The organism is Pseudomonas sp. WS 5411 (assembly GCF_012985595.1).
GTDB classification, from domain to species: Bacteria; Pseudomonadota; Gammaproteobacteria; order Pseudomonadales; family Pseudomonadaceae; genus Aquipseudomonas; species Aquipseudomonas shahriarae.
Genome location: NZ_JAARMC010000008.1, coordinates 112,429 through 170,099, shown reverse-complemented (window position 1 = coordinate 170,099; position 57,671 = coordinate 112,429). Strand labels below are relative to the sequence as shown.

The 57,671-nt window shown below is 61.3% G+C and carries 44 protein-coding genes and 1 other RNA gene (2 of these 45 only partly in view); 23 read left to right on the top strand and 22 right to left on the bottom strand.

The genetic code is table 11. The annotated features are described in order from the left end of the window. The 5 genes in view from HBR93_RS14365 to HBR93_RS14345 are tightly spaced (at most 26 nt apart) and all read right to left on the bottom strand, a layout consistent with a single transcriptional unit that may run on beyond the window. A protein-coding gene (locus HBR93_RS14365) for an alanyl-tRNA editing protein (RefSeq protein ID WP_115128717.1) crosses the window boundary here: on the bottom strand, positions 1-679 show its 5' portion. It extends 50 nt beyond the left edge of the window; the window shows 679 of its 729 coding nt (coding positions 1-679); the start codon lies at positions 677-679; the stop codon falls past the left edge of the window. Positions 680-681: 2 nt separating this feature from the next. Then, entirely contained in the window at positions 682-1,674 is a 993-nt protein-coding gene (locus HBR93_RS14360) for a serine O-acetyltransferase (protein WP_169960536.1), read from the bottom strand. A 23-nt stretch (positions 1,675-1,697) separates the two neighbouring features. Continuing rightward, positions 1,698-2,612: a PLP-dependent cysteine synthase family protein gene (locus HBR93_RS14355; RefSeq protein ID WP_057439531.1), complete on the bottom strand. Its 915-nt coding sequence runs from the start codon at positions 2,610-2,612 to the stop codon at positions 1,698-1,700. Between the two features lie 25 nt (positions 2,613-2,637). Beyond that, positions 2,638-4,500, bottom strand: a complete 1,863-nt coding sequence (gene moeB / locus HBR93_RS14350) for a molybdopterin-synthase adenylyltransferase MoeB (protein ID WP_169960535.1) — start codon at positions 4,498-4,500, stop codon at positions 2,638-2,640. A gap of 26 nt (positions 4,501-4,526) precedes the next feature. Further along, a complete protein-coding gene (locus HBR93_RS14345; protein WP_162947804.1) occupies positions 4,527-5,420 on the bottom strand; it encodes an EamA family transporter in 894 nt (297 codons plus the stop codon). 196 nt (positions 5,421-5,616) lie between these two features. On the opposite strand from HBR93_RS14345, the gene HBR93_RS14340 reads away from it, so the two are divergent. After that, positions 5,617-7,005, top strand: a complete 1,389-nt coding sequence (locus HBR93_RS14340; protein ID WP_269835577.1) for a PLP-dependent aminotransferase family protein — start codon at positions 5,617-5,619, stop codon at positions 7,003-7,005. A gap of 36 nt (positions 7,006-7,041) precedes the next feature. Here the strand turns inward: HBR93_RS14340 and HBR93_RS14335 are convergent, their stop codons facing one another. Then, entirely contained in the window at positions 7,042-7,860 is an 819-nt protein-coding gene (locus tag HBR93_RS14335; protein WP_032863389.1) for a pyruvate, water dikinase regulatory protein, read from the bottom strand. Between the two features lie 178 nt (positions 7,861-8,038). On the opposite strand from HBR93_RS14335, the gene ppsA reads away from it, so the two are divergent. The 8 genes from ppsA (at position 8,039) to HBR93_RS14295 (ending at position 16,166) form a co-directional block, all read left to right on the top strand. Further along, positions 8,039-10,414, top strand: a complete 2,376-nt coding sequence (gene ppsA, locus HBR93_RS14330) for a phosphoenolpyruvate synthase (protein ID WP_029298284.1) — start codon at positions 8,039-8,041, stop codon at positions 10,412-10,414. 99 nt (positions 10,415-10,513) lie between these two features. After that, on the top strand, positions 10,514-11,503 hold the full coding sequence (locus tag HBR93_RS14325; protein WP_120733862.1) for an alpha/beta fold hydrolase: 990 nt from the start codon (positions 10,514-10,516) through the stop codon (positions 11,501-11,503). 229 nt (positions 11,504-11,732) lie between these two features. Further along, on the top strand, positions 11,733-12,224 hold the full coding sequence (rraA, locus tag HBR93_RS14320; RefSeq protein ID WP_029298280.1) for a ribonuclease E activity regulator RraA: 492 nt from the start codon (positions 11,733-11,735) through the stop codon (positions 12,222-12,224). Positions 12,225-12,247: 23 nt separating this feature from the next. Further along, entirely contained in the window at positions 12,248-13,243 is a 996-nt protein-coding gene (locus tag HBR93_RS14315) for a zinc transporter ZntB (RefSeq protein WP_169960534.1), read from the top strand. 85 nt (positions 13,244-13,328) lie between these two features. Next, entirely contained in the window at positions 13,329-13,574 is a 246-nt protein-coding gene (locus tag HBR93_RS14310; protein WP_038442312.1) for a hypothetical protein, read from the top strand. Positions 13,575-13,576: 2 nt separating this feature from the next. After that, positions 13,577-14,401 carry a mechanosensitive ion channel domain-containing protein gene (locus HBR93_RS14305; protein WP_057439525.1) on the top strand — a complete coding sequence of 275 codons (825 nt, stop codon included), beginning with the start codon at positions 13,577-13,579 and terminating at the stop codon, positions 14,399-14,401. An 86-nt stretch (positions 14,402-14,487) separates the two neighbouring features. Further along, complete coding sequence (gene sigX, locus HBR93_RS14300; RefSeq protein ID WP_057439524.1) at positions 14,488-15,078, top strand: RNA polymerase sigma factor SigX; 591 nt, start codon at positions 14,488-14,490, stop codon at positions 15,076-15,078. A gap of 107 nt (positions 15,079-15,185) precedes the next feature. Beyond that, entirely contained in the window at positions 15,186-16,166 is a 981-nt protein-coding gene (locus HBR93_RS14295) for an OmpA family protein (RefSeq protein WP_057444927.1), read from the top strand. A gap of 60 nt (positions 16,167-16,226) precedes the next feature. Here HBR93_RS14295 and cobA read toward each other — a convergent pair whose 3' ends face one another. The 8 genes from cobA to HBR93_RS14255 all read right to left on the bottom strand — a co-directional run bounded on the left by cobA (position 16,227) and on the right by HBR93_RS14255 (position 27,665). Continuing rightward, positions 16,227-16,964 carry a uroporphyrinogen-III C-methyltransferase gene (cobA, locus tag HBR93_RS14290; protein ID WP_057960343.1) on the bottom strand — a complete coding sequence of 246 codons (738 nt, stop codon included), beginning with the start codon at positions 16,962-16,964 and terminating at the stop codon, positions 16,227-16,229. Between the two features lie 11 nt (positions 16,965-16,975). Continuing rightward, a complete protein-coding gene (locus HBR93_RS14285) occupies positions 16,976-19,684 on the bottom strand; it encodes a nitrate reductase (protein ID WP_169960533.1) in 2,709 nt (902 codons plus the stop codon). Next, positions 19,684-20,001, bottom strand: a complete 318-nt coding sequence (gene nirD / locus HBR93_RS14280) for a nitrite reductase small subunit NirD (protein WP_057439522.1) — start codon at positions 19,999-20,001, stop codon at positions 19,684-19,686. The genes HBR93_RS14285 and nirD overlap by 1 nt, the downstream gene beginning before the upstream one ends. Then, positions 19,998-22,451 (bottom strand): nitrite reductase large subunit NirB, encoded by a 2,454-nt coding sequence (nirB, locus tag HBR93_RS14275; protein WP_169960532.1) that lies wholly within the window; start codon positions 22,449-22,451, stop codon positions 19,998-20,000. Before nirB ends, nirD begins: the two co-directional genes overlap by 4 nt. A 272-nt stretch (positions 22,452-22,723) precedes the next feature. Further along, positions 22,724-24,391 carry a bifunctional protein-serine/threonine kinase/phosphatase gene (locus HBR93_RS14270; protein WP_169960531.1) on the bottom strand — a complete coding sequence of 556 codons (1,668 nt, stop codon included), beginning with the start codon at positions 24,389-24,391 and terminating at the stop codon, positions 22,724-22,726. Then, positions 24,391-25,602 carry a nitrate/nitrite transporter gene (locus HBR93_RS14265; RefSeq protein ID WP_057960340.1) on the bottom strand — a complete coding sequence of 404 codons (1,212 nt, stop codon included), beginning with the start codon at positions 25,600-25,602 and terminating at the stop codon, positions 24,391-24,393. Before HBR93_RS14265 ends, HBR93_RS14270 begins: the two co-directional genes overlap by 1 nt. Before the next feature lie 247 nt (positions 25,603-25,849). Then, positions 25,850-26,425 carry an ANTAR domain-containing protein gene (locus tag HBR93_RS14260; protein ID WP_057439520.1) on the bottom strand — a complete coding sequence of 192 codons (576 nt, stop codon included), beginning with the start codon at positions 26,423-26,425 and terminating at the stop codon, positions 25,850-25,852. A gap of 13 nt (positions 26,426-26,438) precedes the next feature. Next, positions 26,439-27,665 (bottom strand): CmpA/NrtA family ABC transporter substrate-binding protein, encoded by a 1,227-nt coding sequence (locus tag HBR93_RS14255; protein ID WP_120733854.1) that lies wholly within the window; start codon positions 27,663-27,665, stop codon positions 26,439-26,441. Positions 27,666-27,911: 246 nt separating this feature from the next. On the opposite strand from HBR93_RS14255, the gene HBR93_RS27150 reads away from it, so the two are divergent. From HBR93_RS27150 to HBR93_RS14235, 4 genes are all read left to right on the top strand, one after another. Next, positions 27,912-28,781, top strand: a complete 870-nt coding sequence (locus HBR93_RS27150; protein WP_346266850.1) for a secretin N-terminal domain-containing protein — start codon at positions 27,912-27,914, stop codon at positions 28,779-28,781. Positions 28,782-28,975: 194 nt separating this feature from the next. Next, positions 28,976-29,398 (top strand): winged helix-turn-helix domain-containing protein, encoded by a 423-nt coding sequence (locus HBR93_RS14245; protein ID WP_169960529.1) that lies wholly within the window; start codon positions 28,976-28,978, stop codon positions 29,396-29,398. Beyond that, a complete protein-coding gene (locus HBR93_RS14240; protein WP_169960528.1) occupies positions 29,395-29,859 on the top strand; it encodes a transglycosylase SLT domain-containing protein in 465 nt (154 codons plus the stop codon). The genes HBR93_RS14245 and HBR93_RS14240 overlap by 4 nt, the downstream gene beginning before the upstream one ends. Before the next feature lie 90 nt (positions 29,860-29,949). Then, positions 29,950-30,999, top strand: a complete 1,050-nt coding sequence (locus tag HBR93_RS14235; protein WP_169960527.1) for a quinone-dependent dihydroorotate dehydrogenase — start codon at positions 29,950-29,952, stop codon at positions 30,997-30,999. A 142-nt stretch (positions 31,000-31,141) separates the two neighbouring features. On the opposite strand, the gene HBR93_RS14230 is transcribed toward HBR93_RS14235, so the two are convergent. Beyond that, on the bottom strand, positions 31,142-31,357 hold the full coding sequence (locus HBR93_RS14230; protein ID WP_002553055.1) for a ribosome modulation factor: 216 nt from the start codon (positions 31,355-31,357) through the stop codon (positions 31,142-31,144). 534 nt (positions 31,358-31,891) lie between these two features. Here HBR93_RS14230 and rlmKL point away from each other — a divergent pair. Together rlmKL and HBR93_RS14220 are read left to right on the top strand one after the other, a co-directional pair. Beyond that, on the top strand, positions 31,892-34,162 hold the full coding sequence (rlmKL, locus tag HBR93_RS14225; protein ID WP_169960526.1) for a bifunctional 23S rRNA (guanine(2069)-N(7))-methyltransferase RlmK/23S rRNA (guanine(2445)-N(2))-methyltransferase RlmL: 2,271 nt from the start codon (positions 31,892-31,894) through the stop codon (positions 34,160-34,162). A 135-nt stretch (positions 34,163-34,297) separates the two neighbouring features. Beyond that, positions 34,298-36,697, top strand: a complete 2,400-nt coding sequence (locus HBR93_RS14220) for a GGDEF domain-containing protein (RefSeq protein ID WP_169960525.1) — start codon at positions 34,298-34,300, stop codon at positions 36,695-36,697. Between the two features lie 147 nt (positions 36,698-36,844). Here HBR93_RS14220 and dacB read toward each other — a convergent pair whose 3' ends face one another. Next, positions 36,845-38,305: a D-alanyl-D-alanine carboxypeptidase/D-alanyl-D-alanine-endopeptidase gene (gene dacB / locus HBR93_RS14215; RefSeq protein WP_115128706.1), complete on the bottom strand. Its 1,461-nt coding sequence runs from the start codon at positions 38,303-38,305 to the stop codon at positions 36,845-36,847. A gap of 237 nt (positions 38,306-38,542) precedes the next feature. Between dacB and HBR93_RS14210 the strand changes: the two genes are divergently transcribed. Continuing rightward, positions 38,543-38,887, top strand: coding sequence for a YggL family protein (locus HBR93_RS14210; RefSeq protein ID WP_057444922.1), 345 nt, complete (start codon positions 38,543-38,545; stop codon positions 38,885-38,887). Between the two features lie 53 nt (positions 38,888-38,940). On the opposite strand, the gene HBR93_RS14205 is transcribed toward HBR93_RS14210, so the two are convergent. Continuing rightward, positions 38,941-40,131 carry a benzoate/H(+) symporter BenE family transporter gene (locus HBR93_RS14205; RefSeq protein ID WP_057439514.1) on the bottom strand — a complete coding sequence of 397 codons (1,191 nt, stop codon included), beginning with the start codon at positions 40,129-40,131 and terminating at the stop codon, positions 38,941-38,943. A 219-nt stretch (positions 40,132-40,350) separates the two neighbouring features. Here HBR93_RS14205 and HBR93_RS14200 point away from each other — a divergent pair, with 219 nt between their 5' ends. Beyond that, complete coding sequence (locus HBR93_RS14200; protein ID WP_057439513.1) at positions 40,351-41,115, top strand: GntR family transcriptional regulator; 765 nt, start codon at positions 40,351-40,353, stop codon at positions 41,113-41,115. A 243-nt stretch (positions 41,116-41,358) separates the two neighbouring features. On the opposite strand, the gene guaD is transcribed toward HBR93_RS14200, so the two are convergent. From guaD to xdhA, 4 genes are all read right to left on the bottom strand, one after another. Further along, positions 41,359-42,663: a guanine deaminase gene (guaD, locus tag HBR93_RS14195; protein WP_057439512.1), complete on the bottom strand. Its 1,305-nt coding sequence runs from the start codon at positions 42,661-42,663 to the stop codon at positions 41,359-41,361. Positions 42,664-42,670: 7 nt separating this feature from the next. Further along, complete coding sequence (gene xdhC, locus HBR93_RS14190; RefSeq protein WP_057439511.1) at positions 42,671-43,513, bottom strand: xanthine dehydrogenase accessory protein XdhC; 843 nt, start codon at positions 43,511-43,513, stop codon at positions 42,671-42,673. A 115-nt stretch (positions 43,514-43,628) separates the two neighbouring features. Continuing rightward, positions 43,629-46,028, bottom strand: coding sequence for a xanthine dehydrogenase molybdopterin binding subunit (xdhB, locus tag HBR93_RS14185; protein WP_169960524.1), 2,400 nt, complete (start codon positions 46,026-46,028; stop codon positions 43,629-43,631). Further along, complete coding sequence (gene xdhA, locus HBR93_RS14180) at positions 46,021-47,469, bottom strand: xanthine dehydrogenase small subunit (protein WP_115128705.1); 1,449 nt, start codon at positions 47,467-47,469, stop codon at positions 46,021-46,023. The genes xdhB and xdhA overlap by 8 nt, the downstream gene beginning before the upstream one ends. 267 nt (positions 47,470-47,736) lie before the next feature. On the opposite strand from xdhA, the gene HBR93_RS14175 reads away from it, so the two are divergent. From HBR93_RS14175 to ffs, 6 genes are all read left to right on the top strand, one after another. Further along, a complete protein-coding gene (locus tag HBR93_RS14175) occupies positions 47,737-48,396 on the top strand; it encodes a GntR family transcriptional regulator (RefSeq protein ID WP_057439508.1) in 660 nt (219 codons plus the stop codon). A gap of 2 nt (positions 48,397-48,398) precedes the next feature. Further along, positions 48,399-51,887, top strand: a complete 3,489-nt coding sequence (gene smc, locus HBR93_RS14170; RefSeq protein ID WP_169960523.1) for a chromosome segregation protein SMC — start codon at positions 48,399-48,401, stop codon at positions 51,885-51,887. Positions 51,888-52,140: 253 nt separating this feature from the next. Then, positions 52,141-53,004, top strand: coding sequence for a cell division protein ZipA (gene zipA, locus HBR93_RS14165; RefSeq protein ID WP_057444921.1), 864 nt, complete (start codon positions 52,141-52,143; stop codon positions 53,002-53,004). An 88-nt stretch (positions 53,005-53,092) separates the two neighbouring features. Beyond that, positions 53,093-55,450, top strand: coding sequence for an NAD-dependent DNA ligase LigA (gene ligA, locus HBR93_RS14160; RefSeq protein WP_169960522.1), 2,358 nt, complete (start codon positions 53,093-53,095; stop codon positions 55,448-55,450). Between the two features lie 155 nt (positions 55,451-55,605). After that, a complete protein-coding gene (locus tag HBR93_RS14155) occupies positions 55,606-56,772 on the top strand; it encodes a putative zinc-binding metallopeptidase (RefSeq protein ID WP_169960521.1) in 1,167 nt (388 codons plus the stop codon). Positions 56,773-56,916: 144 nt separating this feature from the next. Further along, positions 56,917-57,013: signal recognition particle sRNA small type (ffs, locus tag HBR93_RS14150), an RNA gene on the top strand. A gap of 145 nt (positions 57,014-57,158) precedes the next feature. On the opposite strand, the gene HBR93_RS14145 is transcribed toward ffs, so the two are convergent. Further along, on the bottom strand, positions 57,159-57,671 hold the 3' portion of the coding sequence (locus HBR93_RS14145) for a DUF2167 domain-containing protein (RefSeq protein ID WP_169960520.1). It continues 390 nt past the right edge of the window; 513 of the gene's 903 nt are visible here — the last part of the coding sequence; the start codon falls outside the window, past its right edge; it ends in the stop codon at positions 57,159-57,161.

Genomic DNA, 57,671 nt, shown 5'->3' with positions numbered 1-57,671 from the left:
TTTTCTCGCAGAACACCCGGCCGATTTCTTCGGTGTTGACCACATGGGTGCCGCCACACGGCTGGATATCAATGCCGGCAATTTCAATCACCCGCACCGCGCCCTGGATCACCGGGGGCGCAACCGCCTGGGTGCGGGTGATCTGCAACAGGGTGGAGTATTCGGACGCCGGCATCGACAGCGACTTGACCTCATGGGCCTGCTCGATCAAGGCATTGAGGTCGCGGGTGATGCTCTCCTTGTCCAAGGTCATTTCCGGTAGGTCGAAATCCAGGCGGCCCTTGTCGGCGCTGATGCTGCAACCGGTCACCGGCGCGTCGATGATCGAGCACAGCAGATGCAGGCAGGTGTGCATCTTCATGTGCTGGTAGCGCCGCTCCCAGTCCAGGCCGGCGTCTACCTGTGCGCCTGCGCGCAATGACTCGGGGCAGTGTTCCACTTGATGCCAGATGATCGAGCGCAGTACCGGGTCGCGCACAGTCCCGGTCACGTTGACTCGGCTGCCGTCCGCCAGAGTGAAGTAACCGGTGTCTCCGGGCTGGCCACCCCCGGTGGGGTAGAACAGGGTGTGTTCCAGGGCCACGCCCTGTTCGCTGACGGCAATCACGCGGGCGCTGAAGGCGTTCTGGTAAGGCGCGCTGTCAAACAGCGCCAGGGTTTCCATAGTGTGTACGGACATGTTCATCCTCCAACGATCAGTGGGCTGGTTTGCAGCAGGCGCCGCACCATTGCGCTCAACCCGGGTGGGGAGAGCAGGGTGACTTCGAACTTCGCCCCGCACACCTTCAGGTTCAGGGGCAGGCGCGGGGGATAGGTGGGGGCCTGCAGCGTGCGCAGGCGAAACTGCAGGTGATGACGCTCCTTGACCGTGGGCTCCAGCACCACGCCGGACAATGGATGGAAGTCGGCATCCAGCAGCGTGACCCGGTGGCTGATGTCGACTTCACCGACCACATGCAGGCGCTCGTCGAGGGCAAAGGCTCCGAGGTAGTTGCTGGCGTCCGATTCGTCGTTTTTCTGCAACTGGATCTGGTTGACCACCTTGACCTTGGTGCCTGCGGGCACGTCCTGGGTGATGACACAGGAGGGGCTGATAAACACGTTGTCGCCGATCAGCACATACCCGAGCACCCTGGCGCCTGCGCCGACTTCCACGTTGTTGCCTAGGCGCGGGTGGCGCTTGCCGTCCGGGTTGTTGGCGATGCCCCGGGCGCCCAGGGTCACGCCACACAGGATGTAGCAGTCATTGCCTATCTCGCAGGTTTCGCCGATTACCGTGCCAAAGCCATGATCCAGCACAAAGCGCCGGCCAATGCGGGCGGCCGGGTGGATTTCGGCGCCGGACAGGAGCTTGCCCTGGTTGCTCAAAGTCAGCGCAATGGCGCAGAACTGGCCGTGGGCCGGGTCGGGAAGGTTCCAGACACAATGCGCCAGCCGGTAATACAGCACGGCCTTGAACGAGGCGTAGGACTCCAGGATCAGTTCACCCCGGCCGCGGGACGCCGGATCGCGCCAGGCGTAGGCGATCAGGTCCTCGGCCACTTCCTGCGCCGCTGGCTGGATCAACTCCGCCAGGTGTGGCTGCAACTGTGCCATCTGCGCTGGCGACAGGGTGGTGATGAGGTGGGTCAGCAACTCATCGTGCAGATGTTGCATGTCGATAAAGCCTCCCATGGAAGGCACCCCCGTAATTGTCGTTATTCGAAACAGGGCAGATAACTGTCGGCGCTGTCGTACACCATGGTCAGGACGACGGTGTCGGTGGGCAGTTCCGGGGCGAGCTTGGCGATGGCCACCATATTGGCGGCCGACGACAGTCCCAGGCTGATGGCGTCGGTACGCATGATGCGCTTCATCATTTCCAGGCAGTCGAGGCGCGAGACCTTGAGCATGCCGTCCAGCACATTCAGGTTGAGAATGCTCGGGATCAAGCCGATGGACAGGCCCTGGATATGGTGCGGCGCATGGCGGTCGCTGAGCAGGTCGCACTCCTCGGGCTCTACACCCATCACGCGGATCTGTGGCCAGGCGGCCTTGAGGGTTTCACCGATCCCGGTGATATGGCCCCCGGTGCCGATACCGCTGACGAAGTAGTCGACCTGGCGCTCGCCAAAGGCGCGGATGATTTCCGGGGCGGTGGTGTCGCGATGGGTCTGGGGGTTGGCGCCGTTGCGTTGCTGGTTGAGCATGACGAAGCTGGGGTTTTCCAGCTGCAGCTCCATGCACTTTTCGCCATGGGAGTTATTGCCCAGGCGGCTGTCCGACAGCACCACCTTGGCGCCATACAGGCGCAGCAGCTTTTGCTTTTCGGGGCTGTAGTTGTCGGGAATCACCAGCACCACTTTGTAGCCCAGCACATTGCCGGCCATCACCAGGCCGATGCCGGTGTTGCCCCCGCTGGGTTCGATGATGGTTTGCCCTGAGTTACGAATCAGGATGCCCCGGCGCTCGGCGTCGAGGATCATGCCCAGGGCAATCCGTGCCTTGTGGCTACCGCCCGGGTTCAGGGATTCAAGCTTGGCGAAGACCTCGATGCCGAGGTCTTCGGAGAATTGTTCCAGGCGCACGATGGGCGTTTGGCCGATGGCGTCGAGTATGGAGTTGTGCAGCATCAGATAAGTACCCCCAGGCCTGTGATCAGTACAAAGGCATGTCGGGTTCGACGTCGCGCACCCAATGTTTCATGCCGCCTTCAAGCACCCGGGTGTTGGCAAAGCCAGCGGCCAGCAAGGTGCTGGCGGCCTGCTCGGCGCGGATGCCGGCGTAGCAGATCAGGTAATGGGTGTTGTCACGGCTGAGCGTGTCGAGGTGCTCGTCGAGCTGGGCCAGGGGGATGTGCACCACGCCGGGCAGCTGGCATACCTCCAGCTCGCTGGCATCGCGCACATCCAGCAGGATGTCGGCGCTGCTGCGCTGTTCCAGCAACTGCTTGAGCACCTGGGGCTTGATGTAGTGCTCTGCCGCCAGGCTTGGAGCGCTGCGGATGGCATCGGCACAGACGGTGGCTGCGGGCTGATGTTCTTCACGCAGGTCGGAGCAGCACGGGCAGTCGGCGCGGCGCTTGAAACGGATTTCACTGAATTTCATGGCCAGGGCATCAAAGCGCATCAATCGACCGGACAAGGACTCGCCCAGGCCAATCAACAGCTTGATCGCCTCGGTGGCCTGGATCATCCCGACCACGCCGGGCAGTACACCGATGACCCCGCCAGCACTGCAATTGGGCGCCAGTTCCGCCGGCGGGGCGTGGGGGTACAGGCAGCGGTAGCAGGGCCCGCCCTGGTAATTGAACACGCTGATCTGGCCGTCGAAACGGTAGATCGCGCCATACACCAGCGGCTTGCCCAATTGTACGCAGGCATCATTGACCCGGTAGCGGGTCTCGAAGTTGTCCGTGCCGTCGATCACCAGATCGTAGGCGCCGACCAGTTCCAGGGCATTGTCGGCGTTCAGCGCGGTGTCGTAGGTGTTGATCCGGATGTGCGCGTTGAGGTCCTGCAGCCGGCGCTTGGCGGATTCGACCTTGGGCAGGCCCAGGGTGCTGTTGCCATGCACCACCTGGCGTTGCAGGTTGCTGCTTTCCACCACATCGAAGTCCACCAGCCCCAGGGTGCCGATGCCGGCAGCGGCCAGGTACAGGCTGATAGGCGAGCCCAGGCCGCCGGTGCCGATGATCAGCACCCTGGCTTTCTTCAGGCTCAGCTGCCCTTCGCGGCCGACACCGGGCAGGGTGATATGGCGCACATAGCGCTGCACTTCCTCGTTGCTCAAGGACTCGATGTCCATGCCGCCGGAGGTGGCGAGCAGCACTTCGATTTTTGCTTTTTCGGGCAGCGGCTCGTCGGGGCCGATCAGTTCTTCCCCGGCCGTGAACAGGAAGTGTTCCTTGAACCGGCCGTTGTTCTCGTGGAACAGGTGCGCCCGCAGCTGCGGGTAGCGGGCACAGAGGCCTTCAATGACTTCGCGCAATGTCGATCCGGCACCCTCGAGGGTCGATTCTGGCAACTTGGCCACACGGGCCAGGATGTCGGGGAAAGAGACAGCGTTCATGTACAACTCCGTTTGCAGGTCGTTGAAGGGGTTGAGGGCGAAGTGCGTGCCATCCCAGGCAAACAGCTTCGACCCAAGGGCCTTGCCCTGGCGGACATCCACCACCAGGTAACTGACGGGGTAGATCGGTTCCCCCATGTAGAGGGCCTTGTCCTGATCCTCGTCGCTGAAGTAGGCACCGACATCCGGGTGGGAGTGGTAAATCACCACCACCGGGTTGTCCGTGCGAAAGGCCTTGTTCATCAGCAGCGTGTCGGTCACCGAGAAGGTGTAGCCGTTGGCCGCGCTGCGGGGGTAGGCCTCGGGGTTCTTGCGGTGCAACTCGTTCTGGATATTGCTGCCCAGGTACACGCTGCCGTCGGCAAAGACAAAGCCGCAGCACTCTTCGGGATAGGTGCGGCAGGCGTGGGCGTAGATCTGCTCCAGGGCGGTTTGGCGGAGGACTTCCATGTTTCTCTCGCGTGGTGGGTAAAGGGTCAATTGGGTTTTGCCAGCAGCTTTTCGATCGGCAGCTTGGTGATTGCAAAGCCGGCCAGCAGGATCGCCGAATACAGCATCAGGTCCCGGGACAGTTCCAGGCCTTCGTACCAGGCACCGATGATCACGGCGAACACCGGGAAAATAATGAAGACGAACGACAGGATGATCGGGCTCAGGCGCTTGAGCAGCATGAAGTACACGATAAAACCGCCCACCGACGCTACCAGGCCCAGGTAGAACAGGGCGCTCCAGGACCGCAGGGTGATGGCCTCGAAGGTCGGCGATTCAAACCAGAGGCCGGCGACGAACAGCATCAGCCCGGCAATCCCGATGGGCAGGGTGTTGTAGGTGATCACGCTGATGGCGCTGCCTTTTTGCTTGGTAATGACATAGCACAAGGCATGCATGATCGCGGCGGTCAGAATCGCCAGTACGCCGAAGAACTCGGCATGGTCAAGGTGCAGTCCCTGGCTCTTGAGGATCATGTACAGGCTGCCGAAACCGATGCCGATCCCGATGACCTGGGAAAAGTAGATGCGCTCGCGCAGGAACAATGCCGAGAAGATCAGGATAAACACTGGCATACAGCTGAACAGCAGGGCGGTCAGGCCGGACGAGACGTGCATCTCGCCGTAGTTGAGCAGGTAATACGGAACGCTGAAGTAGCACAGGGTCACGAACACAAAGAACCAGCGGCTCTCCCGTGGAAACAGGATTGGTTCGCGCCGCACCAGGGCAAAGCACAGGAACAGCGGAAAGGCGATGAGGAAGCGCAAGCCCGCCGAGGTCAGTGGCGGCACGCTTTCCACCGCGATCTTGATCCCCAGCCAGGTGGTGCCCCAGCTCAGGCAGACAATCAGAAACATCACACTGGTGATCAGGCCAGCCAGCCATTGTTTGTGGTTTTTGGTTTTTTCGGCATTTTCGATGACGGCGGACATTGGCATTGTTTATTGCTTCCCTGAGCCGGAATTGAACTCTATATTGAACTTGTAATTAGAGGTTTCACCCGGTGAATGAACCCGTAAAAGCACACTATTAGGGCGAATGATGGCTGTCAAAACAAATATTGACATGGTGTCAATCATGCGAGAGGGACTGTCCAATGGGCAGGGTGTGAAGTACAAGCGCCTGTCAGATGTCATGGAGCGGGGCATCCTCGAAGGCTTGATCGAACCGGGGCGCAAACTGCCCCCTCATCGGGTGCTTTCCGACAATTTGGGGGTGACCATCGGGACCATCAGCCGTGCCTACGGTGAACTGGAACGCCTGGGCCTGGTGGTGGCACGGGTGGGCGACGGAACATTCGTGCGCAAGCGTGGCATGGAGCGCCAGCGTGACGAAGGCTTTCGCAACGTCAGCGAGGAGCCGCGCCAGTACTTCGACATGAGCCGCAATATGCATATCCCCGGGCAGGAGACCACGTTCCTGGCCCAGAGCTTTGAAACCCTGGCCACCAATGCCAAGTTCCTGCAGGACATCAGCGCCTACACCCCGGACGCCGGCTTGCCCCGCTACCGCGCGGCAGGTGCGCAATGGTTGGTGCAGCGCGACTTTCACCCGATTCCCGAGCAGGTCATCTGTGTCAATGGAGGCCAGCATGGGTTGCTGTGCGCCTTGATGGCGTTGGTGCGCGCGGGCGACACGGTGGTGACCGAGCAGTTGACCTACCCCGGCCTGATCACCGCCGCGCGGATGCTGGGCATTCGCCTGATCGGCCTGGAAATGGATGAGGAAGGCGTGTTGCCAGCAGCCCTGGAGGAAGTCTGTCGCAATCACCGGGTGGCCGCCCTGTACTGCACGCCGACCATCCAGAACCCGACGACGGCGGTGTTGTCGGTCGCCCGCCGTGAGGCACTGGTCAGGGTGTGTCGCGAGCACAACCTGCTGATCCTCGAAGACGAGGCCCACGGTGTGCTGGTGCAAGATCGCCCACCACCCCTGAGTCACTTTGCCCCGGAGCGCACGATTCTGATCAGCAGCCTGAGCAAGGCCGTGTCGGCCGGCTTGCGGGTGGGGTATGTGCATGCGCCACCGGCGCTGGTCAGCCGTATTTCTGCGGCCCTGCGTTCAACCTGCTGGATGGCCACGCCGGTGACCCTGGAGCTGGCCACGCAGTGGATTGAAAACGGCACGGCAGAGCATCTACTGCGTCAACAGGTCAGTGAAATCAGCCGCCGCAAGGCGTTGGTCGAAGACCTGCTGAGCGGCCTGGAGTACCGGACTCACCTCAACAGCCCGCACTTCTGGATTGAAGTCCCGGAGCCTTGGCGGGCGTCGGAAATCGAGGCTGAACTCAAGCAGAACAATTACCTGATCGCCACGGCAGAAGCGTTTGCCGTAGGGCAGACGGCGGTGCCGCAGTTTATTCGGGCGAGTATCTGCAATACGTCTGAGGATGATCAGTTGCTGAGGGCCGGATTTGATGCGCTGGCTACGGCGCTGGGGCAGGGGGGGGACCGGTTCCACCTGTAAATGTTGTGGCGAGCGGGCAAGCCCGCTCGCCACAGGTTATTTGAAGCGCCGCTCAACACCCTTTTCCACAAGGATCTTTGCCGAAATCTCTTCCACCGAAAAGTGCGTGGAGTTGATGTGCGCAATGTTTTCCCGGCGGAATAGATTTTCCACTTCCCGCACCTCGAACTCGCACTGGGCATAGCTCGAATAACGGCTGTTGGGCTTGCGTTCGTTACGGATCGCCGTCAGCCGGTCCGGGTCGATGGTCAGGCCAAACAGCTTGTGCTGATGGGTGCGCAGCACCGCCGGCAGTTGCAGGCGTTCCATATCGTCTTCGGTCAGCGGGTAGTTGGCCGCACGGATGCCGAATTGCATGGCCATGTACAGGCAGGTCGGGGTCTTGCCGCAGCGCGACACGCCGACCAGGATCAGGTCGGCCTTGTCGTAGTAGTGGGTGCGGGCGCCGTCGTCGTTGTCCAGGGCGAAGTTGACCGCCTCGATCCGCTCCATGTAGTTGGAGTTATGGCCAATGGAATGGGACTTGCCCACGGAGTATGAGGAATGTTCACTCAGCTCCTGTTCCAGGGGCGCGAGGAAGGTCGAGAAGATGTCGATCATGAAACCATTGGAGGTCGCGAGGATCTCACGGATGTCCTGATTGACGATGGTGTCGAAAATGATCGGGCGCATACCGTCTTTTTCGGCGGCCAGATTGATTTGTTGTACCATGGCCCGCGCTTTATCCACGTTATCGATATAAGGCCGGGTGAATTTGGCGAAGGTGATGCTTTCGAACTGCGCGAGCAGGCTTTGACCCAGGGTTTCGGCGGTAATGCCGGTGCCGTCGGAGATAAAGAAAGCAGATCGTTTCATTTGAGCCTTGGGCCTTAAGCTGATGACGAATCTTGGATATGATAGGCGCGGTTTTGCCGCCCCACAGTGGGCTGCATTCTCACTTATTTTCCAGGTCCAGGCCACAAACGCCGGTAAATGCTCCTACTGAGCCACCGGCGCCCTGAGCTTTTCCAACACAGTTAGTGGAGAGATCACCTTGGTAGAGTACGTAGTTTCCCTCGATAAGCTCGGCGTCCATGATGTAGAGCATGTGGGGGGCAAGAACGCATCCCTCGGCGAGATGATCAGTAATCTTGCGGGCGCTGGTGTTTCGGTGCCCGGTGGTTTCGCCACCACCGCCCAGGCATACCGCGATTTCCTCGAACTGAGCGGCCTCAACGACCAGATCCACGCTGCCCTGGACGCGCTCGACGTCGATGACGTCAACGCCCTGGCCAAGACCGGCGCACAGATCCGTCAGTGGATCATGGAAGCCGAGTTCCCCGAGAAGCTCAACGCAGAAATTCGCACCGCCTTCGCCACCCTGTCGGCCGGCAACCCGGACATGGCTGTCGCCGTGCGCTCCTCGGCCACCGCCGAAGACTTGCCCGACGCCTCCTTCGCCGGCCAGCAGGAAACCTTCCTGAATATCCGTGGCGTGGAAAACGTCATCCGTGCAGCCAAGGAAGTATTTGCCTCGCTGTTCAACGATCGCGCTATTTCCTACCGTGTGCACCAGGGTTTCGACCACAAACTGGTGGCCCTGTCTGCCGGCGTGCAGCGCATGGTGCGTTCGGAAACCGGGACGGCCGGCGTGATGTTCACCCTGGACACCGAATCGGGCTTCCGTGACGTGGTATTTATTACCGGCGCCTACGGCCTGGGCGAAACCGTCGTACAAGGCGCGGTCAACCCGGACGAGTTCTACGTGCACAAGCACACCCTTGAAGCCGGCCGCCCGGCGATCCTGCGCCGCAACCTGGGCAGCAAGGCTATCAAGATGATCTACGGCGACGAGGCCAAGGCCGGTCGCTCGGTGAAAACCGTTGATGTCGACAAGGCCGAGCGCGCGCGTTTCTGCCTCAGCGATGCCGAAGTCAGCGAATTGGCCAAGCAGGCGATGATCATCGAGAAGCACTACAAGTGCCCGATGGACATCGAATGGGCCAAGGATGGCGACGACGGCAAGCTGTACATCGTCCAGGCCCGCCCGGAAACCGTGAAAAGCCGTACTTCGGCCAATGTCATGGAACGCTACCTGTTGAAAGAAACCGGCACTGTGCTGGTGGAAGGCCGTGCCATCGGCCAGCGCATCGGCGCGGGCAAGGTGCGGATCATCAAGGACGTGTCCGAGATGGACAAGGTCCAGCCAGGTGACGTGCTGGTCTCCGACATGACCGACCCGGACTGGGAGCCGGTGATGAAGCGCGCCAGCGCCATCGTCACCAACCGTGGCGGGCGTACCTGCCACGCGGCGATCATCGCCCGTGAACTGGGGATCCCAGCGGTTGTCGGTTGTGGCAACGCCACCCAATTGCTCAAGGACGGCCAGGGCGTTACCGTTTCCTGCGCCGAAGGCGATACCGGCTTCATCTTTGAAGGTGAGCTGGGCTTCGATATCAAGCAAAACTCCATCGACGCCATGCCCGACCTGCCGTTCAAGATCATGATGAACGTCGGCAACCCCGACCGCGCCTTTGATTTTGCGCAGTTGCCGAACGCCGGTGTGGGCCTGGCCCGCCTGGAATTCATCATCAACCGCATGATCGGCGTGCACCCCAAGGCCCTGTTGAACTACGACGGCCTGCCGGTGGAAATCAAGGACAGCGTCGACAAGCGCATTGCCGGCTACAACGATCCGGTAGGTTTCTACGTCGAGAAGCTGGTGGAAGGCATCAGCACCCTGGCGGCGGCGTTCTGGCCGAAGAAAGTCATCGTGCGCCTGTCGGACTTCAAGTCCAACGAATACGCGAACCTGATCGGCGGCAAGCTTTACGAGCCGGAAGAAGAGAACCCGATGCTGGGCTTCCGTGGCGCCTCGCGTTATATCAGCGAAGCATTCCGCGATTGCTTCGAGCTTGAGTGCCGCGCCCTCAAGCGTGTGCGCAACGAGATGGGCCTGACCAACGTCGAGATCATGGTGCCCTTTGTGCGCACCCTGGGCGAAGCGAGCCAGGTCGTTGACCTGCTGGCCGAGAACGGTCTGACCCGTGGTGAAAACGGCCTGCGCGTGATCATGATGTGCGAGCTGCCATCCAACGCCATCCTCGCCGAAGAGTTCCTGGAGTTCTTCGACGGTTTCTCCATCGGCTCCAACGACCTGACCCAGTTGACCCTGGGCCTGGATCGCGACTCCGGGATCATCGCGCACCTGTTTGACGAGCGTAACCCTGCGGTCAAGAAGCTGCTGGCCAACGCCATCCAGGCCTGTAACAAGGCCGGCAAGTACATCGGGATCTGCGGCCAAGGCCCTTCCGATCACCCGGACCTGGCCAAATGGCTGATGGAACAGGGCATCGAAAGCGTCTCGCTGAACCCCGATTCCGTGCTGGAAACCTGGTTCTTCCTGGCTGAAGGTCAAGCCTCGGCGTAATTGCCATTTGCCGGCTAGCCAGTGTGGCAGGCCGGCATTTCTCATTCTGTACAGGGCGGAACTCCTACCGGACGCCGCCCTTTTTTGTGCAAGAACATTATGCAAAGCAGCAGCAACCTGTTTCCCGTCGCCTTGATCAGCGCTGAGCGTCGTGGCGACCTGAGTGAAGATGTCTATCGCCTCAAGCCTGGCAACAGCCCGGACGGCACCGTAGAACTGGCGGTGACACGCCTGGGCCTGGCCGATGTCGCGCAAAGCCGTGGCATACCGGTGGTGTTGGTGCATGGCAGCTTTTCCAATCGGCGGTTCTGGTATTCGCCCAAAGGTATTGGCCTGGGGGCGTACCTGGCGCGCCAGGGCTTTGATGTGTGGATCCCGGAGATGCGCGGCCACGGGCTTTCCCGACGCAACCACGACTACGCCAAGAATCGCGTCGCCGACTATGCTCGTTACGACTTGCCAGCCATCGCCGCTTTTGTGCGTGAGCAAAGCGCGCAGATTCCGCACTGGATCGGCCACTCGCTGGGTGGTACGACCTTGGCGGCAGCCTTGGGTGGCCAGTATCTGGGCGCGCCGGCTGTCGCGTCGGTGGCGCTGTTTGGCTGCCAGGTCAGTCGTACTTACTGGCCGTTGAAAATTCCGCCGGTGGAGTGGGGCGGGCGCTTGATTCTGAAGCGTTTTGCCCAACTCTCCGGTTCGCGGCTCAAGCGCGGGCCGGAAGATGAGCCCATCGGCCTGGCCTTGGAAAGCATGCGCTGGCACGGTTTGTTCGGGCGTTTTGGCGATGCTGAGCGCGACTGGTGGAAAGGCCTGGCTGAGGTCGATGTGCCGCTGCTGGCCGTGAGTGCCGCAGGCGATCATCAAGACCCGGACTGGGCCTGCCGCAAGCTGTTTGATCAGGTCGGCAGCGAGCACCGCCAATACCTGTGCCTGGGGCGCAAGCAGGGGTTCAGCGGTGATTTCGGGCATGTCGAAATGCTGGTCAGCAAAGCCGCCCAGGCCGAAGTATGGCCATTGGTGCAGCGTTGGTTGAATGATCCACTGACACCTTTGGTCGGCTCGCAGGCGCCTGTGCTCGGGAGCATCTGAGAAAAGGCTCTGCCAAGGGCGTTTCACTCGCGGTGGCTTGCGGCTAAGATATGACGCTTCGGGATGTTTTGGTCATATTCAGTCGCGCAGTGGCTATTGCGTTACGGTCTGGTGGGTCTGATCATGGTCGCCCGCGCAGTGGCAGGGCTTAAAGAATGCCCCTTGCGATGCGTTTTCCTGATGTAGCTGTGGATGTTCGACACCTTCTTTCACCGACAGGAGCTTCTCGATGAACCATTACGTTACCCCCGACCTGTGTGACGCCTACCCGGACCTGGTGCAGGTGCTGGAGCCGATGTTCGCCAACTTTGGTGGCCGGGACTCCTTCGGCGGCCAGATCGTGACCGTCAAGTGTTTTGAAGACAACTCACGGGTCAAGGAACAGGCTGAGCTGGACGGCACCGGCAAAGTGCTGGTGGTCGACGGTGGTGGTTCGCTGCGCTGCGCCTTGCTCGGCGACATGATTGCTGATCGAGCGGCGAAAAATGGCTGGGAAGGCTTGGTGATCTACGGTTGTGTGCGTGACGTTGACGTGTTGGCGCAGACCGACCTGGGCGTGCAGGCCCTGGCCAGCCACCCGAAAAAGAGTCATCGCCAGGGTGTGGGCGACCTGGGCGGGGCCGTGACTTTTGCTGGCGTGACATTCCGTCCGGGCGAATACGTCTACGCCGACAATAACGGCGTGATTGTTTCGCCCAGCCCGCTGAAAATGCCGGAATAACCGCAGTAGTCGATGGGGTGAGGATGTTCGAGGAAGAAAACGCGCAGTGGGGGCTGGTGCATGCCCTGGTGCTGGACGGTAAAGGTGGTGCGCGTTCGATTGCCCGGACCGAGCTTGACGACCTGCAACTGCAGCCCCAGGAAAGCCTGTGGCTGCATTGGGACCGCAGTCATCCCCAGACCCAGACCTGGTTGCGCAAATCCAGTGGCCTGAGCGAATTCGCCTGTGACCTGCTGCTGGAGGAGAACACCCGCCCGCGGCTGTTGCCGTTGCCGGACGACGAATTGCTGCTGTTTCTGCGCGGGATCAACCTCAATCCGGGGGCTGAACCGGAAGACATGGTGTCGGTGCGTATCTTCGCCGCGGCTGAACGGGTCATCTCCCTGCGTCTACGACCCTTGCGCGCCACCGACGAGTTGCTGGTGCAGTTGGCGGATGGAAAAGGCCCCAAGAGCGCTTCCGAGCTGATCTTGTACATGGCGCAGTACCTGACTCATAAAGTGCAGGATCTGGTCAGCGACCTGTCTGAAATCGTCGATATTGAAGAAGAAAAACTGGATGCCGACGAACGGTATACACCGGAACATGGCAACGTCCTGCAGATCCGTCGGCGTGCTGCTGCGCTCAAGCGTTTTCTGGCTCCGCAGCGGGATATTTTTGCGCAACTGACACGCATAAAATTGCCCTGGTTTGTCGATGACGATGCCGACTATTGGAATGAATTGAATAACAGCCTGACCCGTTACCTGGAAGAGCTGGAACTGAGCCGGGAGCGCGTGGGGCTGGTGCTGGAGGCCGAGGATCGGCGTTTGAGCGTGCGTATGAACCGCACCATGTACCGCTTCGGGATCATCACCGGGATCTTTTTGCCGATGAGTTTCCTGACCGGTTTGCTGGGGATCAACGTCGGGGGGATTCCGTTCTCCGAGAGTCCCTATGGATTCGTGGTGGCCTGCCTGTTGATGGTGTCAGTGGCCCTTGGACAGTGGTGGTTGTTTCGACGTTTACGCTGGGTTTGACCTGAACGTGACCTGAACGCTGGGAGAGGTCATGTGACCCGACGAATTTTGCCCTCGTCTTTTAATTCACTTGCGAGAGGTCCCTATGCACGATCCGTTTGAACAGTCTTTGCGTGACATGCTTAACGCTTCGCCGTCCAACCGTGACGACGATGCTTGCCTGGGCCGCGTACTGAAAACCGCCAATCGCCAGGTAGGCGCGGGCGACCTGTTTGGTCTGCTCGGCCGCTGGGTGCCGGCACTGATGATGGCGCTGAACAATGGTTCGGCCCATGTATCACCTGTTTCTCGTCGTAAACCTATTGCTCGCACTGCTGATAAGGCTGATTGAATATGGAACTTGATCTCTGGACACAGAGTCTGGTCACTGCAATGACTGCGTTGTGGACCAAGGTGGCGAATTTCATTCCCAACCTGTTTGGTGCGCTGGTGCTGGTATTGCTGGGTTTTGTCGTGGCCAAGCTGCTCGACACCCTGCTCTCCAAATTACTCGCCAAGCTGGGCCTCGATCGCCTGATGGCCGGCACCGGGTTGACCAAGCTGCTGGGGCGCGCCGGGCTGCAAGTGCCGATCTCGACGCTGATCGGCAAGATCGTCTATTGGTTTGTTTTGCTGATTTTTCTGGTTTCTGCGGCGCAATCACTTGGACTTGAGCGAGTTTCAGCTACGCTCGACATGCTTGCGCTGTATTTGCCGAAAGTATTCGGCGGCGCGCTGGTGTTGCTGGTGGGTGTGTTGCTGGCGCAACTGGCCAATGGGCTGGTGCGCGGCGCTGCCGAGGGTGTAGGCCTGGACTATGCCGGCGGCCTGGGGCGAATTGCCCAGGGCCTGGTGATCATCATCAGTATTTCGGTGGCGATCAGCCAGCTGGAGGTCAAGACTGACCTGCTTAACCATGTGATTGTGATCGTTTTGATTACCGTTGGTCTGGCCGTTGCGCTGGCCATGGGGTTGGGAAGCCGGGGAATTGCCGGGCAGATTCTTGCGGGAATTTATGTGCGTGAGTTGTATCAGGTGGGGCAACACGTGCGTGTTGGCGAGGTCGAAGGGCAGATTGAAGAGATCGGTACGGTGAAAACCACGGTGCTGACCGATGATGGCGAACTAGTGTCGCTGTCCAATCGGGTTCTGCTGGAACAGCAGGTCAATAGCCGCTAACCCGGTAACCCTGCTAATGTACGCCGCCGCAAACCTGGGTATCCAGGCTGTGGCGGACATTGACCTGACTGTCGGCACGACTTGTTTTGAATAAAGCCCAAACGCTGTCCACGCGCTATGACCCCCGTGAGCTCTCTGATGAGGAGTTGGTCGCGCGCGCACACACGGAGCTGTTTCACGTAACACGCGCGTACGAAGAATTGATGCGCAGGTATCAACGCACTCTGTTCAACGTTTGTTCAAGGTATTTAGGGAACGATCGTGATGCGGATGATGTCTGTCAGGAAGTGATGCTCAAGGTGTTGTATGGCCTGAAGAACTTCGAGGGTAAATCGAAGTTCAAAACCTGGCTCTACAGCATCACGTACAACGAGTGCATCACGCAGTATCGTAAGGAACGGCGGAAGCGTCGCTTGATGGACGCGTTGAGCCTTGACCCCCTTGAGGAGGCGTCTGAAGAAAAGACGCCGGCACCCGAGGAGAAGGGCGGGCTTGATCGCTGGTTGGTGCATGTGAACCCAATTGACCGGGAAATTCTGGTGCTACGATTTGTCGCAGAACTGGAATTTCAGGAAATTGCTGACATTATGCATATGGGTTTGAGTGCTACAAAAATGCGTTACAAACGTGCTCTTGATAAATTACGTGAGAAATTTGCGGACAGTACTGAAACTTAGTTCGGTGCAAATATCTCTTACGTGTAGGCAAGTTCTGTTAGACTTGTCGCCGAGTTGTCCCCCGGTATGTGGGACTGCTTTACAATCACCAGATGGGGATTTAACGGATGAAACTGAAAAACACCTTGGGCTTGGCCATTGGTTCTCTTATTGCCGCTACTTCTTTCGGCGTTCTGGCACAAGGCCAAGGCGCAGTTGAAGGCGAGCTGTTCTACAAGAAGCAGTACAACGATAGCGTCAAGCACATCGAAGACGGCTTCAATCCTGGCGCTCGCATCGGTTACTTCCTGACCGACGACCTGTCCTTGAACTTGTCCTACGACAAGACCAACCACACCCGTTCGACTGACGGTACTGGCAACCAGAAGATCAAAGGTGATACCGGCAGCCTCGTTGCTCAGTACCACTTCGGTCAAGCTGGCGTCGACTCCCTGCGTCCATACGTAGAAGGTGGTTTCGGTCACCAGAGCCGTGGCAACGTACGTGCTGACGGCCACACCGGTCGCGATCAGACTACTTTCGCTACCGTTGGTACCGGCGTTAAGTACTACTTCACCAACAACCTGTACGCTCGTGCCGGTGTTGAAGCTGACTACGGTCTGGACAACGGCAAGTGGGACTACTCCGCACTGGTCGGCCTGGGCGTAAACTTCGGCGGTAACGCTGGCGCAGCTGCTCCAGCTCCTACCCCAGCACCAGCTCCAGAGCCAGTTCCAGAGCCAGAAGCTCCGGTTGCTCAGGTTGTTCGTGTTGAGCTGGACGTGAAGTTCGACTTCGACAAGGCCGTTGTTAAGCCTAACAGCTACGGCGACGTGAAAAACCTGGCCGACTTCATGGCTCAGTACCCAGCTACCAACGTAGAAGTTGCTGGTCACACTGACTCCGTCGGTCCAGACGCCTACAACCAGAAGCTGTCCCAGCGTCGTGCTGACGCTGTTAAGCAAGTCCTGGTTAAAGATGGCGTAGCTCCTAGCCGTATCACTTCGGTTGGTTACGGCGAATCCCGCCCAGTTGCTGACAACGCAACTGAAGCTGGTCGCGCTGTTAACCGTCGTGTAGAAGCGTCGGTTGAAGCTCAAGCTCAGTAATTACTGGGTGCTAGAAAAAAGCCCGGCTTAGGCCGGGCTTTTTTTCGCCTGCCATTTGCCTCAGGCGCTTGCCAGCAAGGCGGCTTCCACGGCTGTGGCTGCTACCGCGCCGATCACCAGGATGGCTGGGCTCTTCAAGGCAAACCCCTGGGCATCCTCCTGCATGCGCGCCAGGGAACTGCGGCATTCGCGCTGCTGGGGCATCGAGGCGTTCTCGATCATGGCCACCGGCATATCTGCGGCCATGCCTCCTTCCAGTAACTGCTGGGCAATCTCTGCAAGCTTCGCCACACCCATGTAGACCACCAGTGTCGTGCCACCCTCGGCCAGTGCCCGCCAATTAAGGCTGCTGTCGTCCTGGGTATGGGCAGTGACAAGCGTCACGCCACGACTGATTCCCCGCAGTGTCAGCGGTATGTCGCAGTTTGTTGCACCCGCCAGCCCGGCCGTGATGCCATTGACCAACTCCACGCTGACCCCTCGCTCCTTCAGCCAACTGGCCTCTTCGCCGCCGCGTCCGAAAATGCACGGATCGCCGCCCTTCAGGCGCACCACGCATTTACCCTGGCGCGCATAACGCAGCATCAAGCGATGAATGAAATCCTGGGGTGTGGAACGGCACCCCCCGCGCTTGCCGACGGTAATCACCCGCGTACCGGGGCAATGCTCAAGTACCGCCGGGTTGACCAGATCATCAATCAGCACCACATCGGCCTCGTGCAGGGCCCGTACTGCCTTGAGGGTCAACAACTCCGGATCACCCGGGCCTGCGCCCACCAGCCAGACTTTTGCATTCATAGGTATTGCCCTCACACACTGATAGCGATTGGCTGCGAGGTGCTTGCCAATAGCCGTTTGATTTCGGGGACGCAGGAGCCACATTGCGTGCCGCAGCCCAATGCTTGTTTCAGCCCGTCCAGGTTCAGGCCGCGGCCGATGCCGGCGCATATCGCGCTTTCACTGACGTTTTTGCAGTTGCAGAGAATTCTGTTGCTGGTCGTTCCACCACCGGGCGGCGCGCTTAGCGGTGCCAGCAGCCAGCGGCGTAACTGTTCGTCGGCGCGGCCTTCCAGCCACAGGCTTTGCAGCCAGTGGCGGGCGAGGGTTTCGCCGGCCAGGCGGATCGCGGTAATCCGGCCTTTCTCGATCTTTACCCGTTTACCGATGGAGCGGCGCGGGTCGTCATAGGCCATGACCGGGCCGTCATTGAGGCCCAGCAATCGGTCGATGCTGTTGAGCAGTTGCAGATCCGGTGCTTCGGTATGGGCAGCCCGCACCAGCAGGGCCGGCCGCTCACGCCCGGTCAGGCTCAGGCTGACATAGGCAAAACGCTCACAAAGGGGGCGCAAGGCTTCGAAGTGTTGCTGCACATCGCCCTCGATCAGCGCGAACAAGTGCCAGGGCAATTGCACGGCTTCCAGGCGTACGCCGCTGTGTTTGAGTTCCGGCTGTTTCGACAGTGGGTCGAACGCCGGCTGGGTCAGCGTATTGACGCCACCCTTAAGGAAGCGATCGCCCCAATGCATCGGCAGGAACGCCTGGCCGGGTCGCACGCTGTCATCACTGGTCACCGCCACAATCACGTTGCCGCGACGGCTTTTGAGGTTGACCAGGTCGCCTTCCTTGAAACGGTGCCGGCGCAATTCGTCCGGGTGCAGGCTGAGCGATGCTTCGCTGACATGGCCAAAGAGTTGCGCCGCCGTGCCAGTACGGCTCATGCCATGCCATTGGTCACGCAGGCGGCCGGTGATCAGGGTCAGTGGAAAACGCGCGTCCCGCTGCTCTTTGGCGGCGCGATAAGGATCAGCGACAAACTGCGCACGACCACTGGCGGTCGGGAAGACGCCATCGGTGTACAGCCGTGGCGTGCCGGCCTGGGCCTTTGCGGGAAACGGCCATTGCTGCGGGCCGATGCGGTCGAGCAGGGCGTGGCTGAGTCCCGACAGGTCCAGGTCCTGACCACGGGTCAGCTGTTTGTATTCATCAAACACCTGCGCGGGCGTTTCAAAGGCAAACAGACCGGTTTTTTGAGGACGCAAGCGGCGCTCCAGGCGCTGTGCGAAATCCACGGTAATCGCCCAGTCTGGTCGCGCTTCACCCGGTGGGGCGATGGCCTGGCGCACGTGGGAAACGCGCCGTTCGGAGTTGGTCACGGTGCCTTCTTTCTCGCCCCAACTGGCGGCGGGCAACAACAGGTCGGCAAAGGCGGCGGTTTCTGTGGTGCGGAAGGCCTCCTGCAACACCACGAACGGGCACGCGGCCAGAGCCTGGCGCACGTTGTTCTGGTCTGGCAACGATTGCGCGGGGTTGGTGCAAGCGATCCACAACGCTTTGATCTTGCCGGCCTGTACCTGCTCGAACAGTTCAATGGCGGTCAAGCCGGTGCTGCAGGGCAGTTGTTCAACCCCCCAGTAGGCGGCCACTTCGGCGCGATGCTCAGCGTTGCCGGCGTCGCGATGGCCTGGCAGCAGGTTCGACAGGCTGCCGGTCTCCCGGCCGCCCATGGCGTTAGGCTGGCCGGTCAGGGAAAAGGGCCCGCAACCCGGGCGGCCAATGGTGCCGGTGGCCAGGTGCAGGTTGATCAGCGCACTGTTTTTTGCGCTGCCGGCGGTGGACTGGTTCAACCCCATGCACCACAGCGACAGGAAGCTGGGCGAGGTGCCCACCCACTGTGCGCACTGGCGCAGTTGTTCGACACTGATCCCACACAATTGCGTGACCATCTGTGGCGTGTAGTCGTGGACCAGCCGCTTCAACTCGACCAGACCCTCGGTATGGGCCTGGATAAAGTCGCGGTCGATCCAGTCTTCCCACAGCAACAGATGCAAAATCCCATGGAACAACGCCACATCAGTACCGGGCAGGATTGCCAGGTGCATATCCGCCAAGTCGCAGGTGTCGGTGCGCCGGGGGTCGATGACCAGCACTTTCATCTCGGGTCGGCGTGCCTTGGCCTCTTCCAGCCGGCGAAACAGTACGGGGTGGGCGTAGGCCATGTTACTGCCGACGATCATCACGCAATCGCTGGCCTCCAGGTCCTCATAGCTGCACGGCGGCGCATCGGCGCCCAGGCTGCGCTTGTAGCCGACCACTGCCGAAGACATGCACAGCCGGGAATTGCTGTCGATATTGTTGGTGCCCACCAGGGCCCGCGCGAGTTTGTTGAAACTGTAGTAGTCCTCGGTCAACAGTTGCCCGGAGATATAGAACGCCACGCTGTCGGGGCCATGCTCGGCGATGGTGTCGGCGAATACATTGGCCGCGTGTTCCAGGGCCGTGTCCCAGTCGGTGCGGCCGCGGGCCAGCTCTTTGCCCAGGCGCAGCTGCGGGTACAACACCCGCGCCGTCAGATCGCCGGTCAGGTGCAGGCTGGAACCCTTGCTGCACAACTTGCCGAAGTTGGCCGGGTGTGCCGGATCGCCGCTGACTCCGAAGATCTGCGTGCCATCGTGCTCGATCAGCACGCCGCAGCCGACCCCGCAGTAGCAGCAGGTCGATGCCGTGACCTGGCGGTACATCAACCGGCGTCCCGCAGGGCCAGCATCACCCGGCCGTTTTCCACCCGGGCGTGGTGATGGTGGGCGCAGCCGATATCCGGGGCCTGGGCTTCGCCGGACGCCAGGTCGATCTGCCAGTTGTGCAGCGGGCAGGCCACGCGTTTGCCATAGATCAGCCCCTGGGACAGCGGCCCGCCCTTGTGCGGGCAGCGGTCATCGAGGGCGAACACTTCATCGTCACTGGTGCGAAAAATCGCGATTTCCCCTTTCGGGCCACTGACAATGCGCGAGCCCAGAGAGTTGATTTCTTCGAGGGCGCAGATATCCAGCCAGTTCATAGCACTACCTCCAGCTGTTTGACGGCGATGGTGTCGAATTCCTTCTTCAGCAGCGGCTGCTCCAGGCGCTCTTTCCACGGGTCTTGTTCAAACGACAGGGAGAATTGCAGGCGCTCATTGAGGGCCTGGCGCCGCGCCGGGTCTTCCAGCACGGCCTTCTTGATGTGGTCCATGCCCACCCGTTGCAGGTAGTGCACGGTGCGCTCCAGGTAGAAGGCTTCTTCGCGGTACAGCTGTAGGAAAGCGCCGTTGTACTCACGTACTTCTTCGGCGGTCTTGAGCTTGACGAAAAACTCCGCGACCTCAGTCTTGATCCCGCCATTGCCACCGATATACATCTCCCAGCCCGAGTCGACGCCGATAATGCCCACATCCTTGATTCCGGCTTCCGAGCAATTGCGCGGGCACCCGGACACCGCCAGCTTGACCTTGTGGGGCGACCACATATTGAACAGGTCATGTTCCAGCTCAATGCCCAGTTGCGTGGAGTTCTGCGTGCCAAACCGGCAGAACTCGCTGCCAACACAGGTCTTCACGGTGCGGATGGATTTGCCGTAGGCATGCCCGGACGGCATATCGAGGTCTTTCCACACCCCGGGCAGGTCCTGTTTCCTGATGCCCAGCAAGTCGATGCGCTGGCCGCCGGTGACCTTGACCATCGGCACGTTGTACTTGTCGGCCACATCGGCAATCCGGCGCAGCTCGGAAGGATTGGTCACACCGCCCCACATCCGTGGGACTACCGAGTAGGTGCCGTCTTTCTGAATATTGGCGTGGGCCCGTTCGTTGATCAGGCGCGATTGCGGGTCGTCCTTGGCTTCGCCCGGCCAGGTGGAAATCAGGTAGTAGTTGAGTGCCGGGCGGCAGGTGGCGCAACCGTTGGGCGTACGCCAGTTCAGGTAGCTCATGGTGTCGGCGATGGTCAGCAAGTGCTGGTCGCGAATGGCCTGGCGGATTTGCCCGTGATTGAGGTCGCTGCAGCCGCAGATGGCTTTTTCGCTTTTGGGTTTGACGTCGGCGGCGCCGCCCACGGTGTTGATCAGGATCTGCTCCACCAGCCCGGCACAGGAGCCGCAGGAGCTGGCGGCCTTGGTGTGTTTTTTCACCTCGTCGACACTGAACAGGCCCTGTTCCTGGATCGCCTTGACGATGGTGCCCTTGCACACCCCGTTGCAGCCGCAGACTTCGGCGTTGTCGGCCATGCTCATGGCTTTGTCCTGGCCTTGGTGGCCTACATCGCCCAGGGCGTTTTCGCCGAACATCAGGTGATCGCGGATCTCACCGATGCCATGGTTCTCACGGATCTGCCGGAAATACCAACCGCCGTCGGCAGTATCGCCGTACAGGCAGGCGCCGACCAGTATGTCGTCCTTGATCACCAGCTTCTTATAGACGCCACCGATAGGGTCGGAAAGGGTGATGGTCTCGGTGCCTTCGCCGCCCATGAAGTCGCCAGCAGAAAACAGGTCGATGCCGGTGACTTTCAGCTTGGTCGAGGTCACCGAGCCTTTGTAAGTGGCGAAGCCCAACTGCGCCAGGTGGTTGGCACACACCTTGGCCTGCTCGAACAGCGGCGCCACCAGGCCGTAGGCAATCCCCCGATGGCTGGCGCACTCGCCGATCGCATAGATGCGCGGGTCGTAGGTTTGCATCGTGTCGTTGACCAGAATCCCACGGTTGCACGGGATGCCGGACTGTTCCGCCAGCTCGGTGTTGGGGCGGATACCGGCAGCCATCACCACCAGGTCAGCCGGAATCACCTCGCCATTTTTGAACTGCACCGAGCCCACGCGACCATTGCCGGCGTCATGCAGGGCCTGGGTCTGCTCGCACAGGCGAAACACCAGGCCCCGGCTTTCCAGTTCGGTTTGCAGCAACTGGCCGCTGGTCTTGTCCAACTGGCGTTCCAGCAGCCATTCGCCGATATGCACCACGGTCACGTGCATGCCGCGCAACATCAGGCCATTGGCCGCTTCCAGGCCCAGCAAACCGCCACCGATGACCACCGCGTGCTTGTGGGTGCGGGCGGTGTCGATCATGGCCTGGGTGTCGGCGATATCGCGGTAGCCTATTACACCCTGCAAGGTATTGCCGGGGATCGGCAGGATAAACGGGGTCGAGCCGGTGGCGATCAGCAGGCGATCGTATTCGGCTTCCGTGCCGTCTTCGGCGATGACTTTGCGCTTGACCCGGTCGATCTGCACCACCTTGCGGTTGAGCAGCAGCTTGATGTTGTTTTGCAGGTACCAGTCCAGGTCGTTGAGCACGATCTCTTCGAACGTCTGCTCACCGGCCAGCACCGGTGACAGCAGGATGCGGTTGTAGTTGGTATGGGGCTCGGCACCAAAGACCGTGATGTCATACAGTTCGGTGCTCAGCTTCAGCAGTTCTTCAAGGGTGCGAACCCCGGCCATGCCGTTGCCGATCATCACCAGTTTGAGTTTCTTCATGTCGTTCTCCGCAGTGGCTCGACAAATCACGCGCAAACAAAAAAGGCGTCCCGCTAGTTGCCTAGCGAGGACGCCTTTGTCCTGGTCCCGTTCTCTCGGGAAAGCCCCACCTTCGTCGTTGAAGGGTGGGCTGTATGTGGGGGTGTTGCAGAAGCTAATGCAGTGGTTGTGCCAAGTCGCGCAACGCCGGGTTTACTGGGGTTTTAGTGGATGCTCCAAGGCCTTTACGCACCATTTGAAGGCGGAACGCCCACAACTGGCGCACCTGCCTCCTATAGGGATAACAGATACAGCAACAGCAGATTGATCAGCAACGACACCAACGCCAGGGTTTGCCAGACCTTCAGCGGCTCGCGCTCCAGCAGTGGCCGCGGGCGCAGGCTCAGTTCGCGGCGGTCGGCCTGTTCCAGCACCAGCAACCATTCCTCGGCGGTTTCGTAACGTTGGGCCGCTTGTGCCGCCACCGAGCGCTCCAGGCTCTGTTGCAACCAGTCGGGCAGGTCGGGTCGATAACGGCTGGCACTGACAGGCGTGTTGAAGCGCGGCCGCTGGAACGCTTCGATTTCACCGTAGGGATAATGCCCGGTCAGCAGGTAATACAGGCTCACGCCGACGCTGTACAAATCCTGCTGCGGTGTCGGACGTTCGCCGCTGAAGGCTTCGGGGGCGATAAAGCTGGGGGTGCCCGGCAACAGGTGAGCGCGGTCTTCGGATAAGCCGGGGCAATAGGCCAGGCCAAAATCCAGCACCCGCAGTTCGCCGTCTTCCCCCAACAGCAGGTTTTCCGGCTTGATGTCACGGTGCAGGATTTGCCGGCGATGCAGCATGCCCACCGCCCGCAGCAAGCGCTCGGCGATGGACTGCCATTGCGCCAGCGGCAAGGGGCCTTGCTGCTGGAACAGTTCGGCCAGGGTCTGCCCGCTGTATTCACGCATCACATAGTACAAATGCTGACGCCCGCCGCCCGGATGGACTTCAGGAAATGCCCGTCCCGCCACCCGGCGCAAAAACCATTCTTCCGCGAGCAGGGCCTGGGCCGCATCGTTGTCATCGTCGCGACCCGGGGCCAGGGTTTTCAGCAGCCAGGCTTGCTGCTGGGTATCACGTACCCGATACAGCAACGACTGCCGACTGTGCGCCAGCACGCACTCCACCTGCCAGCCTTCAAAGGCTTGCCCGGCCTTCAACGGCGGCGGCAGCGGCCACTGCTGCAACTGCACCAGCGCATCACCCAGGGTCGCGGCGCCAAGCTGGTCGATGCGCACCAGCAGGGCGCTGGCATTGTCCTGGCTACCCGCCAGGTGCGCCGCATTGACCAGGGTGTTCACGGCCAGATCCAGATCGGCCTGTTCGCGCAGGATCGCGCGGATGCTGTGATCGGCCAGGGTCGCCCATACCCCATCGCTGAGCAGCAGGAAGCACTCGCCCTGGCGCAGTTCACCGTCGAGAAAATCCACCACCAGATGCTGGTCCAGGCCCAGGGCGCGCTTGAGCACATGTTGCATGCCCGGTTGCTCCCAGACATGTTCTTCAGTGATGCGCTGCAACTCGCCCGCGAACCAGCGATACACCCGGCAGTCACCGACATGGGCCAAGGTAAAACGCTGGCCGCGAAACACCAGGGCGCTGAGGGTGGTCAGCAACGGCTGGCCGCCGCCATTGGCCTGCAGCCAGCGATTTTGCGCGAGCAACAGGCGGTCCAGGGCCTGGGCCACGCCCCAGGTTTGCGGCGTGGCGTAGTAGTCCAGGGCCAGGGCCTGCAAGGTCGAGCGCGCGGCCAGGCCGCCGTCGGCGCATTGGCTGACACCATCGGCGATGGCACACAGATAGCCCTTGCTCGCGGCCAGCTCCGGGGCCGGGGTGACCAGGCGCAGGGCGTCCTGGTTTTCCGCGCGCGGCCCAATGGCGCTGGCCTGGGCCACGCTCAGTTGCAGGCTCATCAGACCCGCGCTGCGGTGACGGCAGCCGAACCCCAGGTGGTCCTCCAACGCCGCTTCACGCCATACAGGCCGAACCACGCCAGCACGCCCAGGCTGGCGAACAGCCACAACGCCAACTGATAGCTGCCGGTGCTTTGCTTGATTGCGCCCATACCCGCCGCCAGGGCGAAACCGCCGATACCGCCGGCCATACCGATCAACCCGGTCATCACGCCGATCTCCCGGCGAAAGCGCTGGGGCACCAACTGGAAGACCGCACCGTTACCGGCCCCCAGGCCAAGCATGGTGCATACGAATAGGGCCAGTGCAGCGTAGGAGCTCGGTAGGTTGAAGCCCACTGCCGCGATGCACACCACCGCCACGCCGTACATACCCAGCAGGGTGCGGATCCCACCGAACCGGTCGGCCAGGGCACCGCCCAGGGGCCGCATCAGGCTGCCGCCGAACACACAGGCGGCGGTGTAGTAGCCGGCAGTGACCGGGCTCAAGCCATATTGGTCGTTGAAGTAGCCGGGCAGGGCGCTGGCCAGGCCGATAAAGCCACCGAAGGTCACGCTGTAGAAGAACATGAACCACCAACTGTCGCGGTCGCCCAGGGCCTTGAAGTAGTCGGCCATGGATTTGGCTTTCGGTCGCTCAGGGGCATTGCGCGCCAGCCAGGCGAATACGATCAAGGTCAGGACCAGCGGGATCAGGGCAAAGCCAAACACGTTGCTCCAACCAAAGGCGGCGGCGATCAGCGGCGCCAGCAATGCGGCGAACACCGTGCCGGAATTGCCCGCCCCGGCGATGCCCATGGCCTTGCCCTGGTGTTCGGCGGGGTACCACTGGGAGGCCAACGGCAGGGCCACGGCAAACGAGGCCCCGGCCATGCCGAGAAACAGCCCCAGCAGCAGCGCCTGTTCATAACTGTGGATCCCCAGTTTCCAGGCACAGAACAGCGCCACAATCACGATCACCTGGCCGATCAGGCCGGCGGTCTTGGGCGACAACTTGTCTGCCAGCATGCCCATCAAGAAGCGCAGGATCGCGCCCGCCAGGATCGGTGTGGCAACCATCAGTCCACGTTGCTGGGTGGTCAGTTGCAGGTCGGCGGCGATCTGCACCGCCAGCGGGCCCAATAGATACCAGACCATGAAACTCAGGTCGAAATACAGGAACGCGGCAAACAAGGTCGGGGTGTGCCCGGATTTCCAGAAGCTTGATTTCATCACGCACCTCAGATTGGGGATCTTGTAGAAGGCCTGGTGATGGAACGGCCAGCGAAGGCCGCCCCACCCAAACGAAAAAACGCCGCCACCGGGTTCGCCTGGGCAAACCGGATGTGCGACGTCTTTGTCGTGGAGGGGCAACCGCCGTTGGTTACCTGGGATGTTTGGTTTGCAAGTCTTGCGCCAATCGGGACACTGCCATCGCGGGCAAGCCCGTTTCCACAGTGGGCGAGGGTAGTTGTGTGTCTCAGCCTAACAATTCACTCATGGCAATAATCTGCTCGGCCACCTGGATCAACTTCTGCTGGCGGCTCATGGCTTGGCGGCGCATCAAGGTGTAGGCCTGTTCTTCATTGCAGTCCTTCATTTTCATCAGCAAACCCTTGGCCAGCTCGATGCGCTTGCGTTCCGCCAGTTGCTGGTCGCGGGCCTGCAGCTGCGCACGCAGGGCCTGATCGCTCTCGAAGCGTGCCATGGCCACATCGAGGATCGGCTGCAGGCGCTGGGCCTGGATGCCCTCGACGATGTAGGCACTGACCCCGGACTTGATCGCCTGGCGCATCACGTTGGGGTCATGTTCGTCGGTAAACATCACGATGGGGCGGGGCTGGTCACGGCTGACCAGCACCACTTGCTCCATCACATCGCGGCCGGGTGACTCGGTATCGATCAGAATCACATCCGGGCGCACTGTTTCGACGCGCGCCGGCAGGTCGATGGTCAGGCCGGACTCGTCGATCACCTCAAAACCGGCCTCGGTCAGTGCACTTTTAAGGCGCCCGACTTTACGCGGGGTGTCATTGATCAGCAGGATTCGCAACATGGCTGGCCTCCCATCAGCGCAAGGCGTGGCGGACGACATCGTCGGCCAGGGCATGCAGGCGGAAGCTACGGGCGTAGGCGGCCGGGTCCGAGCCATCCCAGACCTTGCCGTCGATCAATTGGCTGCTGCGCATGTCTGCGCCCCAGGCTGCCACACCCACTGCCGTTGCGGCCTGGCGATAAAGGTCCAGTTGCTGCACCTGCCGGGCAACGGCGAGGTAGTCAGGGTCGTCACGCAGCAGGCCCCAGCGGCGGAACTGGGTCATGAACCACATGCCGTCAGACAGGTACGGCAGGTTGACCTCGCCACCGCCATGGAAGCGCAACGCGTGCACGTCTTGCCAGTGGTTGCCCAGGCCATCGTCATAAGCCCCGAGCAGGCGCGGTTCGATGCAGTCGAGTGGGGCGTCCAGATATTCCCTGGCGCTGAGCAGTTGCGCGGTGGAGCGGCGGTTCTCCAGGCTGTCGTCGATAAAACGGCTGGCCTCCAGGATCGCCATTACCAGCACGCGGGCGGTGTTGGGGTATTGCTCGACAAACGCCTGGGTGCAGCCCAGGACTTTTTCCGGGTGATCCGGCCAGATCGCCTGGCTGGTGGCCAGGGTAAAGCCCTGGTTCTGCTGCACCGCGCTGGCGCACCAGGGTTCGCCCACACACAGGCCGTCAATCCGCCCGGCCTGCAAGTGCGCGACCATCTGCGGCGGCGGCACCACCACACTCTCGACATCGCGCAGCGGATGAATGCCTTGGCTGGCCAGCCAGTAATACAACCACATGGCGTGGGTGCCGGTGGGAAACGTCTGGGCGAAGGTGAGTTTTGTCCGGCTTTGGTGCACCTTGCGCGCCAGTGCCTCAGGACTGGTCACGCCCTGGTGCTGCAGGCCCTGGGACAAGTTGATGCCCTGGCCGTTCTGGTTCAGGCCCATCAGCACCGCCATGTCGGTTGGCGCCACGCCGCCGATGCCCAGGTGCACCGCATAGATCAGGCCATACAGGCTGTGGGCGGCGTCCAGTTCGCCGCTGACCAGCTTGTCGCGCAGGCCGGCCCAGGATGACTGGCGCTTGAGGTTCAGCGTCAGCCCGTACGGCTGGGCAAACCCTTGGGTCGCCGCGACCACCAGCGAGGCGCAATCGCTCAAGGCCATGAAGCCCAGGTCGAGGCTGCTCTTTTCCGGGGCATCGCTGCCGTTGACCCAGGCCAGGGGGTTATTGGCCTGGCTGTTGCCCACCTGATCACTCATCAACACCTACCTTCTGTGTGAAAAAAGGCGTCGCTCCGTAGGGCGGCTTGCAAGCCTCCTGCAGGTAACGACGCCTTTGTCCTTGAGCCCGTTCCGTCGTTGGTGCGGGCCGCGATACACAAGACAAAGCAAGGCACATGCCACGGCGCAGGGCGAGCCGTGGTTGATCAGGTTTTCATCAAGATTGCATTGCGCGGGCCTTTCACTATGGCGCTCCTTCGGGCAACACCCTTCAGGAAACCCCGCGTGCTTCTTGATCAATCTATCGCAGCGACCTGCGCTGCCTTTTTGCAGCGCTGGCTGCTGGGCGGGCTGTTGATGCTCACTGCCCTGCCAGCCGTGGGCGCGACCTACCTGGCGTTGGATGAAAGCCTTTCGGGCTTCTTCACCCGGCTTGCGGTGCCCTTGGGGCAGCCCATCGTGGTCAGCAAGCGGGCGGCGGGCAAGCGCATCACCGGGCAATTTGATTTTGCCGACGCGCAAGCGGTCCTCGAGACGGTGGCGTTGCAGCACGAATTGATCTGGTACAGCGACGGCCAGATGCTACATCTCTACGACGCCAGCGAGGCCAAGAGTTCCGGGGTGATTCTGCGGCACATGAGCGTCGACAGATTGCGTGTGGTCATGCGGCGCGCCGGGCTCGACGAGGCGCGCTACCCGCTGCGCAAGGCCGGTGCGCGATTGTTTTATGTGTCCGGGCCCGCCAATTATGTCGATCACGTATTGCGCCTGGCCCAACTGATGGACCGCCAACGCCCGGCACGGCGCCAGGCGTTGCCGGAAGTCGGTGTCGTGCAGGTGCTGAATCATGACGTGGCAGACCACCAGTACGACATGGGGCCGCAAAAAATCACCGTGCCCGGCATGGCAACGCTGGTCGAGCGTCGGCTTGCCGAGCTTGGGCGCAAGGCCGGCACTGGCGCAGCGGTAATCGCCTACCCACAGGTCAACAGCCTGTTGATCAAGGGAAGCGCGCAGCAGTTGCGGTTTATCAAAGAACTGGTGGCTGAATTGGATATACCCACGCCTCCCGTGATGGGCTCTGTTTCGACCCCCCTGAGCTCTGATCAATACGAGCGCGTCCGGCGTGCATTTGCTCGCATCGCCGAGCAATGAAAGCAGGCATTACCCATGGCGAACGGGGGCTGTTGACCTCGAAAGTTCCTACGAAACACTCCCGGAAAACTTCGAAGCACAGGGTTTTTTCCTAACGTGCAATTGGCTGCGGGTTTCTATAGTCGCGATATCTCCAGGCGGTGCGATATCAATATTCAAGGCGCCGCGTATGTCAGACAGGAACAGAGGTTTGCATGGTTGCTGCAGTTGAGGGCTTGGTCAGGGGCTCCCTCGCCTTTGGTCATTGGAAGTTGCAGGGTGATGGCCGGCTGACCGCCGAAGGTCGCGACATTCAGTTACCCCCCAAGGAATGTCATGTGTTGCGCTTGTTGCTGGCCACGCCCGGCGTATTGGTGACCAAGGACTACCTGCTGGAGCAGGTCTGGCCCCATATCGACATCGCCGAAGAGTCCCTGACCCGTTGTATCTACTCATTGCGCAAGCAATTGGAGGGCGACAGGCGGTTGATCGCGACAGTGTATGGCCGCGGTTATCGCTTCAATGGCCGGGTAAGGGTGCTCGAGCGGCATGGCCAGGCAGCGCAAGGTGCGGGTGCTCCACGGCGTGCTTGCCCGGCCTGTGGCTGGTACGCCGAAGCGGCTGTCGAGCAGGCATGAAACGAGCCTGCAGGCTGGGGCTGCTGTTACTTATCCTGGGCAAGGCGAGTGAGGCCGGGGCTTATTGCTGGGCCGAGGCCGCCCGCCAATACGATATCGAGCCGGAGTTACTGCAAGCCATTGCCGCCGTGGAGTCGGGCTATCGCGCCGAGGCCATGAACTACAGCAATAACAATGGCAGCCGTGACATCGGCCTGATGCAGATCAACAGCATTCATCTGCCGCGCCTGCTCAAGCAGGGGATTACCGAGCAGCGTCTGTTGGATGAGCCGTGCCTGTCGGTGGAGGTGGGGGCGTCGATTCTGGCCGACTTCATCAAGCAGTTTGGTTACAACTGGACCGCCGTGGGCGCCTACAACGTCGGGACTGGGGCAGGGGGCGAGCGTGATGCGCTGCGCCTGCGTTATGCGCAGAAGATCTGGGCGCGCTACGAAGAGTTAATGCAGCATCGAAACGGATGATCGACCGGCGGTGTGCCATGCCTCGCACGTACCCGCCACCCCGGCTATAATCGCCGCCACCTTTCGCCGCCATCCGAGTCAAGCCCGCCCATGTATACCCTGGCCCGCCAGCTGTTGTTCAAACTCTCCCCGGAAACTTCCCACGATCTGTCCCTGGACCTGATCGGCGCGGGTGGCCGCCTGGGGCTCAATGGCCTGGTGTGCAAGGCGCCGGCAAAGATGCCGGTCTCGGTGATGGGGCTCGATTTCCCCAACCCGGTGGGCCTGGCAGCGGGCCTGGACAAGAACGGCGCTGCCATCGACGGCTTTGCGCAGTTGGGCTTCGGTTTTGTCGAGATCGGCACCGTCACGCCGCGCCCGCAGCCGGGCAATCCCAAGCCGCGCATTTTCCGCCTGCCGGAGGCCGAGGCGATCATCAATCGCATGGGTTTCAACAACCTGGGCGTCGATCACCTGCTAGCGCGGGTCCAGGCCGCCAAGTACAAGGGCATCCTCGGGATCAATATCGGCAAGAACTTCGACACCCCGGTGGAACGTGCGGTAGATGACTACCTGCTCTGCCTGGACAAGGTCTACGCCCACGCCAGCTATGTGACCGTCAACGTCAGCTCGCCCAACACCCCGGGCCTGCGCAGCCTGCAGTTTGGCGACTCGCTCAAGCAACTGCTCGAAGCCCTGCGCCAGCGCCAGGAAGACCTGGCGGTACGCTATGGCAAGCGCGTGCCCTTGGCGATCAAGATCGCCCCGGACATGAACGACGAAGAAACCGTGCTGGTGGCCCAGGCCCTGGTGGATGCGGGGATGGATGCGGTGATTGCCACCAACACCACCCTCAGTCGTGCGGGCGTTGAAGGCCTGGCTTTCGGTGACGAGGCGGGTGGGCTTTCCGGCGCGCCGGTGCGTGACCAGAGCACCCATATCGTCAAGGTGCTGGCGGCCGAGTTGGCCGGGCGTTTGCCGATCATCGCCGTGGGCGGTATCACCGAAGGCAAGCACGCCGCCGAGAAAATCGCCGCGGGTGCCAGCCTGGTGCAGTTGTATTCCGGGTTTATCTACAAGGGCCCAGCGTTGATTCGCCAATCGGTGGACGCCATTGCGGCGAGCGGGCTTGCCCCGCGTGGGACTGCAAAGCAGCCCTGAAGCTGCTGCTGCGCAGGGGTTTCAAGCCCATAAAAAAGGGCTCCTCGAAGGAGCCCCTGGGCCGAAGCCCGCCGCCCGGATGGGGCGTGCGTGGTTAAGTTGTTACATTCTTCAAGGTGGTTGTCGGAATTAAGTGCCCTGATTAGCCGACGGCGTGAAGTTCGTTGAGTCTGTGGATCCCCGCAGTGCCGGTCATACCGTCCCAGTTGTCGCCGCGTCCTTCGCGCCAGCCGTTAATCCAGGCTTGGCGTACTGACGGTAGAGTAAATGGGCAAAGCTCACGGGATTTGCCATGAACGCCATACTGATATCCGCGTAAAAATGCTCTTTCCAACGGATCACGCTTAAGTCTTCTCATAGGGTGTTTCCCTCACTTGTTGACTGTCTTGATATCCTTCGGCCTCGTCCGAGGCCGGGCAGAGTTTTTCTGCCGTTGGTGTGGCTCGCTGCCGGCGTGGCGAGCCTCTGTGTCAGCGTCGTTGTGGCGCTAACCTGTGTTGAGTTCTAACCAATAGGTCACATGGTTTCAATGATCGTTTTGTCATAAGCACGTAACGATAACGATGCTATAGCCATAAGCTGGGATGGCTTTTCGCCCCATTTATTGGGCAAAGCCAGCTATGATGTGCCCTGTATAGAGGATGGGTTTAATCCTTTAGTGAGAATACCCGCCGCTTGCAGTCGGTTATTATTCGACGAAGGGTCAGAATATTTCCTTTTGTTGCACAAATTATCTCTCTGCCCCGGCAATCAAGGCCCTGCAGGTCTGGACACCGGGGTGGAACGGCACACATTCGTGCCACGCGAGCGCTCTTCAAGAAAAGCGCTTGATTGAAAACCGAACGCGCGATGCGTCGCCCGTTCACTTATTGCTGAAAAGCCTGGAATCCCCATGTCGGACCGTTACGAACTCTTCCTCACTTGCCCCAAGGGCCTTGAAGGCCTGCTGATCGAGGAAGCCGTCGGGCTTGGCCTTGAAGACGCCCGCGAGCACACCTCGGCTGTGCGCGGTATGGCCGACATGGAAACCGCCTACCGCCTGTGCCTCTGGTCGCGTCTGGCCAACCGTGTACTGCTGGTGCTCAAGCGCTTCCCGATGAAGGATGCCGAAGACCTGTACCACGGGGTGCTGGATATCGAATGGCAAGACCATATGGTCCCTGACGGCACCCTGGCGGTGGAGTTCAGCGGCCACGGTTCGGGCATCGACAACACCCACTTCGGCGCGCTGAAGGTCAAGGATGCGATTGTCGACAAGCTGCGCACCCCGACCGGCGAACGCCCGTCCATCGACAAGATCAACCCCGACCTGCGCATTCACCTGCGCCTGGACCGTGGCGAAGCGATCCTCTCCCTCGACCTGTCCGGCCACAGTCTGCACCAGCGCGGTTACCGCCTGCAGCAGGGCACGGCACCGTTGAAGGAAAACCTCGCGGCGGCAATTTTGATTCGTGCCGGCTGGCCGCGCATTGCTGCTGAAAACGGCGCGTTGACTGACCCGATGTGCGGCGTCGGTACCTTCCTGGTGGAAGGCGCGATGATCGCCGCCGACATGGCCCCCAACCTTAATCGCGAGCAGTGGGGCTTCACCGCCTGGCTCGGCCACGTGCCGGCCCTGTGGAAAAAACTCCACACCGAGGCCAGCGAGCGTGCGGCCATCGGCATGAACAAGCCGCCACTGTGGATCCGCGGTTACGAAGCCGATCCGCGCCTGATCCAGCCTGCGCGCAACAACATCGAGCGTGCCGGCCTGAGCCACTGGATCAAGATTTACCAGGGCGAAGTTGGCACCTTCGAGCCGCGTCCGGACCAGAACCAGAAAGGCCTGGTGATCTGCAACCCGCCGTATGGCGAGCGCCTGGGTGACGAAGCAAGCCTGTTGTACCTCTACCAGAATCTCGGTGAGCGTCTGCGCCAGGCGTGCATGGGCTGGGAGGCGGCGGTGTTCACCGGCGCCCCGGACCTGGGCAAGCGCATGGGCATTCGTAGCCACAAGCAGTATTCGTTCTGGAACGGCGCGTTGCCGTGCAAGCTGCTGCTGATCAAGGTCAACCCGGATCAGTTCGTCACCGGCGAGCGCCGCACCCCGGAGCAGCGCCAGGCCGAACGTGAGCAGGCCGCTTACGACCAGGCCCCGACCGAGCCGCAAGAGCGCCAGTACAACAAGAACGGTAACCCGATCAAACCTGCGCCTGCACCGGCGCCAGTGGTTGAGCAGGCGCGCTTGAGCGAAGGCGGGCAGATGTTTGCCAACCGCCTGCAAAAGAACCTCAAGCTGCTGGGCAAGTGGGCCAAGCGCGAGGGTGTCGATTGCTACCGCGTGTACGATGCCGATATGCCGGAATACTCCATGGCCATCGACCTTTACCACGATTGGGTGCACGTCCAGGAATACGTGGCACCGAAGTCCATCGACCCGGAAAAAGCCTCGGCGCGCATGTTCGATGCCCTGGCCGCCATTCCCCAGGCGCTGAACATCGACAAGAGCCGTGTGGTGGTCAAGCGCCGCGAGCGTCAGAGCGGCACCAAGCAGTACGAGCGCCAGAGCGCCCAGGGCAAGTTCACCGAAGTCAGCGAAGGCGGGGTGAAGCTGCTGGTCAACCTCACTGACTACCTGGACACCGGTCTGTTTCTCGACCACCGCCCGATGCGCATGCGCATCCAGAAGGAAGCTGCCGGCAAGCGCTTCCTCAACCTGTATTGCTACACCGCCACCGCCAGCGTGCACGCGGCCAAGGGCGGCGCGCGCAGCACCACCAGCGTCGACCTGTCGAAAACCTATCTGGACTGGGCGCGCCGCAACCTGTCCCTCAATGGCTTCTCCGACAAGAACCGCCTGGAGCAGGGCGATGTGATGGCGTGGCTGGAAGCCAGCCGTGATGAGTTCGACCTGATCTTCATCGACCCGCCGACCTTCTCCAACTCAAAGCGCATGGAAGGTGTGTTCGACGTCCAGCGTGACCACGTGCAATTGCTCGACCTGGCCATGGCCCGCCTGGCGCCGGGCGGGGTGCTGTATTTCTCCAACAACTTCCGCAAGTTCCAGTTGGAAGACAACCTGGGCGAGCGCTATGCCGTCGAGGAAATCAGCGATAAAACCATTGATCCGGATTTTGCCCGTAACCCGAAAATCCATCGTGCCTGGAAAATCACCGCACGCTGATCGACCTTGAAGCCGCAAGCCTGGATTTTTCCGGGCTCGCGGCTTTTTTACGCTGGTCAAAAGAGGGCTCGATGGCTATAACTAACCTCTTAGCCGAAGTAGCGCTCCTGCACGCTGGTGTTTCGAGTTTTGCCTATGCCGTTGCAAGCCGTCCGCCCGAAAATACTGGGATTTATCAGCGAGCAGGCATCCGCTTGGCTGGTGGCATTGGTGGTCTTGCTGGTGGGGGTGGCGCTCACCGCTGTGCTGGCGCTGACCACGGCCGATCGGCATCACCAGCAGGTCCGCCAGCGTTTCCAGTTATTGGTCAACGAGCGCTATAGCCGCCTGGAAGAGCGTTTCGAAGACCAGGAGCAGCGCCTGGGCAGCCTGCAGCGTTTTTTCGTCAACTCCCATGATGTTTCCCGCGAAGATTTCGATGGGTTCGCCCAGCCGTTGCTGTTGCGCGCCCGTGCCTATGCCTGGGCGCCTCGGGTAGCGCGTGATGAGCGCCGGGCGTTCGAACAACAGGTATCACGCCAGCGTGGCGCGCCTTTCTCCATTCGTGAGTTGAATGAAGCCGGGGCGCTGGTACCGGCGCAGGAGCGTGACGAGTACGTGCCGGTGTTGTACAGCCAGACCCAGAGCATCCTCGGCTCGCCCTTGGGGTTTGACCTGCTGGCCCAGCCGTTGCGCCGTTCGACGATCGAGCGGGCGTACCGTTCCGCAACCATTGCCGTATCCCAACCGATGTCGCTGGTGGGGGTGGAGCCGGCGTATACCATGGGCGTGTTGCTGGTAGCACCGGTCACTCGGCCGCCCACCGCGCAAATGCCCTACAACGAACCCTACGGTTTCGTCATGGCGGTGATCAGCATGCGCCAATTGGTAGCCGACGGTTTGCCCAAGCCCGCGCGGGATAACCTGGTGATGCAGATTGTCGACACCTCCGATACTCAACAGCAGCTGCTGTATGAATCGGACAATCCCGTGGGCGATAGCAGCCTGGAGTCGATCCGCCGGCTGACCCTGGGCGATCATGTCTACGCCTTGAGCCTGCGTCCCAGCCAGGTGTTTGTGCAGGCCAATCACTCTTCGACGAGCAGTATCCTGGCCATGGGCAGCTTGCTCAGCCTATTGCTCAGTGCCTTGCTCTACGTGCTGGTCAGCCAGCGGCAGCGGGCGCTGAGGCTGGTGCAGCAGCGTACGGGGCAATTGCACCAGCGCGAGTATGAGTTGCGTGGTGCCCATGGCCAGTTGCGCAGCGTGCTCAACGCCGCGACCCAGGTGGCGATCATTGCTACGGACTTGCGGGGCGTGATCAGCACGTTCAATGCCGGCGCCGAGAAGATGCTGGGTTATCAGGCCGACCAGGTGCTCGGTCACATGACCCTCGAAAGCCTGCACCTGGCGCCCGAACTGGAAGCCCGTGCGGTGCAGTTGAGCCTGGCGCTGGGCAAACGGATCATGCCCGGCCAGGCGATGCTGGTGGAGGGCAGTGACAGCCTGCATGAGGCCCGGGAGTGGACGTTGGTGCGCCAGGACGGCAGCCAGTTGACCGTGAATATGCTGGCCACGGCATTGCTTGACGAGCATGGCTTGTGGATCGGGCACCTGGCGATCTGCCTGGATGTCACCGAGCAGAAACGCGCGTATGAGGCCCTGGCGGCGCGGGATCGGTTGCTGAAAAAACTCAGTGCCCATGTGCCGGGCGGGATCTTCCAGTTCACCCTCGAACCCAATGACAACTGGCGGTTTATCTACGCCAGCGATGGTATTCGCGATATCTACGAAATCGACCCGGGGTTGCTGCAACAGGATGCCAAGCAAGTCTTCGAGCGTATTCATCCCCAGGACGCAGAGCGCATCCGCGCCTCTATCCGCCTGTCCGCGCTGCAGTTGAGTCAATGGCGCGAGGAATATCGGGTGCAACTGCCGGGCCGGGGCCTGCGTTGGATTCGTGGCGAGGCGACGCCGGAAGAATTACCCGGTGGCGGTACGCTATGGCATGGCTATGTGTCGGATATCTCCGATCTCAAGCGGGTGGAAGAAGAGTTGCGGGCGCTGTCCATCACCGACTCGTTGACGGGTATCCATAACCGTCGCTACTTCCAGGATCGGCTGAGGGCCGAGATGAGTCGGGTGCGGCGTACGTCGGGGTCGCTGGCGGTGATCATGCTGGATATTGATCACTTCAAGCGCATCAATGACCAGCATGGGCACGCGGCGGGGGATGGTGTGCTGCAGGAGTTGTGCCGGCGTATCAGCCTGCGCCTGCGCCGCAGCGATGTGTTCTGCCGCCTCGGCGGCGAGGAGTTCATGGTGCTGTGTCCCAATACCGATGGTGTCCAGGCCTACAGCCTGGCCGTTGAGTTGTGGGAAGTGCTGCGCAGTACGCCAATGGACGGCGTCGGCACGGTGACGGCGAGTTTTGGCGTAGCCAGTTGGCGGGTCGATGAGGGCGTGGATGGCTTGTTGCTGCGCGCGGATTCGGCGGTGTATGCGGCCAAGCAGGCGGGCAGGGATCGGGTCGAGGCGCAGCGGTTGCCTGTCTGAGCACCGTATCCCTAATGAGGGAGCGGGCTTGCTCGCGATGACGGTGTATCAGTCGCCAGATGTATTGACTGACACACCGTCATCGCGAGCAAGCCCGCTCCCACATTTAGTTCGCGGTGGTTGCAAAAGGTTGGTAAGCCAACCGCTCTATAGGCCCGGCGCAGCCGCCGCCAGCTTCGGCTGGCGATACAGATCCAGCAGCACCTGGTCCAGCACCGACGATGCACCCCACGGCTTTGGATCGTTGAGAATCGCCACCACCGCCCAGGTATTGCCATTGTTGTCACGGCTGAAGCCGGCAATCGCACGTACTGTGTTCAGGGTGCCGGTCTTGACGTGGGCTTCGCCGCGCAGGGCTGTGGTTTTCAGGCGCTTGCGCATGGTGCCGTCACTGCCGGCAATCGGCATCGAGCTGATGAACTCGGCCGCATACGGGCTTCTCCAGGCGGCCTGCAGCATGGTCGCCATTTCTCGGGCGCTAACCCGTTCGGCACGGGACAGGCCGGAACCGTTTTCCATCACCAGGTGCGGAGCCGTGATGCCTTTTTTCGCCAGCCACTGGCGGACCACGCGCTGTGCTGCCCTGGCGTCATCGCCGTCGGCATCAGTGCGGTATTGCGCGCCGAGGCTGAGGAACAGCTGCTGGGCCATGGTGTTGTTACTGTATTTATTGATGTCGCGGATGATCTCGGCCAGGTCCGGGGAGAACGCCCGGGCCAGGACCTTGGCGGTTTTCGGCACCGGGGCCAGTACGTCGCGGCCCTGGATCGTGCCGCCCAACTCTTTCCAGATCGCGCGCACGGCGCCGGCGGTGTAGGTGGCATGGTCGAGCAGCGACAGATACGTCTGCGAGCTGCAGCCATCGCCCAACTGGCCGCTGACGGTCACGGTGACACTGCCGTCGGCGGCGGTGACCGGGTTGTAGCGCACATCACCGGTGCACTGCTTGGCGTTGCTGGCCTTGACCTGATTGTCGATCTGGATGCTGGCAATCGGCGGTTCCACCGAGACCAACACCTTTCCCGAATCATTGCGGGTCACAAAGCGCAGGGCCTTGAGGTTGACCAGCAGGGCGTCCGGCTTGACCAGGAACGGCTTGTTGGCATCGTTGCCGTCGTCGTTGAACTCCGGCAGTTGGGGCTGGATAAAGAAGCCGCGGTCCAGCACCAGGTCGCCGGTGACTTGCTGTACGCCATTGGCGCGCAGGTCGCGCATCAGCAGCCAGAGCTTTTCCATGTTCAGCTTGGGATCGCCGCCGCCCTTGAGGTACAGGTTGCCCCGCAGGACGCCGCCACTGAGGGTGCCGTCGGTGTAGAACTCGGTTTTCCACTGATGGTTGGGGCCGAGCATTTCCAGGGCTGCGTAGGTGGTGACCAGTTTCATGGTCGACGCCGGGTTGACCGACACGTCAGCGTTGAACACCGTGGCGCTGCCGGGGCCATTGAGCGGAATCATTACCAGGGACAGGGCATCGTTCTGCAGTTTGGCTTTCTTCAGGGCTTCCTGGACTTTGGGTGGCAGGGTGGTATTGATCGGGGCGGCGGTGACTGAGAGCGCCAGGGGCAAAAGGAAACTGGCGAGTAATAATGGACGCAAGGATTTGATCATAAGAAGTAAGACCCTACTGCAGAGGAGGGTGAATATAGCGGGGGCTATGTAAGAAAATCCCCCAGTGGTCATGAAAGTGTCGGCATTATGCCCCAAGGTGGGGCTACTTGTGCCTCAACCATAGCTGCAAATGATGGATTTTTTTCGCGCTATCGTGCCACCCGTCTTGGATTGCCGGGCAATTCGCGCCTTAAACTGGTAGAGTGCCGGCCGTTAATACTTAAGAGGATTGTTCCAATGGCGACTAACCGTTCCCGGCGTCTGCGCAAAAAACTGTGCGTTGATGAATTTCAAGAGCTGGGTTTCGAACTGAACCTGGACTTCAAAGAAGGTTTGGACGATGAGGCGGTTGACGCTTTCCTCGAAGCATTCCTGACTGAAGCGATGGACGGCAATGGCCTGGACTACGTGGGCGGCGATGACTTCGGTCTGGTCTGCAAAGCCACCCGTGGTTCGGTCAACGAAGAACAGCGTGCAGCGGTTGAAGCGTGGCTCAAGGCTCGCCCAGAGCTGACCCGCGTTGAAGTCAGCGAACTGCTGGACGCCTGGCATCCAGAGACACCGGTTAACCCGGCTGTCTGATGTCATGAAAAAGCGACCCGCCCGGGTCGCTTTTTCGTTTCAAGGTATTAAATTCAGGCCTTGCGCCAGTTCAGAATCACCAGCGTCAACACCCCCGCAACAATTCCCCAGAATGCCGAACCGATGGAAAACAGCGTCAACCCCGACGCCGTGACCATAAAGGTGATCAGTGCTGCTTCCCGCTCCTTGGGCTCATTCATGGCAATGCTCAGGCCATTGATGATCGAGCCGAACAACGCCAATGCGGCAATCGACAGCACCAATTCCTTGGGCAATGCGGCGAACAACGCCGCCAAGGTCGCGCCAAATACCCCGGCAACCCCGTAGAAAATCCCGCACCACACGGCGGCGGTGTAGCGCTTGTTGCGGTCCTCATGGGCATGGGGGCCGGTGCAGATGGCCGCGCTGATGGCGGCCAGGTTGATGCCGTGGGAGCCAAACGGCGCGAGCACCAGTGAGGCCAGGCCGGTGGCGGTGATCAGCGGTGAGGCGGGCACGTCGTAGCCATCGGCGCGCAATACCGCGACCCCGGGCATGTTCTGCGAGGTCATCGCCACCACAAACAACGGAATGCCGATGCTGATGGTCGCCGCCAGGGAAAAGTGCGGCGTGGTCCACACCGGCGTCGCCACTTCCAGGCTGAACCCGCTGAAGTCCAGGAGCCCCATCAACCCGGACAAGGCAGTACCGATCAGCAGCGCCGCCAGTACGGCATATCGAGGCGACAGGCGCTTGATGATCAGGTAGGTAAAGAACATGCCCAATACCAGGGCAGTACGGTGCTGCGCGGCGACGAAAATCTCGCTGCCGATCTTGAACAGGATCCCGGCCAGCAGCGCGGCGGCCAGTGAGGCAGGGATCTTCTTCACCAGTTTTTCAAAGCTGCCGGTGAGGCCACAGATCGTCACCAGTACCGCGCAGGTGATGTAGGCACCGATGGCCTCGCCATAGCTGACCCCGCCCAGGCTGGTAATCAACAGCGCCGCGCCGGGGGTCGACCAGGCAATGGTGATGGGCGTGCGGTAGCGCAGGGACAGGCCGATGCTGCACACCGCCATGCCGATGGAAATCGCCCAGATCCACGAGGAAATTTGCCCGGTGGTCAGGCCGGCAGCCTGGCCGGCCTGGAACATCAGCACCAGGGAGCTGGTGTAACCGGTCATCATGGCGATAAAGCCGGCGACAATGGCCGAAGGCGAAGTGTCGGCCAGTGGGCGCAGCGGCGCCTGGGTCGCGTCGGTCATGGGGCGGTGTTCCTTGTACCTGGGAAATCGTGGAATCAAGCCTAAACTCAAACGTAACTGACTGTTGCAATACAGCCGGTGGTGCAAACAGCCGTACAGTGTGTTGGCGCAACGGGTTGTGTACAATGTGCGCTGTTTTTACGCGATACTTGCCAGCGACCGCTGTACTCTTATTACAGTCAACGTCAATTCGCCGCCGTTCTCCCGACCCGAGTGCCCATGAACGAACAGTTGCAGCCCCTCAAGAAACAGCCGCGAGCCGGTAAGGCCGGTCGCAGTGGAACCCAGGACGATATCGTCTACGCGCATATCTTCGAGGCCATCCTCGAGCAACGTCTGGCGCCCGGTACCAAATTGAGTGAAGAAGCACTGGGCGAGATCTTTGGCGTCAGCCGCACCATCATCCGTCGCGCACTGTCGCGCCTGGCCCATGAAGGCGTGGTGTTGTTGCGCCCCAATCGGGGTGCGGTGGTGGCCAGCCCAAGTGTCGAGGAAGCCCGCCAGGTGTTCCTGGCCCGGCGCCTGGTCGAGCGGGCGATCACCGAATTGGCGGTGCAGCATGCCTCGACCGAAGAGCTGGCCGAACTGCGGCAGATGGTCAATGACGAGCGCGACAGCTTCTCCCGTGGCGATCGCGGCGCGGGTATCCGGCTCTCTGGCGAGTTCCACCTCAAACTGGCCGAAGCGGCAAAAAATGCCCCGCTGATCAGCTTCCAGCGCAGCCTGGTGTCCCAGACCTCGCTGATCATCGCCCAGTATGAAAGCGGCAACCGCTCACACTGTTCCTATGACGAGCACACCCAGTTGATCGATGCCATCGAGGCTCGGGATGTGGGGTTGGCGGTGAACCTGATGATGCACCACATGGATCACATCGACAGCAAGCTCAACCTCGATGAGGAAAGTGCGTCGGATGATCTGCATGCGGTGTTCTCACATTTGCTGCAGACCAAGAAGCCGGGTCGCTCCTCTATAAAACTGTAAACCCCGATCAAACTGTGGGAGCTGGCTTGCCTTAATGCCAGTCAGTCAAGCGCAGATCCCCTGTGGGAGCGGGCTTGCTCGCGAAAGCAGTGGGTCAGTCAACATCAATGTTGGCTGGGCCGACGTCTTCGCGAGCAAGCCCGCTCCCACATTTGATTTTCACTGCTTTGAGCATTGCGTTCGCTTAACTGATCGGCATTATGGCTTGCCTGCTCCCACATTGGTTTGTGGTGCCCTTCAAAATCAGCGTTGATGCACCAGTTGGCCGGCTGCATACGTCTGCATCACCGCCCGATCATCCCCCAGCGTCATCAACACAAACAACGTCTCGGCAATGTCCTTGGCCTGCTTCAAGCGATAGCTGAGCAGTGGCGTGGCGTTGTAATCCAGTACCAGGAAGTCGGCATCGGTGCCCGGCTGCAGGGTGCCGATCTTGTCTTCCAGGCGCAGCGCTTTGGCGCCGCCCAGGGTCGCCAGGTACAGCGATTTGAACGGGCTCAGGCGTGCGCCCTGCAATTGCATGACCTTGTAGGCCTCGTTCAGCGTCTGCAGCAGCGAGAAACTGGTACCGCCCCCCACATCCGTGCCCAGGCCCACGTTGAGCTGGTGCTTCTCGGCCATCGGCAGGTTGAACAAGCCGCTGCCGAGGAAGAAGTTCGACGTCGGGCAGAACGCGACCGCTGAACCGGCTTCGGCCAGGCGCGCGCACTCGTCGTCGCACAGGTGTACGCCATGGGCGAATACCGAACGTTCCCCCAGCAGCTTGTAGTGGTCGTACACGTCCAGGTAGCCACTGCGCTCCGGGAACAGCTCCTTGACCCATTGCACTTCCTGCAGGTTTTCACTGATGTGCGTCTGCATGTACAGGTCCGGGTATTCCCCCAGCAACTGCCCGGCGAGGGTCAACTGTTCCGGTGTGCTGGTAGGCGCGAAGCGCGGCGTAACGGCGTAGTGCAAACGGCCTTTGCCGTGCCAGCGTTCGATCAGCGCCTTGCTTTCCTGATAGCCGGATTCGGCGGTGTCGGTCAGGTAGTCCGGCGCATTGCGGTCCATCATCACCTTTCCGGCGATCATGCGCAGGTCGAGCTTCTCGGCGGCCTCAAAAAATGAGTTCACCGATTGCGGGTGCACGCTGCCGAACACCAGGGCGGTGGTGGTGCCATTGCGCAGCAGTTCCTTGATAAAAATATCCGCCACTTCTTCGGCGTGGGCCTTGTCGGCGAACTGGCTTTCGCAAGGGAAGGTGTAGGTGTTGAGCCAATCCAGCAGTTGCTCGCCGTAGGCCCCGACCATGCCGGTTTGCGGCAGGTGGATATGGGTGTCGATCAGGCCAGGGGTGATCAGCGCATCCTGGTAATGGGTGATTTCGATATCGGCCGCCAGCGTCGGCAGCAATTCGCTGGCATGCCCGAGGGCGCTGATCTGGCCGTTGTCGATCACCAGCAGGCCGTCCTCGAAATACTCATAGGAGGCGTCAATCCCGACGATGGCGGGGTCGGCGAGGCTGTGCAGGATGGCGGCACGGTAGGCTTTACGAGTCAAAGGCATGGTCGTCTCAATTCATAGCTTGGCTGCGGCGAGATACCGGCAGCAGTTTGGCAATGGGTTCGGCGCTCGCGGTGTGCTGGCCGAAGTTGGCGTTATAGGTGGCGATGATCTCGCCGGCGATGGAGATGGCGATTTCCACCGGCAATTTGCCCTTCACCTCGGTGAGGCCCATGGGGCAGCGCATGCGTTGCAACTGCGCAGCCTCGAAGCCGCGCTCACGCAGGCGGTGTTCAAACTTGACGCGTTTGGTCTGCGAGCCGATCAGGCCGAAGTAGGCAAAGTCATTGCGCTTGAGCAGGGCGGCGGTCAGTTCCAGGTCCAGTTGGTGATTATGGGTCATGACGATGCAGTAACTGCCCGCTGGCAGGTCGGCAATTTCATCGACCGGCTCTTCGCTGACGATTTTACGCACGCCCTGGGGGATATGCTCCGGGAATTCCTGTTCCCGCGAGTCGATCCAGCGCACCCGGCACGGCAGGCTGGCCAGCAGCGGCACCAGGGCGCGACCGACATGGCCGGCGCCGAACACGGCAATCTGCGCCTGCACCTGGCCCATGGGTTCGAACAGCAGCACGGTGACGCCGCCACAGCACTGGCCGAGGCTGGCACCGAGGCTGAAGCGCTCCAGATGGGTGTTGTGCTGACCGCTGGCGAGCATGTCGCGGGCGATCTGCATGGCCTTGTATTCCAGGTGGCCGCCGCCGATGGTGTCGAAGGTTTGCGCGGCGCTGACTACCATCTTCGAACCGGCATTGCGCGGCGTGGAGCCGAGCTCTTCGATAATAGTCACCAGCACGCAGGGTTCACCCTGGTGTTGCAGGTCGGCGAGGGCGCTGATCCAGTTGTTCATGTCTACCTCAACATTGCTGTTGTCAGTCAGGCCGTCATCGCGGGCAAGCCCGCTCCCACAAGGGAATGCATTCCAAATGAGGGAGCGGGCTTGCCCGCGATGGCAGCACCTCGGTCTAGAGCGAAGCCATCTCGGTCTCAGCCTCAACCACCGTCGCCGCCTGCAATTGACGCATTTGCTCACAGCCCCACAACACCCGCTCCGGGGTCGCCGGCGCATCAATCTTTGGTTGATGGCGATAGTCACCCAGGCTCGCCACCGCATCCTTGATCGCGCACCACGAAGCAATCCCGAGCATAAATGGCGGTTCGCCCACGGCCTTGGAATGGAACACCGTGTCCTCCGGGTTCTTGCGGTTTTCTACCAGTTTGACCCGCAAATCCAGGGGCATGTCCGCCACGGCCGGAATCTTGTAGCTGGCCGGGCCATTGGTCATCAGCTTGCCCTTGTTGTTCCACACCAGCTCTTCCATGGTCAGCCAGCCCATGCCCTGGATAAAGCCGCCTTCGACCTGACCAATGTCGATGGCCGGGTTCAGCGAGGCGCCCACGTCGTGGAGGATGTCGGTGCGCAGCATCTTGTACTCGCCGGTCAGGGTGTCGACGATCACTTCGCAGCAGGCTGCGCCGAAGGCGAAGTAGTAGAACGGCCGGCCCCGCGCCTGGCTGCGGTCGTAGAAAATTTTCGGGGTCTTGTAGAAGCCGGTACTCGACAGCGACACCTGGGCGAAATACGCCTGCTGGATCAGCTCCTCGAACGTCAGGATCAGCTCACGCACCCGCACATGGCCGTTGTGGAACTCCACGTCCGCCTCGCTGACGTCGTACTTGCGCGCAGCGAACTCCACCAGGCGTTGCTTGATGGTTTCGGCGGCGTTCTGCGCGGCCTTGCCGTTCAGGTCGGCGCCGCTGGAGGCGGCGGTCGGCGAGGTGTTGGGCACCTTGTCGGTGTTGGTCGCGGTGATCTGCACCCGGTCGATTTCCACCTGAAAGATCTCGGCCACCACTTGCGCGACCTTGATGTTCAGGCCCTGGCCCATCTCGGTGCCGCCATGGTTCAAGTGGATGCTGCCGTCGGTGTAGATATGGATCAAGGCGCCGGCCTGGTTGAGGAAGCTGGCGGTAAACGAAATACCGAACTTCACCGGCGTCAGCGCCAGGCCCTTTTTCAGGATCGGGCTGTGGGCGTTGTACAGGCGGATCGCTTCGCGGCGTTCGGCGTACTGGCTGCTGGCCTCAAGCTCGGCGGTCATTTCTTCGAGCATGTTGTGCTCGACGGTCTGGTAGTAGTGGGTGACGTTGCGCTCGGTCTTGCCATAGTAGTTGGCCTTGCGCACGGCCAGCGGGTCCAGGGCCAGATGGCGGGCGATGGCGTCCATCACTTCCTCGATGGCGACCATGCCTTGCGGGCCGCCGAAACCACGGTAGGCGGTGTTGGAGGCGGTGTTGGTCTTGCAGCGATGACCGTTGACGGTGGCATCGCCCAGGTAATACGCGTTGTCGGAGTGGAACATCGCCCGGTCGACAATCGAGTTCGACAGGTCCGGCGAGCAGCCGCAGTTACCCGCCAGGTCCAGATTGATCCCGTGCAGGCGGCCGTTGTCGTCGAAGCCCACGTCGTATTCGATGTAGAACGGGTGGCGCTTGCCGGTCATCAGCATGTCTTCGACCCGTGGCAGACGCATCTTGGTCGGCTGGCCGGTCAGGCGCGCCACCACTGCACACAGGCATGCCGGGCTGGCGGCCTGGGTTTCCTTGCCGCCAAAACCACCGCCCATGCGGCGCATATCCACCACGATTTTGTTCATCGACACGTCCAGTACTTCGGCCACCAGTTTCTGCACTTCGGTGGGGTTCTGGGTGGAGCAGTAGACGATCATGCCGCCGTCTTCGGTGGGCATCACCGAGGAGATCTGGGTCTCCAGGTAGAAGTGTTCCTGGCCGCCGATATGCAGGGTGCCCTGGATACGGTTTTTCGCGCTCGCCAGGGCGCTCGCCGAATCACCGCGCTGGTGGGTGTGGCTGTCCAGCACGAAATGTTTATTGCGGAAGGCCTCGACCACATCCAGCACCGGCTCCAGGTCTTCGTATTCGATCACCGCGGCCATGGCCGCCTTGCGTGCGGTTTCCAGGTCGCGGGCGGCGACGGCCAGGACTACCTGGCCGACGAACTGCACGGTGTCGATGGCCAGCAACGGGTCGCCGGGCATCAGCGGGCCGATGTCTTTCAGGCCCGGCACATCCTCGTGGGTGATAACGATACGCACACCCTCGAAGGCGTAGCAGGGCGCGGTGTCGATACTGAGGATCCGGGCGTGGGCGCGGTCGGACATGCGCGCATACAGGTGCAACTGGTTGGGGAATTCCAGGCGATCATCAATGTACTGCGCTTCGCCCGACACATGCTTGGCGGCGCTGTCATGCTTGACGCTACGCCCGACCCCGGACGTCAGGTCCTGGGCAAACAGCGCGGCCATTTCGGCTTGGGTTTTTACCACGGCGTGATGGTTAGACATAAGCGGTCACCCGAGTCTCGATGTGCGGCGTTTGCAGTTCGATGAAGTATTTGCGCAGCAGGTTCTGGGCGCTGAGCAGGCGGTATTCCTTGCTCGCACGGAAGTCCGACAGCGGGGTGAAATCCTCGGCCAGGGCCGCGCAGGCTTTCTCCACGGTGGCGCTGTTCCAGGTGGCGCCGATCAGCAGCGCCTCGCAGTGTTGTGCGCGTTTGGGGGTGGCGGCCATACCACCGAAGGCGACGCGGGCATCGCTGATCACCCCATTGTCGATCTTCAGATTGAAGGCCGCGCAGACTGCCGAGATGTCATCGTCCAGGCGCTTGGAAACCTTGTAGGCGCGAAACAGCGCGTGGCCCTTGGGCACGATGATCTTCTCGATGAACTCACTGTCCTGACGGGCAGTGACGCGGTAGTCGATAAAGTAGTCTTCCAGGGCCAGGGTGCGGCGCACGTTGCCCTTGCACAGCACGATCTGCGCGCCGAGGGCGATCAGCAGCGGCGGCGAGTCACCGATGGGCGAGGCGTTGCCGATATTGCCGCCGAGGGTGCCCTGGTTGCGGATTTGCAGGGAGGCGAAGCGGTGCAGCAGGTCGCCGAAGTCCGGGTACTCGTGGTGCAGCGCGCTGTAGCAGTCGGAGAGGGCGGTGGCGGCGCCGATTTCCAGGCGGTCGTCAAAGGTCTCGATGCGCTTCATGGCTTCAATGTTGCCGACGTAGATCATCACCGGCAGCACGCGGTGGAACTGGGTGACCTCCAGCGCCAGGTCAGTACCGCCGGCCAGCAGCCGGGCTTGGGGGTAGGCGTCGTAGAGGTCGGCCAGGTCGGCGACGGTCAGGGGCACCAGGCAGCGTTTGTCGCCGCTGTTCAGTTCGCCGGTTTGCGTCGGCGCGATGGCCTTGAGGCGGGCGATGGTCTGCGCCTCGCGGCTGTCGAACTGGTCCTGGGGCTTGTTGCAGCAGGCTTGCTCGGCAGCGGCCAGGATCGGCCGGTAGCCGGTGCAGCGGCACAGGTTGCCGGCCAGGGCTTCGTGGGCCTTGGCGTTGTCGGGGGCGTCGCTGTTTTTTTGCAGGGCGAACAGCGACATTACAAAACCGGGGGTGCAGAAACCGCATTGGGAACCATGGCACTCGACCATGGCCTGTTGCACGCTGTGCAGTTGGCCCTGGTGCTTGAGGTCTTCCACGGTGATCAGTTGTTTGCCGTGCAGGGATGAGACAAACGTCAGGCACGAATTGAGGCTGCGATAGCGAATCTGCTCGGCTCCTTGCTCGTCGGTATGCAGCTCGCCGACTACCACGGTGCAGGCACCACAGTCGCCGCTGGCGCAGCCTTCCTTGGTTCCGGATTTGCCCAGGTGCTCACGCAGGTAGTTGAGCACAGTCAGGTTCGGGTCCAGGTCATGCTCGCTACGGAGCTCCTGGTTGATTAAAAACTGGATCACGGAAGGCCTCGCAGACTCATTATTGTTGTTAACCGCTTTGCGCCGAATCTAGTCATGTCTGACTTTTCGGTCAACGATTTTCTGACCAGAAGGTCAAGAAAATGCGATTGCAACACCTTTGATTATGGTTCAGATCCCTGTAACCGCCGTTTTCAGGGGCGCCTGGGCTTTATCGTCTGCTTATTTCATGCCAAATTCGGCGTTGCTGGCTCAGTGATTGCGCTACACTGCCGCCCTTGTACCGATAGCAGATTTTGAAGGGAAAACATGACGTTCAAGGCGCCGGATAGTCTTGCCGAGCAAATCGCTCACCACCTCGCCGAACGCATTATTCGCGGCGATCTCAAGCCTGGGGAGCGGATCCAGGAACAGAAAGTCACGCTGGCGCTCAATGTCAGCCGTGGCTCCGTGCGCGAAGCCTTGCTGATCCTCGAGCGACGGCACCTGATCGCCATCCTGCCGCGCCGTGGCGCCCACGTCACCGAGCTCACCGCGCACAAGGTGCAGAGCCTGTGCACGCTGATGAGCGAGCTGTACATCCTGCTGGGCAATGCGGTCGCCGAAGGCTGGCAGACCCAGGCCGACATGGCGCCCTTCGTGCAGATCCAGCAACGGCTGGTGAGCAATTTCGAGCGCCAGGACATCCGCGCTTTTGTCGAAGAATGCTTCAATGTCATGCGCGCCGCGTACCCCTTTGCCAATAACCCATACCTGCAGGAAACCGTCGAAAATCTGCAACCGGCGATGAACCGCGCCTATTACCTGGCCCTGGATCAACGCAAGGCGTCGATGAGCGAGTACCTGGCGCTGTTCGAGCAACTGCTCGCCGCTGTACTGGCCCGTGATCTGCCGCAGATCCGCCAAGTGCTCTCGGCCTACGGCCAGCGCAGTTGTTCACTGGTTATCGCAGCCCTGGCGGACGCCTAAGCGTGCGGCTCAAGTGCATCAAACTGGCGGGGTTCAAATCCTTCGTCGACCCGACCACGGTGAACTTCCCCAGTAACATGGCGGCAGTGGTCGGGCCCAATGGCTGCGGCAAGTCGAACATCATCGACGCCGTGCGCTGGGTGATGGGCGAGAGCTCGGCGAAAAACCTGCGTGGCGAGTCGATGACCGACGTCATCTTCAATGGCTCCACCAGCCGCAAGCCGGTCAGCCAGGCCAGCATCGAACTGGTGTTCGACAACTCCGACGGTACCCTGGTGGGTGAATACGCCGCCTACGCGGAAATCTCCATCCGCCGCAAAGTGACGCGCGACAGCCAGAACAGTTACTTCCTCAACGGCACCAAGTGCCGGCGCCGCGACATTACCGACATCTTCCTCGGCACCGGCCTGGGCCCGCGCAGCTACTCGATTATCGAGCAGGGCATGATCTCCAAGCTGATCGAAGCCAAGCCCGAGGACCTGCGCAACTTTATCGAGGAAGCGGCCGGCATCTCCAAGTACAAGGAGCGCCGCCGCGAGACCGAAAACCGCATCCGCCGCACCCACGAAAACCTCGCGCGCCTGACCGACCTGCGTGAAGAGCTGGAGCGCCAACTGGAGCGCCTGCACCGCCAGGCCCAGGCCGCCGAGAAATACCAGGAATACAAAGGCGAAGAACGCCAGCTCAAGGCGCAACTCTCGGCGCTGCGCTGGCAGGCCTTGAATGACCAGGTGGGCCAGCGCGAAGCGATTATCGGCACCCAGGAAATCAGCTTCGAAGCCCTGGTGGCCGAGCAGCGCAATGCCGACGCCAGCATCGAACGCCTGCGTGACGGTCACCATGACTTGTCCGAGCGCTTCAACCTGGTGCAGGGCCGCTTCTATTCGGTGGGCGGCGATATTGCGCGGGTCGAGCAGAGCATCCAGCACGGCCAGCAGCGTTTGCGCCAGTTGCAGGATGACCTGAAGGAAGCGGAGCGCGCGCGCCTGGAAACCGAGTCGCACCTGGGCCACGACCGCACCTTGCTGCTGACCCTCGGCGAAGAGCTGGACATGCTCACCCCCGAGCAGGAAATCACCAGCGCCGCCGCCGAAGAGGCCGCCGCCGCCCTGGAAGAATCCGAAACCACCATGCACGGTTGGCAGGAACAGTGGGATGCGTTCAACCTGCGCTCCGCCGAGCCGCGGCGCCAGGCTGAGGTGCAGCAGTCGCGCATCCAGCAACTGGAAACCAGCATGGAACGCCTGGCCGAGCGCCAGCGCCGGGTCCTGGAGGAGCGCGCCTTGCTGGCCGCTGCCCCGGAAGACGCGGCGATCATGGCGCTGAGCGAGCAGCTGGCCGAAAGCGAAATGACGCTCGAAGAGCTGGAAGCCAGCGAAGAACAGCAAGTGGAGCGCCTGGAGCAATTGCGCCAGGAACTGCAGCAAGCGACCCAGGCGCAGCAGCAGGCCCAGGGCGATTTGCAGCGCCTCAACGGGCGCCTGGCCTCCCTTGAAGCCTTGCAGCAGGCGGCACTGGATCCCGGCACGGGCACCGCAGAATGGCTGCGTGACCAGCACCTGGCCGAGCGTCCGCGCCTGGCCGAAGGCTTGAAGGTCGAAGCCGGTTGGGAACTGGCCGTGGAGACCGTGCTTGGCGCGGATCTGCAGGCGGTGCTGGTGGATGACTTTGGCGGGTTTGACCTGGCCGGTTTCACCCAGGGCGACTTGCGTCTGCTCAGCCCGGCAGCCGATGGCACCCGCGTGCCGGGCAGCCTGTTGGATAAAGTCGAGGCGCCGATTGATCTGTCGCCCTGGCTGGGCCAGGTCAAACCGGTGGATTCCCTGGAGCAGGCCCTGGCGTTGCGGGGCCAATTGGCCTCTGGCGAAAGCCTGATCAGCCGCGACGGCTACTGGGTCGGCCGGCACTTTTTGCGGGTGCGCCGCGCCAGTGAAGCCGAAAGCGGCGTATTGGCCCGTGGCCAGGAAATCGTCAACCTGAGTGCCGAGCGTGAAGAGCGCGAGGCGACCCTTGAGTCCCTGGAAACCCAACTGCAAACCCTGCGCGCCACCCAGCGCCAGCAAGAGACCGGCCGCGAACATTTGCGCCGCCTGTTGCAGGACGAAGCGCGCCAGCAGGGCGAACTGAAAGCCCAGCTCTCGGCCAGCAAGGCCAAGGCCGAACAGTTGACCCTGCGCCGTACCCGTCTCGATGAAGAAGTGGCCGAGATGGGCGAACAGCGCGCCCTCGAACATGAACAAGTCGGCGAAGCGCGCCTGCAGTTGCAGGACGCCCTCGACAGCATGGCCCTCGACACCGAGCAGCGCGAACTGCTGCTGGCCCAGCGTGACAGCCTGCGCGAACGCCTCGATCGGGTACGCCAGGAAGCGCGCCAGCACAAGGATCACGCCCACCAGTTGGCGGTGCGCCTGGGCTCGTTGCGCGCTCAGCACGATTCCACGCGCCAGGCCCTGGAGCGCTTGGAGATGCAGTCCGAGCGCCTGACGGAAAAGCGCGAGCAACTGAGTCTCAACCTGGAGGAGGGCGAGGCGCCCCTGGAAGAGCTGCGCTTGAAGCTCGAAGAGTTGCTCGATAAACGCATGAGCGTCGACGTAGAACTCAAGACTGCGCAGATCGCCCTGGAAGACGCCGACCGCGAACTGCGCGACGCAGAAAAGCGCCGAACCCAGGCCGAGCAACAATCACAATTGATCCGCAGCCAGCTCGAACAGCAGCGCATGGAATGGCAGGCCCTGACGGTGCGCCGCAAAACCTTGCAGGATCAGTTGCTGGAAGATGGCTACGACCTGCACGGCGTACTCAATACCTTGACCGCCGAGGCCAACGAGAAAGAAGCCGAAGAAGAACTTGAGCGCATTGCCGCGCGCATTCAGCGACTCGGTGCGATCAACCTCGCCGCCATCGACGAATACCAGCAGCAGTCCGAGCGTAAACGTTACCTGGATGCCCAGAACGCCGATCTGGTGGAAGCCCTGGACACCCTGGAAAACGTCATTCGCAAGATCGACAAGGAAACCCGTAACCGTTTCAAAGATACCTTTGATCAGATTAATGGCGGTTTACAGGCCTTATTCCCAAAAGTTTTCGGCGGTGGCAGCGCTTACTTGGAACTGACGGGCGAAGATCTACTCGATACAGGGGTAACGATCATGGCGCGGCCTCCGGGCAAGAAGAACAGCACCATCCATTTGTTGTCCGGCGGCGAGAAGGCCCTGACCGCATTGGCCCTGGTGTTTGCCATCTTCAAGTTGAACCCGGCGCCGTTCTGCATGCTCGATGAAGTTGACGCGCCGCTGGATGACGCTAACGTTGGACGCTATGCCCGCCTGGTTAAAGAGATGTCCCAGACGGTGCAGTTCATCTATATCACCCACAACAAGATCGCCATGGAAATGGCGGATCAATTGATGGGGGTGACCATGCATGAACCGGGCTGTTCGCGACTGGTGGCGGTGGATGTGGAAGAGGCGATGGCAATGGTGGAAAGTTAGCGCCAAGTTGCTAGCTTCAAGGGGCATGAGTGTCGGCTTGAAGCTTATGATTTGTAGCTTAATTCCTGCGTCAGCCGACACATTTTGCGCCAACTGTGTAAAGTTATCTTTGGTCGTGCTAGTTTAATGTCAATTTTTCGTATGCGTGGGCAAAACGTCAGTCAGAACATAGAGTTGGCGCCACGTTTTAAAGCGGTTTGCACGGTGCTAAACCCCTTATTTTTCAGCATTTTTTATAGAGGCAAGGGATTACATGGAAATCGGTCTGCGCGAGTGGCTGATCGTCATCGGCATTATTGTAATAGCCGGTATTCTTTTTGATGGCTGGCGCCGTATGCGCGGCGGCAAGGGCAAGCTGAAATTCCGTCTGGACCGTAACCTGTCCAATTTGCCCGACGACGACGGCGCTGCCGAGCTGCTGGGGCCGCCCCGTGTCCTGGACACCCATAAAGAGCCGCAGCTGGACGAGCACGACCTGCCGTCGATGAGCGCCCCGGTGCGTGAAGCCCGCGAACCGTCGTCCAAACGTGGCAAGCGCGGCAGCGCTGCTGTGGCCGAGCCGCATCAGGGCGACCTGAACCTCGACGTGGACGAAGGCCCAAGCTTCAGCAGTCGCGATGGTGATTTCCCGGATGAAAGCCCGGCCAAGAGCGCGCCACGTGAGTCCACCAAGGACCAACCGGCAGCTGAAGAAGTGCTGGTGATCAGCGTGATCTGCCGCGACGCGGCCGGTTTCAAGGGCCCGGCGCTGTTGCAGAACATCCTGGAAAGCGGCCTGCGTTTCGGCGAGATGGATATTTTCCACCGTCACGAAAGCATGGCCGGCAACGGTGAAGTACTGTTCTCCATGGCCAACGCGGTCAAGCCGGGCACCTTCGATCTGGACGATATCGACCTGTTCAGCACCCCTGCCGTGAGCTTCTTCCTCGGCCTGCCAGGCCCGCGTCACCCGAAACAGGCGTTCGACGTCATGGTGGCCGCAGCCCGCAAGCTGTCCCAGGAACTCAATGGCGAGCTCAAGGACGACCAGCGCAGCGTGCTGACCGCCCAGACCATCGAACACTACCGTCAGCGCATCGTCGAGTTCGAGCGTCGCGCCCTGACACAGAAACGCTGAGGACGGGTCTTCAGCGTTGTCAGTAGAATTAAGCGCACTAACATATTGAGCAGCTTCGGCTGCTCTTTTGCTTTATGAGAGAACACCCATGACCGCCGCCCACACCCGCATTCTCGAGCTGCGCGCTGAACTGGATCAGCACAACTACCGTTACCACGTCCTCGACGAACCGAGCATTCCGGACGCCGAATACGACCGGCTGTTCCACGAACTCAAGGCGCTGGAAGCCGAGCACCCGGACCTGGTGACTCGCGACTCACCGACGCAGCGGGTTGGCAGTGCGGCGCTGTCGGCCTTTACCCAGGTGCGTCACGAGATCCCGATGCTCAGCCTGGGCAACGCCTTTGATGAAACCACCATGCTGGAGTTTGATCGCCGCGTTACCGAGGGCCTCGACCTGCCGGTGGGCGATCTGTTTGGCGGTGGTGCGGCGGTGGAGTACAGCTGCGAACCCAAGCTCGATGGCCTGGCGGTCAGCCTGCTGTATCAGGATGGCGAGTTGGTACGCGGCGCGACCCGTGGCGACGGCACCACCGGCGAAGACATCAGCGTGAATGTGCGCACCGTGCGCAATATCCCGCTGAAACTGCAGGGCACGGGCTGGCCGGCGACGCTGGAAGTGCGCGGTGAAGTGTTCATGTCCAAGGCCGGTTTCGAGCGTTTGAACGCCACGCAACTGGAAGTCGGCGGCAAGACCTTCGCCAACCCGCGTAACGCGGCGGCGGGCAGCCTGCGCCAACTCGACTCGAAGATCACCGCCAGTCGCCCCCTGGAGTTCTGCTGCTACGGCGTGACCACGGACATCAGCGACACCCATATCGGCAACCTCCAGCAGTTGCAGAAGTGGGGTATGCCCATCAGCCACGAGTTGAAGCTGGCCAAGGGGATTGAGGATTGCCTGGCGTACTACCGCGACATCGGTGAGCGGCGTAACAGCCTGCCCTATGAAATCGACGGTGTGGTGTTCAAGGTCAACAGCATCGCCTACCAGCGCGAATTGGGCTTTCGCGCCCGCGAGCCGCGCTGGGCCATCGCCCATAAGTTTCCGGCGATGGAAGAACTGACTGAATTGCTCGACGTTGAATTCCAGGTCGGCCGCACCGGCGCGGTAACGCCGGTGGCGCGCTTGAAGCCGGTCAAGGTGGCTGGCGTCACCGTATCCAATGCGACATTGCACAACATGGACGAAGTGGCGCGCCTGGGCTTGATGATCGGTGACACCGTGATCATCCGCCGTGCCGGTGATGTGATCCCACAGGTCGTGTCGGTGGTTACCGAGCGTCGCCCGGAAAATGCCCGCGCCGTGCAGATCCCGGAAAGCTGCCCGGTGTGCGGTTCCCATGTGGAGCGCACGCAACTGGTCAAGCGCAGCAAGGGCAAGGAAACCGTCAGCGAAGGCGCGGTGTATCGCTGTGTCGGGCGCCTGGCCTGTGGTGCGCAGCTCAAGCAGGCGATTATCCATTTTGTCTCGCGCCGGGCCATGGATATCGACGGCCTGGGCGACAAGACCATCGAGCAGTTGGTCGATGAGAAACTCATCGGCTCGCCGGCGGACCTGTACAAGCTCAAGTACGAACAGATCATCGACCTGGAAGGCTTCGCCGATGTCTCCAGCAAAAAACTGATCGCCGCCATCGAAAACAGCAAGACCCCAACCCTGGCGCGGTTCATCTACGCCCTGGGTATTCCCGATGTGGGCGAGGAAACCGCCAAGGTCCTGGCGCGTTCCCTGGCGTCCCTGGAGCGTGTGCAGCGGGCGTTGCCGGAAGTGCTGACGTACTTGCCGGATGTGGGCCTGGAAGTGGCGCACGAGATCCACAGCTTCTTTGAAGACGGGCACAACCAGCAGGTGATCGGCGCGCTGCTGTCGCCGGACGAGTGCGCGCTGGTCTTGCAGGACCAGGGTGAGCTGAGTGCCGAGTTCGCTGCCAGTACCACCCTGGGCGGCCTGCTCGACAAGTTGCATGTACCTTCCGTGGGGCCGGGAGCCGCGCAGAAACTGGCGGACAAGTTTGGCTCCCTGGAGGGTGTTATCCAGGCCGATTGGCTGGACATGCGCCAGGCGCTGCCGGAGAAGCAGGCCAAGGCCGTGCGTGAGTTCTTCGATAACCCGGACAATGCCCATCGTGCGCTGGCCATCGAGCAGCAGCTCAAGGACTTCGGCATGCACTGGCAGAGCGAGAAGAAGGTGGTTGAAGGCTTGCCCGAGGCGGGGCATACCTGGGTGCTGACCGGCTCGCTGGAATTGATGAGTCGCGACGTGGCCAAGGCAAAGCTCGAAAGCCTGGGGGCCAAGGTGGCGGGTTCGGTCTCGGCGAAGACCCATTGTGTGGTCGCCGGGCCGGGTGCCGGCTCGAAACTGGCCAAGGCCAGCGAGCTGGGGCTGAAGGTCCTGGACGAAGAGGCTTTTGTCGCCTTCCTGGCCAGCCACAACATTCCCCTCTGATGATCGTTCCCACGCTCTGCGTGGGAATGCATCCCAGCACGCTCCGCGTCCCAACAGCGGACGCAGAGGCCCATGGCGTCATTGCCAGGCAGAACGTGGGAACGATCCTGCGCGGTAAATGATCTAGTCTTGGGCACGCCCCTGGAGAGATCGCCATGTACCGCTTCTTCGAACAGCTCAGTTCGCGCATCGCCGCGCCATTCATGGGCGGGGCTTCGCGCAACAGCAAGGTCTGGCAGTGCCGTTGCGGGCAATCCCTGTTTTTTCGCAACAGCCAATGCCTGGCCTGTTCGGCGCTGTTGGGTTACCTGCCCGAGCAAAGCCGGCTGGCGTCCCTGCAACCGGGGCCGGTGGTCGATACCTGGCTGCAGGACGACAACCTCGACGCCGGCGCCTGGCGCCGCTGCGCCAACCTCGATACCCCAGCGGCCTGCAACTGGCTGATCCCGGCCTACAGCACCGCGCCGCTGTGTGTGGCGTGCAGCCTTAATCGCACCATTCCCGACCTGTCGATTCCGGAGAACCCCGAGCGCTGGCGCAAGGTGGAAACCGCCAAACGCCGGCTGGTGGCGCAATTGATCAGCCTGGGGTTGCAGGTGATCCCCAAAACAGTCGACGAGACCAATGGCCTGGCTTTTGACTTCGTGGGTATCGACCTGACAGGCAAGGCCCCCACCACGGGCCATGCCAATGGCTTGATCACCCTGGATATCAAGGAGGCCGACGACGAGCACCGCGAGAAAATCCGCGTGCAGATGCGCGAGCCGTACCGCACCTTGCTCGGTCATTTCCGCCATGAGGTCGGCCACTACTATTGGGATCGCCTGATCGCCGGCAGTCATTGGTTGCAGCCGTTTCGCAGCCTGTTCGGCGACGAACGCGCCAGTTATACCGACGCCCTCGACCAGCACTACCAGAACGGCCCGCGCCCGGACTGGCAGCAAACCTGCGTCAGCGCTTACGCCACCATGCACCCCTGGGAGGACTGGGCAGAAACCTGGGCCCATTACCTGCACATGATGGACGCGGTCGACACCGCTCTGGGGTTTGGCATGAGCGCACGGGAGATGGACCTGGACTACCAGCCATTTCCCCTCACCACCCTCTATGACCCGCAGCACCCTGGCGGCGCGGCGTTCCTGTCGTTCGTCAACGCCTGGATCGAGCTGGCCGGCATGCTCAACGAACTGTCCCGCAGCATGGGGCAGCCGGATTTCTATCCCTTCGTGCTACCGCCGGCGGTGATTGCCAAGTTGCACTTCATCCACTTGGTGATCCAGGAAGAGGGCGGCCGTGCGGATGAGGTATTGAAAGCCCAATGATCAAAAGGTGCGAGGGTGTTCTTGAGGGCTATGGCAAGTACTTGAACCTCTTGGCTTTTTAATCCTGCGCCAACGGTTGTAACTTCCGATGAGATCGGTACAATGGCCCCGCTTGCCGAGAGGCCAGCGTCGTTATGGTGACCCCATCGGTCCCCCCGCAACGATTACCCGTGAACCTGGTCAGATCCGGAAGGAAGCAGCCACAGCGGGAACATTGTGTGCCGGGGTGTGGCTGGTGGGGTTGCCTCCATAACGCCCCTCGCAACAACCCTCTTGTTATTCCGCTATCCAATTCATCAGAATTTTTTACTTGCCCAGGCCTGATTGCGTCCGGGGCCAGGCTGTCTGTACGCCGCGATTGCTCGCGGCGTTTTCGTGTGTGGCGATCAGCCTTTGTTGCGGTTGAAGAACTTGCGTGCGCCTGCCAGCAATGCCACCACGCCAATCACCAGAAACTTCTTGGCGGCCAGCAGGAAGATGCCGATCTTGGCAAACAGCCCGGCCTTGCCGGCAATCCCGCCAGCGACCAGCGCGGCCAGGCCATAAGAGGCCAGCTTGTCGGTGCTTGGGTTGTAGTCGGTGTAGAGGTTGCCGTCGGTGAAGTTGGTGAAGGCCAGGACCTTGGGCAGTTCCTGCTTGATGGTGGGCAGGTCGGCCATGGCGGCGACGGCGTTGAGTTCCAGCACGCCCTCGCGGCCCAGCACGCGGATGCTGTAGTTGAGGGTGTTCTGCTCGGCGTCGTCGGCTTTCAGTTCCCGGGCCCAGTACATCTTGTGGGACGGTTGATCGTAGTGCGGCGGTTCGGCCCAGCCCAGCAGGTGCAGGCCGGCATAGCCTTGCTTCTGGCGTTCCTGATTGTCCTCGGCATCGTCTTCCTGCATTTGTTTGAGCAGTTCGGT

What these genes read in the sequence shown, in the direction of transcription:
- HBR93_RS14360 (WP_169960536.1), bottom strand. Translation starts at nt 1,674, where the DNA reads ATGGGAGGCTTTATCGACATGCAACATCTGCACGATGAGTTGCTGACC.
- HBR93_RS14355 (WP_057439531.1), bottom strand. Translation starts at nt 2,612, where the DNA reads ATGCTGCACAACTCCATACTCGACGCCATCGGCCAAACGCCCATCGTG.
- moeB (WP_169960535.1), bottom strand. Translation starts at nt 4,500, where the DNA reads ATGGAAGTCCTCCGCCAAACCGCCCTGGAGCAGATCTACGCCCACGCC.
- HBR93_RS14340 (WP_269835577.1), top strand. Translation starts at nt 5,617, where the DNA reads ATGCGAGAGGGACTGTCCAATGGGCAGGGTGTGAAGTACAAGCGCCTG.
- HBR93_RS14335 (WP_032863389.1), bottom strand. Translation starts at nt 7,860, where the DNA reads ATGAAACGATCTGCTTTCTTTATCTCCGACGGCACCGGCATTACCGCC.
- HBR93_RS14325 (WP_120733862.1), top strand. Translation starts at nt 10,514, where the DNA reads ATGCAAAGCAGCAGCAACCTGTTTCCCGTCGCCTTGATCAGCGCTGAG.
- rraA (WP_029298280.1), top strand. Translation starts at nt 11,733, where the DNA reads ATGAACCATTACGTTACCCCCGACCTGTGTGACGCCTACCCGGACCTG.
- HBR93_RS14315 (WP_169960534.1), top strand. Translation starts at nt 12,248, where the DNA reads ATGTTCGAGGAAGAAAACGCGCAGTGGGGGCTGGTGCATGCCCTGGTG.
- HBR93_RS14310 (WP_038442312.1), top strand. Translation starts at nt 13,329, where the DNA reads ATGCACGATCCGTTTGAACAGTCTTTGCGTGACATGCTTAACGCTTCG.
- HBR93_RS14305 (WP_057439525.1), top strand. Translation starts at nt 13,577, where the DNA reads ATGGAACTTGATCTCTGGACACAGAGTCTGGTCACTGCAATGACTGCG.
- HBR93_RS14295 (WP_057444927.1), top strand. Translation starts at nt 15,186, where the DNA reads ATGAAACTGAAAAACACCTTGGGCTTGGCCATTGGTTCTCTTATTGCC.
- cobA (WP_057960343.1), bottom strand. Translation starts at nt 16,964, where the DNA reads ATGAATGCAAAAGTCTGGCTGGTGGGCGCAGGCCCGGGTGATCCGGAG.
- HBR93_RS14285 (WP_169960533.1), bottom strand. Translation starts at nt 19,684, where the DNA reads ATGTACCGCCAGGTCACGGCATCGACCTGCTGCTACTGCGGGGTCGGC.
- nirD (WP_057439522.1), bottom strand. Translation starts at nt 20,001, where the DNA reads ATGAACTGGCTGGATATCTGCGCCCTCGAAGAAATCAACTCTCTGGGC.
- nirB (WP_169960532.1), bottom strand. Translation starts at nt 22,451, where the DNA reads ATGAAGAAACTCAAACTGGTGATGATCGGCAACGGCATGGCCGGGGTT.
- HBR93_RS14270 (WP_169960531.1), bottom strand. Translation starts at nt 24,391, where the DNA reads ATGAGCCTGCAACTGAGCGTGGCCCAGGCCAGCGCCATTGGGCCGCGC.
- HBR93_RS14265 (WP_057960340.1), bottom strand. Translation starts at nt 25,602, where the DNA reads ATGAAATCAAGCTTCTGGAAATCCGGGCACACCCCGACCTTGTTTGCC.
- HBR93_RS14260 (WP_057439520.1), bottom strand. Translation starts at nt 26,425, where the DNA reads ATGTTGCGAATCCTGCTGATCAATGACACCCCGCGTAAAGTCGGGCGC.
- HBR93_RS14255 (WP_120733854.1), bottom strand. Translation starts at nt 27,665, where the DNA reads ATGAGTGATCAGGTGGGCAACAGCCAGGCCAATAACCCCCTGGCCTGG.
- HBR93_RS14245 (WP_169960529.1), top strand. Translation starts at nt 28,976, where the DNA reads ATGGTTGCTGCAGTTGAGGGCTTGGTCAGGGGCTCCCTCGCCTTTGGT.
- HBR93_RS14240 (WP_169960528.1), top strand. Translation starts at nt 29,395, where the DNA reads ATGAAACGAGCCTGCAGGCTGGGGCTGCTGTTACTTATCCTGGGCAAG.
- HBR93_RS14235 (WP_169960527.1), top strand. Translation starts at nt 29,950, where the DNA reads ATGTATACCCTGGCCCGCCAGCTGTTGTTCAAACTCTCCCCGGAAACT.
- HBR93_RS14230 (WP_002553055.1), bottom strand. Translation starts at nt 31,357, where the DNA reads ATGAGAAGACTTAAGCGTGATCCGTTGGAAAGAGCATTTTTACGCGGA.
- rlmKL (WP_169960526.1), top strand. Translation starts at nt 31,892, where the DNA reads ATGTCGGACCGTTACGAACTCTTCCTCACTTGCCCCAAGGGCCTTGAA.
- HBR93_RS14220 (WP_169960525.1), top strand. Translation starts at nt 34,298, where the DNA reads ATGCCGTTGCAAGCCGTCCGCCCGAAAATACTGGGATTTATCAGCGAG.
- dacB (WP_115128706.1), bottom strand. Translation starts at nt 38,305, where the DNA reads ATGATCAAATCCTTGCGTCCATTATTACTCGCCAGTTTCCTTTTGCCC.
- HBR93_RS14210 (WP_057444922.1), top strand. Translation starts at nt 38,543, where the DNA reads ATGGCGACTAACCGTTCCCGGCGTCTGCGCAAAAAACTGTGCGTTGAT.
- HBR93_RS14205 (WP_057439514.1), bottom strand. Translation starts at nt 40,131, where the DNA reads ATGACCGACGCGACCCAGGCGCCGCTGCGCCCACTGGCCGACACTTCG.
- HBR93_RS14200 (WP_057439513.1), top strand. Translation starts at nt 40,351, where the DNA reads ATGAACGAACAGTTGCAGCCCCTCAAGAAACAGCCGCGAGCCGGTAAG.
- guaD (WP_057439512.1), bottom strand. Translation starts at nt 42,663, where the DNA reads ATGCCTTTGACTCGTAAAGCCTACCGTGCCGCCATCCTGCACAGCCTC.
- xdhC (WP_057439511.1), bottom strand. Translation starts at nt 43,513, where the DNA reads ATGAACAACTGGATCAGCGCCCTCGCCGACCTGCAACACCAGGGTGAA.
- xdhB (WP_169960524.1), bottom strand. Translation starts at nt 46,028, where the DNA reads ATGTCTAACCATCACGCCGTGGTAAAAACCCAAGCCGAAATGGCCGCG.
- HBR93_RS14175 (WP_057439508.1), top strand. Translation starts at nt 47,737, where the DNA reads ATGACGTTCAAGGCGCCGGATAGTCTTGCCGAGCAAATCGCTCACCAC.
- zipA (WP_057444921.1), top strand. Translation starts at nt 52,141, where the DNA reads ATGGAAATCGGTCTGCGCGAGTGGCTGATCGTCATCGGCATTATTGTA.
- ligA (WP_169960522.1), top strand. Translation starts at nt 53,093, where the DNA reads ATGACCGCCGCCCACACCCGCATTCTCGAGCTGCGCGCTGAACTGGAT.
- HBR93_RS14155 (WP_169960521.1), top strand. Translation starts at nt 55,606, where the DNA reads ATGTACCGCTTCTTCGAACAGCTCAGTTCGCGCATCGCCGCGCCATTC.